Raw genomic sequence first — 57,671 nt, forward strand, 5'->3', positions numbered from 1 at the left:
TAAGCCCTCTTCTAAACGAATAGAAGCAGGTACAGTTTGACCGATCAGCTCTTCAACACTAGATACTCCTAGAGCGTTTAACATCTCGCTCACCTCAGCCGGGCCAGGCCCAATATGGCGGCGGATAAAATCTTGCTTTTGCTCTAATTGTTCAAGAGATTTGGCGTTTGACATTAGTCCAGATTCCTATGATCCAAATGAAAAAGTTGAATACTGTATTAACTCTAAGCTTACGACTTAGGATCAAAATACCTTGGTAACGGCAGTATTCTAAAAACAGGTGAGGTAGCAAAGCCGCCCCACAGCAACCGCAGTTGCTAAAAAACAATAATAAAAGCCCCTAAAAAGGGGCTTTTATTACTTATCAACAAATTAGTCTTCGTCGATTGAATTTGCGTAGCCTTCCGCGTCTAGCAGATTGTCTAGCTCAGACTCATCAGACGCTTTAATACGGAACAACCAACCGTCACCGTACGAGTCATTGTTTACGGTTTCAGGTGCGTCTTCTAGCTCTTCGTTGATAGCAATGATCTCACCACCAATTGGCGCATAGATATCAGAAGCCGCTTTTACAGATTCAGCTACGGCACAGTCTTCGCCTGCGTCTACTTCATCGCCTACTTCTGGTAGCTCAACGAATACCATGTCGCCTAGAAGTTCTTGTGCGTGCTCAGTGATACCTACTGTGTACTCGCCATTGCCTTCAGCGCGAACCCACTCGTGTGAAGTAGCGTACTTTAACTCGCTAGGAATGTTGCTCATTTTTTTGTTCCTTTGGTCGGTTGTTGATGCCGCCCCGTGAGCGACACCAGTGTTGTTCTAATTAAATAATTGACTTGCCGTTACGAACGAAGCTTGGCTTCACTACTTTAACATCAACTAGCTTTTTACGCATTTCAACTTGTGCTGTCTCGCCAATTGAACGCGGTACACGCGCAAGGGCAACGCTAAAGCCTAAAGTCGGTGAGAATGTACCAGAAGTGATCACGCCTTCGCCACCTTCCACGATAACTTTAGCACCAGCACGTAATACGCCTTTGCTTTCAAGTACTAAGCCTACTAGCTTGTCGGTGTTTTTCTCTTCGCGTTGCTTCGCCACCGCCGCTCGGCCGATAAAGTCACGATCCTTAGGCTCCCAAGCAATGGTCCATGCCATGTTTGCCGCCAGTGGCGACACGGTTTCGTCCATGTCTGAGCCATAGAGGTTCATGCCCGCTTCTAAACGTAGCGTATCACGCGCACCTAGGCCAGCTGGACGCACACCGGCGTCTAATAATTTTTGCCATAAATCCGCAGCGGCATCGTTATGTACTACGATTTCATAGCCTGCTTCGCCAGTGTAGCCTGTAGTTGCAATAAACAACTCGCCAGCTTGTACACCAAAAAATGGCTTCATGCCCTCTACTGCAGCTTGTTGCTGCTCATCTAGCACAGTCGCTGTTTTAGCAATGGCATTAGGGCCTTGTACGGCAATCATGGCGTATTCTGGGCGCTCGGTTACGCTTACTTCAAAGTCAGCAGCAACCGCGTTGATGTGCGCTAAGTCTTTTTCACGCGTTGCTGAGTTGACCACCATGCGGTATTGCGTTTCTGAGAAGAAGTAAATGATAAGGTCGTCAATTACTCCGCCTTGCTCGTTTAGCATGCCGGTGTACAGCGCTTTACCAGGTACGGTAAGCTTTGCCACGTCGTTTGCTACTAGCTTGCGTAAAAATGCTTTGGCATCAACGCCTTCAATATCAACAATGGTCATGTGAGAAACGTCGAACATACCAGCGTCGGTACGAACAGCGTGGTGCTCTTCAATTTGCGAACCATAGTTAATTGGCATTTCCCAGCCGTGGAAATCTACCATTTTTGCGCCAGCTTCTAGGTGCTTGGCGTGGAGTACTGTTTTAGAAGCCATACTTATCCTTCACATTTTACTCAGTGAGCTTAGTTGCTACTGAGGGGGTTATTGTTATCGCCAAGCGATAACCGCACGGAATTACGATACCAGTTTAAATCCAGCACCCGTTAACGCAGCCTGCCACTTTTCAAGTACGCTGGCTTGGGCAATTAACTGATACTGTTGTTGTTCGGCCACCAGTAAGGTGGTGATAAATACGTCGCCGCTTTGTTTGCCATAGCAGGCATTTTTGTCTGAAATACGCAGCCCAGGTGTTAGCGCAAAGTCACTGATTAAGCGCTCAAACGCCTGCTCACCCGTCACGGTAGCGGCAAGTAGATCTTGGCGTCTTACCAGTTCAATATCAAACTCGCTAACATGCTGCTCAACTAACGCTGTGAGTTCTTTGGCTGCCGCTTCACTCACCACAAAACGGTACGCGGTTTCACTAAAATAGTAAATGGCGAATTTTTCGCCACTTTGTAGCTGACCTTGCACACCTAAACCCGGTGCCATCAGCTTATTGAGGTTAAGCCCAAGTATTTGACTTAAAAACGGTGTGCTTTCAAAACCGCTGAAATCGAGGACCACAACCGCCGTGGTTGGAGTGTAGTGGTTTTGCGCCGGAATACTGCCTAGACGGTGCTTAGCAAAGATAATTGGCGTGACGCTCATAGGGCTAACCTTAGTGAAATTTCGATAGTTAAAAGTATAAGGATGCATAAAGGCAACAACAAATTGTATTTACTTATCAATTGATAAATAATATTAATGTATTTTGGTTTTATAAATAGCTTTTCCTTATGAAGAACTTATCGATTGATGGCTTAAGAACGTTAGTGACTGTGGTGGACATGGGTGGCTTTGCCAAAGCCGGAGAATTACTGGGCTTATCGCAACCTGCCGTGAGTTTGCAGATCAAACGGTTAGAAGACATGCTCGGTTGTAAACTGTTTAAAAAGCAGGGGCAGCGGCAAGTATTAAACCAGTATGGCGAGCTGCTATTGCCGCTGGCAAAGCAAATGCTGCAACAAAATGATGCTATTATTCAACAGTTTACTTCCGAGAGTGTCACCGGTCGCGTGCGTTTAGGTATTCCCAGCGAATTTGCCGCGCGTATTTTGCCATCGATTATTGGCGACTTTGTTTCTTTGTATCCGGATGTAGCCTTAGAAGTAAAATCGCGTTTAAGTAAGCATTTACTCTCGGTGGTACGCCAAGATCAGTTTGATTTAGTGCTGGCATTGAATGAAGATTTAAGCTCATTGAGCCATCCGGTGTTTATGCAAGACCAATTAGTGTGGGTTGGCGATTTATCCAAAGTACAGTCTTCAGTAGTCACCCTAGTGACCGCCCCAGAGGGCTGTATTTACCGTCGCCGCGCCATTGAAGCCTTACAACAAGCAGGCCTGCAATACCGTATTGTTTACAGCAACGCCGACCTAACGGGGCTCACCGCCGCCTTAAAAGAGGGGTTAGGAATAACCGTATTGGCCAAAAGCACCGTCCCCGCAGAGCTACCCTACCAACCCCACACCCAAATCCTGCCAGAGCTTGGCCAAATTGGCATTAGCTTAGTAAAAAACACCCAAGAATCAGCCCACGCCGTAGACAAACTCGCCGAGTTTATTGCTTTAAGGTTGGGGTAACCGCAAAAGCGCGGGGTAAACCCGCGCCTACCCGAAACATGCCACCTGTTTTGTAGGAGGCGCTTTATGCGGCGAGATTGTTGAAAAGCTCGCGGGGTAAACCCGCTCCTACCTGAAACATGTCACCTGTTTTGTAGGAGGCTCTTTATGAGGCGAGACTGTTGAAAGACTCGCGGGGTAAACCCGCTCCTACCTATAGCAAACACACCGTTTTGTAGGAGCCGCTTTACGCGGCGAGATTGTTGAAAGACTCGCGGGGTAAACCCGCTCCTACCTATAGCAAACACACCGTTTTGTAGGAGCCGCTTTACGCGGCGAGATTGTTGAAAAGCTCGCGGGGTAAACCCGCTCCTACCAGAAGCAAACAACCTGTTTGTAGGAGGCGCTTTATGCGCCGATCTTGTTCTATACTTGCCTTTGCATTCATCAATTAACTCAAGGAGTGAGTCATGCCACATAGCTGCCGGTTAAGAAAGGGCCGAGTCTCATCGGCTGGTCAATATTATGCGATCACCATTTGCTGTAAAAGCAAAGCCGCTGTTTTCAATAACCTTAGTGTCAATCAAGTTGTTATTCGTGAAATTTATCAGCTTGAGCAGGAAAACTGTATCAAACTAATCGCCTACACATTGATGCCAGATCATTTGCATCTCTTATTTCAACTAATGGATATGTGCTCTTTGTCTAATGTCATTCGGTCTCTAAAAGGAAGAACGGCAACTAAGCTAAGAGCAATGAACATTCGGAAATTATGGCAAAAAGATTTTTATGATACCTGTATCTTGCACGACACCATGTTAAGAAACCAAGCAAGATACATAGTTGCAAACCCGCTTCGGGCTAGATTAGTAAAACAAATTGGCGATTATCCTTATTGGAATTGTATTTACTTAAGCAAAGGAATTGAGGATTTGTGAATTGAAGATGTCAGTGTGGGAAAAGATCGCGGGATAAACCCGCTCCTACCTGAAACAAAACCACCACCTTTGTAGGAGGTGCTTTACGCGCCGAGATTGTTGAAAATCTCGCGGGGTAAGCCCGCGCCTACCTGAAACAACACCACCTGCTTTGTAGGAGGCGCTTTATGCGCCGAGATTGTAAAAAGATCGCGGGATAAACCCGCTCCTACCTGAAACAAAACCACCTGCTTTGTAGGAGGCGCTTTATGCGCCGAGATTGTAAAAAGATCGCAGGATAAACCCGCTCCTACCTGAAACAAAACCACCACCTTTGTAGGCGGTGCTTTACGCGGCGAGATTGTAAAAAGATCGCGGGATAAACCCGCTCCTACCAGAAAAATAGCACCTGTTTTGTGGGAGGCGCTTTACGCGGCGATGTTTTATTTCCCGCCGATGGCTTCTTTGGCGAAGAGGTGTTTGATTGGGCCGAGGTTGTCGACCATGCTGAGTCCTATGCCGCGAACCAGCTTTTTCAGCGGGTTGTTGCCGGCAAAGAGTTCTTTTAGCCCTTGCATCATGGCGATATGCTTTTGGGCATCGGCTTTTCTGCTGCGCTCATATTGGCGCAAGATTTTGTGACTGGCAAACTCTTTGTCTGCTTTGCTTAACAGCTCGATGAGAGTGGCAGCGTCTTTCAGCCCTAGGTTCATGCCAAGGCCTGCCAATGGGTGAATGGTATGAGCGGCGTCGCCCATCAAGACGATTTTGCCTTGCAGCCATTGTTTGGCGTAGCGCATGGTGAGTGGAAACACATGGCGCTCTCCAATGACTTCGCACACACCACATTGCGTATCAATGGCAGCACTTAACGCTTTGTTGAACTCAGCTTCATCCATGGCTTTAAGCTCAGCGGCACGCTCTGGGGCCGTTGACCACACAATGGAGTGGTAATGTGGTTCATTGAGCGGCAAAAATGCCAGCGGGCCGTCGGGTAAGAATACTTGTCTGGCCGTAGCTTGATGCGGCTCTTGGGTTTTTACTGTGGCCACTAGAGCATGGTGGTCGTAACCCCAATAGGTGATCGGCATATTACACTGCTGGCGAATGGCAGAGCGGGCTCCGTCTGCGGCAACCACTAACTTCGCCATTACCGGCTCACCATTTGCTAGCGTGATCAGCGCTTCGCTGTCGCCTTGGTGCAAGCTTTTGTATTTGCTATTCCACAACAGGGTTGCTTTCGGCTCTGCTTCAAGTTTGCCAAGTAACGCATAGCGAATGGCATCGTTTTCAATAATGTGGCCAAGCTCTGGCAAGTCCAGATCGTGGCTGTCGAAAGCAATTTTACCAAAGCTGTCTTTATCACGCACATCCATATGGGTGTATGGCGTTGCTCGCTGTGACACAATGGCTTGCCAGACGTCGAGCTGCTCAAACAACGCCTGACTGGTAGCACTGATCGCACTGACTCTGGCGCTGTAATCGCTTGCCAATGGCTCTGGTTTATCGCCACTATCGATGACCATTACCGAAATATCTTGTTGTGCCAGCCCTAACGCTAAAGTCAGGCCAATACAACCACCACCTACAATACATACTTGCACTTGTTGCATGCTAATTCCTTAACCGTTATATCCCATCAATTGTTTGGCTAATGGTGCTCTGGCTGTTTTTGATAACGCCATGGTTAACAGGCCAACACTGCGACCCAAAGCCAAGCTTCGCGATGAGTTAGAAAATAATCGCACGAGAGCATCGGTTAATGTCATTACCGTATTGATATCTTGCTCTCGTGCCAGTTGATAAGCACGCGTAAATTGATGACTGCCCCACTGCGCCGTGCTAAATGCCTGACATTGTGAGACCAAAACTTGAATATCTCGCAGCCCTAAATTAAAGCCCTGCCCGGCAATGGGATGAATGGCATGAGCGGCATTACCGATGATTACTACGCGATGATGGCTAAGCTGCTCTACACGGCCAAGCACCAATGGGTAGGTTGCACGCATGCCCACTTGTATAAATTGCCCAGCTCGATAACCAAACGCTTGCTGCAGCCGGCTGATAAATTGCTCCGCAGGCAAGGCGGCGTAGTCGCTGAGGCACTCATTATCCATGCACCACACTAAAGAATAGCGATTGTCACTCATTGGCAGAAGCGCCATGGGCCCTTGCTCGGTAAAGCGTTCAAAGGCATGACCTTGATGGGGTGCAGCCACTTCAACATTGGCAATTAAAGCGCCTTGCTCGTAACTGAGGCTGTCAAAGCCTATATTCAACTTACTTCGAGTGGGCGACTGCGCACCGTCGGCAACCACTAATAAACTAGTGCTGAGCTGAGTGCCGTCATCGAGCGTTAGGGTTACTTGTTCAAGGTGTTGCTGTAACTCGCTCACTTGCTGCGGGCAAAACAAAGTAATGTCGTGGCTTTGTAGTTGCTGATGTAAAAAGGCGCCATAGGGGTTTACTTCAACCACATAACCCAGTGCTTGTTGGCCATAATCTTCTGGTTTAATCCAGGTTTTGCCAAAGTGGCCACGGTCTGACACATGCACTTGGGTGATCGGCTCTGCAAATTGCCAATCGCGATTAAATAATTGCTGTTGCTGTAAAAACGCCACCGACTGCGCGGCCAGCGCAATACTGCGATCATCAAAACTGGGGTGTTGTTTGCCTTTTGGCGCATAGGCCTCAACCACCGCCACTTGTGCCTCTGGCGCAGCTTTTTTTATGCTAATGGCGGCGCTGGCTCCTGCCATCCCTCCGCCAATTACGACGACATCAAACTGTTGCACGCTACTTGCTCACTAGCTATTCATTAATGCTTCTATTTCTGCGATGGTTTTTGGCACCGATTCGGTGAGGTTGTCATATCCCGACTCCGTCACTAACAGATCGTCTTCAATGCGAATGCCAATGCCTTTATATTGTTCAGGCACTTGGGCGTCTTCATCGAAATATAAACCGGGTTCTATGGTTAACACCATGCCGGGCTCAAACGCTCTGTCGGCTTCATCAAGTTTATACTCGCCAACATCGTGGACATCCAAACCAAGCCAATGACCTAAGCCATGCATGTAAAACGCTTTACACGCTTGCGCTTCCACCAGCTCATCAACCTCGCCAGATAATATTTCTAAATCCACTAACCCTTGGGTCAGCACTGTCATGGCCGCTTTATTGGCTTTAACGAGCGTGCCTCCGGGTTTTACTTCTGCAAATGCCGCGGCTTGAGCCTCTAACACTAGGTTATAAATTCGCTGTTGCGGCTCACTAAACTTACCATTTACTGGAAAGGTTCGGGTGATATCTGCCGCATACCCTTCCAGCTCACAACCAGAATCTATTAATACTAAATCGCCGTCTTTTAGATCATCGCAGTTGTCGGTGTAGTGCAAAATGGTGGCATTGATGCCGCCACCAACAATGGTGCCGTATGCCGGATGCCTTGCGCCATTCATGGCGTAATGATGGTGTAACTCGGCTTCGAGTTGATATTCCGTGGCTCCGGGTTTAGCAAAGCGCATCGCTCGTTTATGCGCCTCGGCGCTGATCTCACCTGCCTTTCTCATTACCTCGATTTCAGCTGGCGATTTAAACACGCGCATTTCGTGTACAAGGGGGCGAATATCTTTGATGATTTCCGGCGCTCGGTAACCACGCTTAGGAGCGCTACGTAAGGTATTTAGCAACTGCCACACTTTGTCATCGAATGCGGGATAGGTGCCTTGGCCATAAAACAACACTTTGCGGCCATTCACCAACTCCCGGAGCTGTTCATCGAGCTCGGTTAAGGCATAGGTTTGGTCGAGCTGCAGTTGGCTTTTGGCTTGCTCAAATCCCATGCGGCGGCCATGCCAAATTTCCGCCACTTTGTCTTTGTTGCGGCAAAATAATGTTGATTGAGTATGGCCGTCACGGTCTTTGTTTAACACCAGCACCGCATCAGGCTCTTTAAATCCGGTTAGGTAAAAGAAGTCACTGTCTTGGCGAAACGGAAACTCGGTATCACGGCTACGGGTAAGCTCCACGGCAGCCGGAATAATTGCCACAGCGTTATTATCTAAGTTGGCCATTAAACGCGCTCGACGCGCGACAAATTCACTGTTGTTAATCATAATTAGTGTATGGTTTTTGAAGTGGTGGTGGGTTGCGTGTCTTTACCCATTTCAGCAAAACAAAGCAGCACAGAAACACGCACATATTCAATTACTTCATGTAACGCTTCTTTGTCTTCTTCGCTGTCGTCGAAAGTCGTGTCTAGTTTGGTGATTTCACTAAAGTCGTTAATCACTTCTTTGACGTCTGCAGACAATTTACCATAGTCTTTTTGCTTTAAGCCAAAGCCCAGTAAAAAGCCTGCCACCCATGAGATTAAGGCATTGGCTTGGTCGTGCAATGACTCATCTTCAGGCGGTAAAAACAGTTCAAACTGAAATTCGCCATCATTAAAGTGTTCAGCCACTTGTTTGTACAAGTCGATACACATTGATTTGATGGCACTCGGGAACGCCTGGCCGTCGTTAAAAACATCGCTTAATAAGCCTAGGTATTCGGCATCTTCAATGTTAAGGCCGCAGGCTAATAGCCCCGAAATGGTGCCATGTACTTCGGCTGGGGCGATAAATATTTCGTGTTGTTCTAGGAGCAGCTGAGTTTGCTGATAGTCTTTGAATTCGCTCATGATACTTTCCCAAGCAGTTGATACTACAATGCTACCACTGCAGCCAAGGCAACTCCAACGAATTGTATGATTGGTATCAAGGTGGACGAGGATTTGCTGAGTTTTATGGCTGACTCGATAATACCACTGCTTTTATTATGGCTTACTGTAGCCCAATGGAAAAATAAACCATTTTTGAATAATTGTTTAGTGACTGCACGATACGGGTAAAAACCACCCGCTTAGTCGAGAAATTCGCTGACTATGGTTTCGTGATCGCCAGATGTTTTATATACTGTAATTGTTCCCTAGCTCGTAGGACAGCTGATTAAGTCCCTGAGCCGATAAATTTTGTTTAGGATGGCAGTTTGCCTACTATTGAGCAAGCTCGGCATGCACCGAGAAGCCTACGGTAGGCTGTTGCTTTCCGCCTTGAACCTCAGGGTTCAAGGGCTGACATCGGCATCCGCGAAGCCGGGGAACAACTTTTCTTTTTGCAGTCACATAGCCAGTGGCCGTATTACAATATTTTTTGCTATAGATTCAGTTTAGTCCCGAAGATAACCGATACCTTTTCCTTGTTTTTTTACATTTCAATACGCGCTTTAAGAGCAGTTAAGCACAGTGATTATGCTCTTAAACATCGCGGGGTAAACCCGCGCCTACCAAAAACAAACCACCTGCTTTGTAGGAGGCGCTTTACGCGCCGAGATTGTAAAAAGATCGCGGGATAAACCCGCTCCTACCAGAAAAATAGCACTTTTTTTGTAGGAGGCACTTTATGCGCCGAGATTGTGAAAGGCTCGCGGGGTAAACCCGCTCCTACCAAAAACAAACCACCCATTATTTAGGAGGCGCTTTATGCGGCGAGGTTGCTGAAAAGCTCGCGGGGTAAACCCGCTCCTACCAGAAGAATAGCACCTGCTTTGTAGGAGGCGCTTTATGCGCCGAGATTGTTGAAAAGCTCGCGGGGTGAACCCGCTCCTACCTGAAACAAACACACCCGTTTTGTAGGAGGCGCTTTATGCGGCGAGGTTGCTGAAAAGCTCGCGGGGTAAACCCGCTCCTACCAGAAGAATAGCACCTGCTTTGTAGGAGGCGTTTTACGCGGCGAGGTTGTTGAAAAGCTCGCGGGGTGAACCCGCTCTGACCCTGTAGATTATGTGGTAAAAACGACGTAGGCGCTGCTTTATGCAGCGCTTGCGATGTGAAACATCGCGAGGTGAACCCGCGCCTACCCGAAGTTTATGGTGGTAAAAAACGATGTAGGCGCTGCTTATTACTTACCGCTGGCTTCTATTTCTAATAGCTCTGAAAGCATTTCAGGGTTACTTTGCATGCCCATGGCAAGCTGTTGCCCTAGAGCCATGACACTTTGTTTTTCTTTGGCGGTGATGGAAACGTTTAACGACTGCATGCCTGCTGCGAAGTCTTTAAACGCCGTTTTGATTTCTTCAGGCAACATCATGGCGTTAAATTGTTGCTCTAGGGCTGCTTCAAAATCCGCTTTCGACATGCCTTGCTGCGCCAACTCTCCCTCTAATAGCTCAGCTAATTTGCCTTGGTTGTTAACAGTAAAATGAAATGACTGTAACTCCAAAGATTGCATGGCTTGCATCATTTTGGTTTGCAGTTGCAGCTCCTGCTCCATGGTCATTTGCTCTGCTGGCATTTTTGACGCTTCAAGGGAAGCGGTCATTAATGCTTCACTGTTACCCAAGGCCACGTCCATTGAGGTAGATAAAATATCACCGGCGGTGGTGGCAAACTTAAACTCACTGTCGCCACTTTGCTCATCAAAAGACAAACTGGTATTAATGTTGTAGGTCGCTTGCATCAGCTCAGGTGAAACACTATCAGCCATTGCTGCTGCTTGATCCGATAGCTTTAAGCCCATTAAGTCAAATTCAGTATAGGGGCTGATCTTATCTGGCTCGTAGCCCACCACATGCACCTTATCTACAGTAAAGAGCTCACTGCTATTGTTAGGATCGGTCACGGTAATCTCGCTGACCTCTACCGCACTGGTAAATAAATCAACCGAGCTCTCTGCGTAGCTCACCTGAAAGCCGGTGTCTTGCTCAAAATTGCTCACTTGCTTGGCCACTTGCTGATCCACTTGTTGATTGGCATAGTAGTTCGCACCAACATAAGCAGCTCCCGCTACAGCAACAATAGCAACACCTAGGGTGGCTTTATTCATAATCGTACTCCGTTATTTAAAAAAGCGCCTCGAGTGCTTCACTGAGACTTGAGACAGCAACAATTTCCATCCCTTCAATTGATTCTTTTGGTTTATTGGCCTTAGGTACAATAGCTCGCGTAAAGCCATGTTTTGAGGCCTCTCTTAAACGCTCTTGGCCACTGGGTACCGGGCGTATTTCACCGCCGAGGCCGACTTCGCCAAACACCACGAGTTGTCTATCGAGTGCTTGGTTTTTAAAACTCGATACTAACGCCGCGATTAACGCTAAGTCGGCACTGGTTTCAGATACTTTTACCCCGCCAACCACGTTAACAAATACGTCTTGATCCGACACTTGTAAGCCGCCATGGCGATGTAACACCGCCAGCAGCATGGCTAAGCGGTTTTGCTCTAACCCCACCGTCACCCTTCTTGGGTTAGCCAGTTGCGAATAGTCCACCAGCGCCTGCACCTCTACCAATAAGGGTCGTGTGCCTTCCCAGATCACCATCACTAATGAACCAGGCGTTTGTGCCTCGCCGCGATTAAGGAAGATAGCCGATGGGTTGCTCACTTCTTTAAGGCCCTGCCCTGTCATGGCAAACACCCCTAGCTCGTTCACCGCGCCAAAGCGGTTTTTATTCCCTCTCAAGGTACGAAAACGGCTGTCGGTACTGCCTTCCAATAAAATAGAACAGTCAATACAGTGCTCCAGTACTTTTGGCCCTGCTAAGGTACCATCTTTCGTTACGTGACCAACCATAATAATGGCGACTTGGTTTTGCTTGGCAAAGCGCGTTAAATACGCTGCACTTTCACGTACTTGAGACACACTTCCTGGCGCCGACTGGATATCGCTCATGTGCATCACTTGAATGGAGTCAATCACCATAATGCTGGGCTTTTCCCGCAATGCCAACTGACAAATGCTTTCGACGTTGGTTTCGGCTAGTGTTTTTAACTTATTGGTTGGCAAGCCTAAGCGATTGGCGCGCATGGCCACCTGCTGCAGCGATTCTTCACCGGTAACGTATAAAGTGCCCATGGTTTCAGCCAAGCGGCACATGGTTTGTAGTAATACCGTACTTTTACCAGCACCTGGGCTACCACCGATGAGTATTGCGCTTCCTGGGACAACGCCGCCGCCTAACACGCGGTCAAACTCTTTAAAGCCAGTAGAAAATCGCGGCAATTGCTCAAGGTTAACTTCATCCAGGGTTTGCACTTTTGCCTCGACCAAACCGGCGTATCCAGAGGTGGAACCGCCCTGAGGAGCTGTTTTCACTGAAGGTACACGAAACTCTGTGACCGTGTTCCAGGCTTTACATTCAGAACATTGCCCTTGCCAACGGGCGAATTCCGCTCCACAATCACTGCATACAAATGCTGTTTTCTTTTTTGCCATAAATTACAGGTATATATCTTGCTTAACCAACACAATAGGTTAAGAATAAACTAATTAAGCGCCAATGTTGACATAATATTGGCGGTGACCCAACGGGTTGAATAAAAAGAGTGCTATAAAAACCGTTTATGCCTGAAGATAGATTACAAAAATATCAACGCTTGATAGACGATTTAAAACAGGACCTTGGCGATCCTGCTTTTGAGCGCATATTTAAGCAACGTACCGCGGACCTTTCAAAGCCCGACCAATTCCTATTAAAAATGGAAATGTCGCGGCTGTCGCAGCCTGTGGCGCGTTTTATTGACTTGCGCGGTCAAGTGTCAGGCCAAGTAAAACCCTACGAATACGATGGCAAACAGCACTTTATGGACGATGTCGCCATTGGGGTGTTTGAACGCGAAGTGGCAAAGCATGGCGGCTATACCTTAGCGGTATACGAAGCCGTTATGAACACCGAAAATAACTACAAAGTAATGAAGCGCCAAGCTCAGGTGCGTGAACAAGAGCAAGAACAACAAGCCGATAACCATAACTACACTAAGCTGGTTCGCTTTGCCTCGTATGAGAGCCGCTCTGAAGAGCGAATGAATTACTCCATAAAGATCACCGTCGAACTGGCAAAAAATAGCCCCAAAGTTGCCGCAACCACGTCAGATATTTCCCTTAGCGGCGCTAAAATCAAGTTGCCAGTCAACCAAAAAGTGACTCCAGGGCAAGTAATCTCCATTCGCTTAGTAGGGCTTGAGCAAGATTTTGAACTGGGATTAAAAGAAGGCATTCAATACGAAGTGGTGGCCGTTGAAAAAGGCACGGCCGATTATAACCATGTACGCCTTAAGCGCACCTTTGTTGAGAAAAATCCAGGCTTTGATGACTTCCTAAATAGCTTTATTCACGGCAATAAGCGGCGTTACAAAGTCAACTTAGATAACACCCTCGATGCGGTAATTTGTAAAGGCTACGAACAATACTACTTGCCGCGAGTGTGTTCATTATTTGTTTTTATTAGCGAAAAACAAAAAGCGCTACTACCGACGATGGTATTAACCAATGAAAACAATGCGCCAGTGAGCTACTACTTTGAGGATGAGAAAAAGCACTCTTGTTTGTATTCGGTATTTAATCATAAGCGCTTACAAAAGCTCATTGCACAGCCTAATGCCGTTAAAGAAGCCGTTTGCCATGTATTTACCCACTCAAGTGGTGGCAAAATTTACTTTTACTCAGCGCTTGAGCACGATCTTGAAGAGATGCAGCAACTTCGTGCGCTGTTCTTTGCCTTTGGCAGCAAAAAAGACAGCTGGCGCAGCTTTAAAGTACAACTTATGCCCAGCCACCATGAAGACGCCTTTATCCCACTTTCGCTGCCAGCAAGTGCAGGTAAAAGTATAGAAAAGCTCAATAAGCGCCCCACGCCTCGGGTACAAGGCTTTATTCAGGATGTAAAATACCTGATGCTCCTTACCGACATCACCTGCAATTATGTTACCGAGCAATATCAAGAGCTAAGCTATGAGCCATCACTAGTAAACCAACTAAAGAAGTTTGGTCATGGCAAGGCCACCAACCCACCCGCCATTGAGCGGGTGGCGTTAGAGTATGTTAACTTAAGAGCACATCGACGCTATTTATACAAAACCCATGTCACCGTGCACATTGATGGCTTAGGTAGCTTTAGTGGCAAGACCCGAGACTTTTCGGTGATGGGCCTGCAAGTCGAGTGCAATGAGCCAGTGGACATTAGCAAAGGCGATACAATTCATTTAGATTTAGTAGATTTGCAGCGGCTCACGAAAAAGCATGACCTAACCAATTTGCGTTATGAAGTCATGGCAGTGAATAAAGCCAAGACCATTATCAACTTAAAAGTGCAAAAAATTGGCGATATGGATCACAGTGCGGTTTCGTTCTTTAAAGTATTGATTGATAACAATAAGAATAAACTGGTTCCGTGTGAAGAAGCCCCCAAAATCCCAGGGTTATCGACGGCACTGCGTAATATGGTTACTAAGTCGGTGTGCCAATTCCCACTGTATTTACACAAGGAAACCGCCCACAATACCGTTGGTGCCATTGGCCAAGGGCTCTACCCTTCTTCTTTGCATCAGGTTTTGCATTCTTTTAGTAAAAATAACGACAACACTTTGGATGCTAAAGCAATTTTCCCTGAGCGCTTTGTCGAAGAGAAGTTAACCGAAGTGCTTAAAGGGCAATCGCGACAAGATAAACCATTAAAGTATTTTTTGTTTATTCGCTTCGACCCGCAAAAGAGCGATCAACATGAGGCAATCAAAGCGCAAGTTATTGCCGATGGCGAGTCGCTCGATAGCTTGTATTTGTTTGCTAAAAAAGCCATGCGTCGAGATATTTTGTTTGTTTATCAGCTCTATGTGTCAAAGACGGGTCGTCCAGATATGGACTACCTAGCCAATGAACTGAAATACATCAGCCATTATGCCATTCACAAGGCAAAAGATTTAGAAGAGGCGTTGTGGGCCATTACTGGAGTGTGCGATTTGGTCGACGTCAGTGATTACATTGCCAGCAACATGAAAGTCGAAGACATTCTAGTGGAAGACATGGCGCAGCGAAAACAAGACTGGCTTGAGGCTAATTATAAGGGTTAGCCTCCATGGCACATACGGCTTTACGCCACCCAACCAAATAGCGTCAGCACGGCAATAATCACCAAATAAAACAAAATGTTGCGTTTTACTAAACGCATCATACAGCTGGCTTCAAAGGTGCAACCAAGAAATTGTTGCTCTATCTGCTCCGCCGCCAATGCGGTACTGGTGACCACTTTACGGTTTGTGGTTTTAAAATCAAAGGCATACTTCAGCCAACACGAAGTGCCATTAGAAAAGTTTCCGATGATTAAAAAGCCGAAGCTAGCTATTCTGGCTGGCAACCAGTTTAACCAATAAAACAAGCGGCAAAATTGCTCTGCTAGGTGGCTAAATGCTGGCTGCTCTTGCTCTTGTTGCCAATGCACGATTTGCCTTACCATGGCATACAGCACCGCCCCCGGAGCGCCAAGGGCGACAAACCAGAAAATCACGCCGCAATAATGCTGAAAGTTAATCCATGCCAAGGTTTGACCAAAGGTCTCACCACCGGGTTCGTTTTCTAGCTTATCTTGGCCCATTTGCAGCGCGTACAGGGTAGCCGCTTCGTTATCACCACGAGTAAGAGCATTAAGGTAACCTTTATACAGTTTACGATACTTGGCGCAGCCAAAGCACACCAACAACACCGTAATATTGACGGCAAACTGCCAAAACACAAAATCACTGATGCTATAAATAAGCGCTATCGCCAAGGCAGGTAACACCAGCCAAAACATGGTACCTAAAGGCGACCCTAATATCCCCTTTTTAGCCACCATGGATTGAGTGTTGGCTAAATAGCCTTGTAAGTAATGCTCGATTTGCCAATAGTTTGCTTTGGCGCCAAGTCGTTCAATAATCAGTGCAATAATAATGGATATTAAAATCATAGCCGCTTAGCTCTCATGGTGTTGTAACAAGGTGAAGTAATGCTGCCAATCAAATGCAGGCCCGGGGTCGGTTTTGCGTCCGGGTGCTATATCACAGTGCCCCACAATACGCTCTTTGCTAATCGTTGGGTAGTGCTGCTGCAGCCAAGCCGTAACCCGCACTAAGCTTTGATACTGCTGCGCGGTGTAGGCAAAGGTGTCGGTGCCTTCCATCTCAATGCCAATAGCAAAGTCATTGCACCGCGTTCGGCCCTGAAATTCAGATACTCCAGCATGCCAAGCCCGTGCGCTAAAAGGCACATATTGCGTAATGCTGCCATCACGGCGAATAACACAATGGGCAGAAACCCGAACGCCTGCCAAATCGGTAAAACTAGGGTGTGCCTGACAATCGATAACGCCCATAAACAGGTCATCAATATAAGGTGTACCAAAACACCCCGCCGGCAAGGAGATATTGTGGATCACCAGCAAGTCTACCGCGCAGCCTTCGGGGCGCGCATCATAATGTGGAGAATTTTTTTGCTCTGCAAAAGGAAGCCAATGCAATGTATTAGTCCCAAGCGCTAAATTTGGTTTTAGTATAAAGGTAAAGAACACCAAAAAATAGCCACTGTCATGGACTTAAGCGCTTATAAACAGAGAAATAAATCGCCAAAGGCATAGTACCAGCCCCATAGCACACTGCTCCAACCACTTTGGCTTGTTAGCGCTGCATAAAGCTGCGCCTACAGCAGGCTTTCACCAATGTCGTAGAATGTAAGGCGCGGGTTTACCCCGCGATATTTATGGCCAAAAGCGCTGCATAAAGCAGCGCCTACAACAGGCCTTTGCCAATATCATAGAATGTAGGCGCGGGTTTACCCCGCGATATAGTAAAAGTTTACAATAACGACCCAAAAACACCATCCAGCTCAATATAAATAATCCCGCAGTCACAGCAATTGTGCTCAACAGCAAACCCGCGTAAAATTCGCCCCAGTAGCCAACTAAAAAGACAACACCATGATTGACCAAACACTTATAACGCAATTAGTGAAACAAGCACTCGATGAAGACCTTAATTACCAATCTGCCGCTGAAGGCGATATTACCGCAGCACTGATCCCACAAGAACAGCAAGCCAATGCCTATGTGATCACCCGAGAAGACTGCGTTTTTGTTGGTAAAGCGCTAATTGAAGAAGTGTTTAACCAAGTCGAGCCAAGTGTTGAGGTGGAAGTATTAGTCGCCGATGGCGATAAGGTTGCGGCCAATACTAGGCTATTTACGGCAAGCGGCTCTGCACGAGCTATCCTTACTGCTGAGCGCACAGCGCTTAACTTTGTACAAAGCCTTTCAGGCACGGCCACTACGACGGCAAAATACGTAGACATGCTTGCTGGCACCGAAACCAAACTACTGGACACACGTAAAACCATTCCAGGCTTACGAGCCCTGCAAAAATATGCAGTAAAATGCGGCGGCGGCGTTAACCACCGCATTGGCTTATTCGATGCGTATTTAATCAAAGAAAACCACATTGCAGCCTGTGGAGGCATCAACAATGCCGTAAGTGCAGCTCGCAGCAACCACCCTGATAAGCCCGTTGAAGTGGAAGTAGAAAACCTCGACGAATTACAACAAGCCCTAGATGCTGGCAGCGACATCATCATGCTGGATAACTTTAGTGTTAGCGATATCCAACAAGCCGTGAAAATCACAGCTGGCCGTGCCAAACTTGAAGTGTCAGGCAATATGACCATAGAAACGCTCACCACCTATGCTCAAGCAGGGGTGGACTTTATTTCCAGTGGCGCTCTCACCAAACACTTACAAAGCATCGACTTATCAATGCGCTTTGAATAATCAAGCAAATCTTAAAGAGGTACAACTATATTGTGCCTCTCGCCAACTTGCCCTAGTGCAAATACACTGAGTGTAAGCCCGTGTAATCTAGAAATATTCCCTAATTGATTGACAAAAAGCGATAAAAAACGTTAAATACGACAAAAGAATGAGAGTGTAACAACTTTTTAATGTTCTCTTTCCTTCTCGTCGCAGTAGCAATGCTTTGGCGTTAAGAAAAAACATCGGCTTATTTGAGCTTGCACAACTTATTCAATGATTTATTAGTCATTCTGGATTGCCAAGCTCAGCGGTTACAATTAAAGTAAATGTTAATAGTGACCTGAAAGAAAAGTTTAGTGCTACACTTTATTTTAGTTGATTAGGGACTGGTCACATTTTAGTAAGTCTGGTTTTAATAGTGACTAAGGAGGCCTACTGGCTTTAGCCGCAGCCTAACTTCATGATTAAACAGCTTACGTTTTATTGCTAATGGTTTAATAAACGCTTAACGTAACCTTGCTATGTTAAGCCACTTATAATTTTAGGAGAGACATCATGACTCAAAGAAAACAGGGTGGTTTTACCCTAATCGAACTAATGATTGTGGTTGCAATTATCGGTATTCTTGCAGCAGTGGCATTGCCTCAGTATCAAGATTATGTGGCTCGCTCACAAGCTTCTGAGTCCGCAGCTTTAGCTGGTAGTGCTAAAACTGCGATCGCCGAGTACCATCAGATAAACGGTTCATACCCTACGGATTCTACTTCACCATCACTTACAGATCTGACAGCTACGGGTACTTACGGAGAACTGACTGCATCAGCCGAAGGAGTCTTGCTTTATACATTTGGCTCAAACGTAGCTAGCACTGTAAGTGGGAAAAAAGTTAGATTTGCTCCGGATATTGATGACAATACATTTAAATGGACTTGTACAACAGACTTAGCTCAAGAGCATGCACCACAGAACTGCACTGGTGGAGCAACCATTAACTAACAAATAAAGGCAGCTATGCTGCCTTTTAGACTAATTATTATGAATCAAAAAAGCTTAGAAACTTTTGTTTGGTCTGGCTTTAATAACCGAGGAAAAAAACTTGATGGTGAAATAACCGGCCAGAGTATTGCTTTGGTTAAAGCTCAACTTCGCAAACAAGGTATTACTCCTTCAAAGGTAAAGCGTAAGCCAAAGCCATTATTTAGTTTCTCTGGTAAGCAAAAAATCACCTCTGGCGATATCGCCACCACCACACGTCAAATTGCTACCATGCTGATGGCAGGTGTTTCTTTAGTACAAACACTGGAAATGCTAGCCCGTGGTATTAAAAATAAAAGCCTTTCTAAGCTTATTGAAAGTATTGCTGACGAAGTAAAAGCGGGTCAACCGTTGGCCAAATCACTTCGAGCTTATCCGCGCTACTTTGATGAACTTTATTGCGACCTGGTTCATTCAGGTGAGCAGTCGGGTGCGCTGGATACCATTTTTGACCGCGTTGCCCTGTATAAAGAAAAAACCGAGGCGCTTAAGTCCAAAATAAAAAAAGCGATGTTCTACCCCATTGCTGTGCTTACCGTGGCGCTGATTGTTACTGCCATTCTACTTATTTTTGTGGTACCGCAATTCCAAGATATTTTTGCAGGCTTTGGTGCTGAGCTCCCCGCCTTTACCCTTATGGTCATTGCCATTTCTGAGTTTTTGCAAGAATACTGGTGGGTGTTTGTATTAGGCCTTGGCCTTGCTGGTTACACCTACAAAGAACTGTTAATACGAAGCTCCGGCGTTAAACATTTTAATGATCGCATGATTTTAAAGCTTCCGGTAATTGGCGAAATATTGAAAAAAGCGGCGGTTGCTCGTTATGCTCGTACCTTGTCTACCACCTTTGCTGCAGGTGTGCCATTGGGTGATGCTCTTGACTCTGCAGCCGGCGCCTCGGGTAATGTCATTTATAAAAATGCCATTCGTGAAATTAAAGCCGAGGTAAATGCTGGTAATCAAATGCACTGGGCCATGCATAATACCCGAGTGTTCCCCGATATGGTGGTGCAAATGGTGTCAATTGGTGAAGAGTCTGGGGCCATTGATTCCATGCTGTCTAAAGTGGCAAATATTTACGAGCAAGAAGTGGACGATGCCGTAGATGGCCTTTCGAGCCTTCTTGAACCCTTGATTATGGTAGTGCTTGGGGTGCTGATCGGTGGCCTTATTATTGCCATGTACTTGCCTATTTTCCAACTGGGGCAAGTGGTTTAACACAAATTGCAGAGTGTATTCTCGCGCTCTGTAACTAAATAATGTGGTAGTATCTCCACTCATTTTTAATCAAGTACACGCCTAAAAATCAAAATAAGAATATCCTATGCAAGATGTAATCGAATTAATGCAAACTCAAACGTGGTACTGGTTATTAACCGTGGGCTTAGTCAGTGTGTGTATTGGTAGCTTTTTAAATGTGGTGATTTTACGCCTGCCTAAAATGATGAAAAGTAACTGGCAGAGTGAATGCCGTGTTTTACTTGAAGACGAACTAGCCGCCCCTGAAAACACACCAACAGCAGCCTTTAATTTAGTTACCCCACGCTCACACTGCCCTAGCTGTAAAACGCCCATCAAAGCTTGGCAAAATATTCCTTTAATTAGCTGGCTATTGCTTAAAGGCAAATGCAAACACTGCCAAGCGCGCATATCAGTGCGTTACCCGTTAGTAGAGCTCACCACCATGGTGTTATCAACTTGGGTGGCATGGCGTTTTGGTGCCACCGCTGAAGCGCTTTTGTATATTGTGATTACTTGGATACTGGTTGCTCTAACGGTCATTGATATTGATGAAATGCTACTGCCAGATCAGCTAACGCTACCAACCCTGTGGCTAGTGCTTATTGCTAGTACCATGGGCATAGGTGTTGCACCTGAGCTTGCCATTATTGGCGCGGCAGTGGGCTATTTAAGCTTATGGAGCGTATATTGGCTATTTAAGTTACTCACAGGCAAAGAGGGCATGGGCTATGGCGACTTTAAGTTACTGGCCATTTTTGGCGCCTTAATGGGTTGGCAAGCCATACTCACTATTATTCTTCTTTCCAGTTTAGTGGGCGCCATTATCGGTTCAATTCAGTTGAGCGTACAAGGCAAAGACAAAGCTACCCCTATTCCATTTGGCCCATACTTGGCCATCGCTGGCTGGATAACCCTGATGTATGGTGAGCAGTTGCAGCTTTGGTACGTCAATTTAATTATGTAGAAGCAAATGTTAGAAACAAATAATTGGATTTTAGGGCTCACCGGTGGTATTGGCGCCGGCAAAACCGCCGTTAGCGACTATTTGGCTCAACAAGGTATTGTGATTGTGGATGCCGATGTTGTGGCAAGAGAAGTGGTCGAGCCCGGCAGCGAAGCACTTGAAGCGATTAAAGCCGAGTTTGGTGAGCAAGTTATTCAAGCCGATGGCGGCTTAAATAGAGCCAAGCTAAGACAGCTTATTTTTGCCGACGACAATAAAAAGCGATGGCTTAATAACTTACTCCACCCGCGTATTCGAGAAAGTTTACTTAGTCAGTTACAACAGGCTAACAGCGAGTACGTGGTGCTCTCGGCGCCTTTGTTGTTTGAAAATGGTCTAGAAAAATATTGTGATGCCACTTTACTTGTCGATGTGCCGGTGGCTGTGCAAATATCTCGCACCAGCTCGCGCGATGGCGTTGATAAAACGCAAGTCGAGAGCATTATCGCCGCGCAAATGAGTCGTGAAGAAAAGCAGCAAAAAGCGGATTACATCCTTAATAACGACCGTGAACTGACACAAACCTTGGCGGAGCTTGAGCAACTAAATAAAAAATTCAAGACACTGGCAAAAGCAAAAAGCAATACTTTATAATGATCTTGCCAGCATGGCCGATAACCAGAAAAGCCGCTAACAAACTTGGCATATCGCCAACTTAATGATAAACATTGATATTACACTCGGTGTAAAGGCAAAGAGGTATTATGGAGCATCATTCTCCCCTACTGCGTAAATTTATAACCTTGGGGCGCGTAACCGCAGAGCAAGTCAAAGCTCGCCAAAATGAAGCAAACACCACGGCGGAGTTAATTTGCTTAAGCTCAGGAATGAGCTCTAAAGAGCTGGCGCAAGAGTGTTTAGACTTATTTAAAGTCCCCTACTTTGACCTTGAGCAGTTTAATGTTGCTGAAATTCCTAAAGAGTTGGTGAAAGAAAAGCTGATCCGCAAGCACCATATTTTACCGCTGGTAAAAAAGGGCCGAAAGATTTTTGTTGCCGCCTCGGATCCCACCGACTTTGGTGCCTTTGAAAACTTTGAATTTAGCACCGGCCTTCAATGCGAAGTGCTGGTTGCCGATCATAAGTTACTTGAGAAAAAAATCGACCAACTCCTTGATGCCACTGGCAGCCTGTCTATTTCAGAAGCTGAGTTTAAAGAGTTTTCTGATATGGATATTGAGGAAGAGCCAAAGCCCCAAGCGCAAAACGAAGAAAAAGACGACGCTCCCATTATCGTCTACATCAACAAGATTTTAATGGATGCCATTAAAAAAGGCGCGTCGGATTTGCACTTTGAACCGTATGAGAAAAAATACCGAGTACGCTTTCGTATTGATGGCTTATTACACGAAATGGCCAGCCCTCCTAATTCTTTGGCTACCCGCCTAGCGGCTCGAATTAAGGTAATGGCGCACCTAGATATTGCCGAAAAACGTAAACCCCAAGATGGCCGTATAAAGCTGAAAATTTCTGAGCGAAAAAGCATCGACTTTCGTGTGAGTACCCTGCCTACCATGTGGGGCGAGAAAATCGTAATGCGTATTCTCGATTCTTCCAGTGCCATGCTCGGTATCGATGTGTTGGGTTACGAGCCAGAGCAGAAAAAGCTTTATTTAGAAGCCCTGGAACAACCTCAAGGGATGATCTTAGTGACCGGCCCTACCGGCTCGGGTAAAACCGTGTCTCTTTATACCGGCTTAAATATTCTTAACCAGCCAGAGCGCAATATTAGTACCGCCGAAGATCCGGTGGAAATTAATCTCGAAGGCATTAACCAGGTGCAGATCAACCCCAAAGCGGACATGACCTTTGCTAACGCCTTAAGAGCCTTTTTGCGACAAGACCCCGATATCGTAATGGTTGGTGAGATCCGTGACCTAGAAACCGCAGAGATCTCCATTAAGGCGGCACAAACCGGTCACTTAGTGTTGAGTACCCTGCACACCAACTCGGCTCCAGAAACATTAACGCGCTTGCTGAATATGGGCGTGCCAGCCTACAACGTGGCAAGCTCGGTAAGCCTGATCATTGCCCAGCGCCTAGCTCGCCGTCTGTGCCCTAAATGCAAAACACCAGAAGAGCTACCGGAAGAAGCCTTGATAGAGCAAGGGTTTACCCAGGAGCAAATTAAGTCAATGACGCTCTTTGCCCCTAAAGGCTGTGAGCACTGCACCGAAGGCTATAAAGGCCGTGTAGGTATTTATGAAGTGGTGAAAATTACCCCAGAAATTGCTCACCTTATTATGGATGGTGGTAATGCCATAGAAATTGCAGAAGCCGCACAAAAGCTCGGTTTTGCCAATATTCGCCAGTCTGGTCTCAAAAAGGCCGCAGATGGCGTGACCTCATTAACGGAAATCAACCGCGTCACCAGCTTTTAGGTTAATAAGCGCTGCGTAAAGCAGCGCCTACATCGATTTTTTCACCAATACAAATTACATGGTGGTAACGGGTTTATCCCGCGATGTTTTAAAACAAGCTCGCTGCGTAAAGCAGCGCCTACATCAGTTTTCACCAATATCAATTACATGGTAGGAGCGGGTTTACCCCGCGATATTTCACATCGCTAGCGCTGCGTAAAGCAGCGCCTACATCGGTTTTCACCAATATCAATTACATGGTAGGAGCGGGTTTACCCCGCGATGTTTTAAAGCAAGTTCGCTGCGTAAACCAGCTCCTACGCCGGATTTTCAACCATACGAATGACCATGTAGGCGCAGGTTTACCCCGCAATGTTTTAAAGCAAGATCGCTGCGTAAAGCAGCTCCTACAACGTTTCTTCACCAACGCAATATCTTGGTAGGAACGGGTTTACCCCGCGGTGTTTTAAAGCAAAATCGCTGCGTAAAGCAGCTCCTACAACGGTTTTATCACCAATTCAAACTCTTGGTAGGCGCGGGTTTATCCCGCGCTCTTAATACTGGTTAAATTGACTCTGCTGCAATCTACTTTTAGACTGAGGCCATTGAAAAAGCAATGAAGTAAATGCTGCTATGACAACAATTGTAAAATGTCCTACCTGCCGAAAATCAGTGGAATGGGGCGATAAAAGCCCCTACCGCCCGTTTTGTTCCAAACGATGCCAACTTATTGATTTAGGTGACTGGTCAGATGAATCAAATAAGATATCAACGCCGCTAAAAAATGCCGATATGTCGCCTGAAGAGGCAGAAAATATGATTGAGGATATTGAGGCCATGCTGGCCAAAAACGATGATAGCTTTTTTAAGGAGTAGTTAGGAAAAATAGAAAGGAGCAGATTTATACTGCTCCTTGTGCTTCCATTCTTTTACTTTGTTTATTGGCGATATATGCACAAGCAAATAAAGTCATAAACATCAGACCTAATAAAACAGCCTTTAATAATTCATAATTGTTATAAAAAAATTGCCATGACCAAAACTTAGCAGCAAATTCCTCTGCAACACCTAGTTTTCCCATATTCCTAACGATGTTTTCAATGAAAGATAGTAAGTCGATAATACAGAACAAAAGAAATACGCCGTATAAAGGAGAGTCAATAACAGAACTTTTAAGTATCTCGGAGTGTTTGCTCTTATCATTACTATAAACTTTTAGCATAATAGAACGACGATTTTGGATAAAATAGAGAACAAGGAAGTCAAAGAGCAAGTGAGCGCCAAAGTGCACCGAATTCGCGTGAAAATTGCTAAAGCTTGGTTCTAATAACTGTGAAAAAGTTGTTAGAACTAAGAGCTCCAGAACCAATGCCCCAGCTACAACGGTGGAGACGCTCTGGAAATTAAAGTCGTTCCCAGCAAACTTTGTGATTAGAAAGATTGCAATGACTATACCTGTTAAATTTAGGTACAACGGCAGATAAGACAGCATTGCATTTGATGTAAGTATCGCGCCAACACATACAGCAGCCAAACCGAAAATAGGCCTCATATACAACTCCAAACTATAAAAACTTTTATATTTCCATTAATATCAAGTCTATCAGGCTACGAAGTAAATACATCTGCATGTATTAAGCAGGGCTTGTTAAACAAACCCAGAGAAAATACAGATTTACTTAATTACTTGTAGATTCGTCTGAGCTGCTTGACTGCGGTTCTGGACCACCACCTTTTGAGCCACCAGAGGCTCCAACCACAATATTAAGATATTTATCATTCAAAACTTTACTATCACTTAAGTAAGTTGAAGCTTGTTCATTCTTTATATAATCGATGTCAGGGCTACTTTTCTTCAAGCGAGTTAACATCTTTAGTTTTTTGCTTATCATTACCTTCACGCTCAGCCTCTTCTTCAAAGGTTCTTGTCATATGCCCAGCCCCTTCCAAAATATCACTAAGACGGATACGGCAGAGCTCCGACAGTTTAATTAAGGTACCTAAACGAAACGAGCTAGTTCCATTTAGATAATCGTCTAGTGTGGTAAGACCGATCCCGAGCTTTTGGCTGATCACTTTTTTGGTATAACCCTTACGCTTTTTAAGTTCTTTCAGCAGCTCTTGGATGCGGAGTGTCACCTCGTATTCTTCAGGTGTCTGCATGTCTCCCTCAGTGATACCCTATAACAAACAGCCAACAACATCGAATACATTTATTACTTTACAGAAAACAAAAGTTATTGGAAAGTTTGTGCACGAAAATTAATTTATCTTCATTATTTAAACTACATCATAGAGTTATCAGCACACCTGCCAAAAACACTCTAGCTAAAAATGTAACATGAGAAATATTTGTTATCAATATGTAATAACGACTTTTTCTATCACCGTATTTTCTTAGCGCTATTTGGTAAGCTTGTTGAATACGAAAAGCCCCATGCACAAGTTTGGGGCTTATACTTTGTATGTTTTCTGTGCTTTTGCTCTAGCCTTTGTGCTGCTTTTTATGACCACGGTGGCGCATTCTCCATGACTGGATTTTTTCTCGCTGCTCAGCGCTCAAAACGTGAAAGACTTTATGCCTGGCTTCCATTGCCAATAACGTCCACTGCTGCTTTTTACTCTGCCCTTGCTCGAGTAATAGCTGCGCCTGTACTTTATCAAATACTTCAGACTCCATTAGGGCTTTTATGGCGTCGCGGTGAGCTTGCCGCTCTTCTTTACTGGTTTCGCTTTTTAATGCTTTTTTGGCTGCTTTATAGTCACTAAAGATAGCGCGTAGTTGAGTGCGCTGCTCTTCAGTGATATCAAGTTTTTGCTGACCTTTTTCAGATAGTAATAACCGTGCTGAATGCTCTAGTTGGCCGCCATAAGGTTTGGCGCTTACCTCAGTGCTGAACATTCCTACACTAAGTACGCTCGCCAGTGCTAATGTGGTTAACAGTTTCATATTGGGCTCCTTGTTTGCCGTTTTGATGTTACCTCTACTTTAGTGGTCGTTGCGAAAAGCAACGTCAGCGACAAGTAAAGTTATGTCAGTGCTTTGCAAAAAAGCGCAAAGGCAATTTACATATTGCTACTAACTGCGGTCTAATAAGCTTGAATATAGGTGGGTTACCGCTGGTTATAAGTAACTGGATGATTGCATGAAACATTCCATTTTATTAATTGATGATGACAAAGGCTTGTGTGAGTTACTCCATGAGTACTTTAGTGCCGAAGGCTTTAACGTTGCCATGGCGCATACCGGCACACAAGGCTTAAGCCAAGCCCTTAAAGAAGACTTTGATGTGATTTTGCTCGATGTCATGTTGCCTGAAATGGACGGCTTTGAAGTGCTTAAGGCCTACCGAGCAGAAAAAATGACCCCTATTATTATGCTTACCGCCAAAGGCGATGACTTTGACCGTATTTTTGGTTTGGAGCTCGGCGCCGATGATTATATCCCCAAGCCTTTTAACCATCGCGAATTATTAGCGCGGGTGAAAGCCATTACCCGTCGAGTTGACCATTATAAACAACACGCCAATCAGCACGCGTACCATTTTAAACAGCTAACACTCGACGTTGCCGCCCGTAGTGTGCACGTAAATCAACAGCCCTTGTCATTAACGGGCACCGAGTACGAAATACTGCTTTTACTGGTGAAGTCTGCAGGCGAAATAATTGACAAGCAAACCATTTCTCGCCAAGTATTAGGCAGGCCACTGGTTCCGTACGATCGCTCCATTGATATGCATGTGTCCAACGTACGCAAGAAAATCGCTGAGCACAGTGAAGATGACTACATTAAAACCATTCGTGGCGCAGGCTACGTGTTTTTACAGGCGTAAATAATGACTAAGCGCTTGCTATTTAAAGTTTTTATCTGGTTTTGGCTTACCATAGTCACCACCGTGTTATTGCTGATCGGCATCAGTATGTTGCAACCTGAAGTGGTTGAGAGCCGCAAAATTTCTAAGTCGATGCAACATAACCTTCATCATGTTGCACGGGTCCTCACTAAGGCCAGCAAGAAACCAAACTTTTCCTTATCGTCTATTGCAAAGCTTAGGGTGCGCAAGGCAGACCACATCTATTTAAGCCACCGTGATGCCGCAAAAAGTGTTGTTGCCGACGCCAAACTGTCAGCACTAAACTTAGACCTACTGAGCTTAACCGATGACACTTCCAGTAGCGCAATTTACACCTTAGGCTACCGCGCTTTTGGCCCTTTGGAACTGCAATTGCAGGGGGAAAAATACCGGCTGTACTTAGTGTTCCCCACACGTGAAGCCAGCGTGCTAGTCAAATTGCGCGTATTACCAGTTTGGATAAAGATTGCCGTTATTTTTGGCGTGAGTTTATTGCTGTGCTTTTGGTTTACCCGAGACTTGCTGACCCCCATAAAGCAACTGCAAACAGCGGCTTCGCACTTAGCTAAAGGCGACTTAGCTAGCCGCGCAGCCATTGATAAAAAACGTCAAGATGAACTGGGGCAGCTCGGTCATGACTTTAATATTATGGCCGACAGGCTGGAGTCGTTAGTGAATAACCATAAGCGCTTATTGGCGGATATTTCCCATGAGTTACGCTCGCCCTTAACCCGGCTACAAATGGCTGCGGGTCTTGCAGCCAAGCACTCCAACCAGGCCAGTGAAGAGTACATTGTCCGTATTGAACGTGAAGCACAATTGGTTGAGCATATGCTTGGAGATATTCTTCATCTCGCCAAGTTGGAATCCGATCAGGTGCCCTTGGAAAAGCATAAAATCTCGTTAGTTGATCTGTTGGACTCGGTGCTCGACGATGCGCAGTTTGAAGCGCAGCAATTAGCAAAACAGGTGGTGATCTCCCCACTGCCAGAGGTTAGCTTATATGGCGATCCTATGCTATTAAACCGCGCTTTTGAAAACATCATTCGCAATGCCATTAAATACGCTAAGCAACAAGTCGAAATTGAGTTCAGCAGCCATCAACAGCGCTTAACCTGTACCATCCGCGATGATGGCGATGGCGTGCCAAGCGATATGCTGGATAAACTCTGTATTCCCTTTTTCCGCGCATCCAGTGCACGCACCCCAGCGCAACAAAAAGGTGGCTTTGGTTTAGGCTTGGCCATTGCACAGCATGCACTTAAAGTGCATGATGCCCATATACAATTTACTAATAAGGTGGGGTTAGAAGTCACAATTGTGCTTCCCACGGTTTAACTAACTATGACGTTTTACAGCACAAGCCAGCAATTAGAACAGCACCTTCCCGACATAGATCAGCATTGGCAGCAGGCGCAAAAAGGCTTTTTTAACTCACCCTTTGGGCGCTTATTTTATACCTATCACATTCCAGCAAATGCCACTCACGCCGTGGTACTGGTTAACGGTCGGATTGAGTCGGCGCATAAGTATCGCGAGCTGCTGTGGGAGCTGAGTCATAATAGGCTTGCGGTATTTACCTTTGATCATCCCGGGCAAGGGTACTCTGAGCGCTTACTCTCAGATAAACAAATAGGCTATGTTAGGCGCTTTGAAAACTACGCAGAAGCACTCCACTGCTTTATGACGGATATCGTCTGTAAGCACACGCAATTACCCATCGTACTATTGGCGCACTCTATGGGCGCCGCCATTAGCTGTGATTATTTGCAGCTGTTTCAGCCTAAACAAGTGGTTGCAGGTTATCTCTCAGCGCCCATGCTAGGGATCAATACCGCACCTTACCCCACTTGGGTGGCGCAAGCCATTGCCGCCACGGCCTGCTTGCTAGGCTTAGGTAAACGTTATGCCATTGGGCAAACGCAATACCTCGAAAAACCGTTTGCCGACAATGACCTTACCCACTGCCCTGAGCGCTACGCACTATTTCGCGGACTGTATAACCAATACCCAGAACTGCAGCTGGGCGGCGTGAGTTTTGCCTGGCTGAATGCAGCACTGCATAAGTGCCAAGCTCTGCAACATGTGAATATAAAGGTGCCACTGCGCATTGCCAGCGCTGAGCAAGACACTGTGGTAGACAATCTGGCGCAAAGGCAATTTGCGGCAAAACAGCCGCGCACCACCATCACGTCGTTTGCAGGAAAGCACGAGCTATTATGCGAGCAAGATTCAATCCGCAAAGCCGTATTGGATGATTTTTATGCCTTTATCGGCGCGCTAGAAACCGCCAAAGAAACTGGGTCCTGATGGATAAGGATGTCCATTTCACAGTCGAACGACTGCTTGATATTGGCAACCACTTCATCGGCCACCTCGTGGGCGCGCATTAGAGGCATGTCGTCATCTAACTCTAGATGCAGCTGAATAAACTTAATTTTTCCGCCTTGGCGAGTGCGCAAATCATGCACGCCGTAAACATCCTCGTGGCTTGAAGCAATCAGTGCGATTTCGGCCTTTTCTTCGTCTGGCAGTTCTTTATCCATAAGGTGATCGGCACTTTCTTTGGCGATATCCCAGCTGTTATACAATAAATACATCGCCACCATAACCCCAAAGATGGGATCGGCGTACTGCACCCCAAAGAAGTTAAGTAGCACCGCCAACAACACCGCTAAGTTTAATAAAATATCGCCTTTATAATGCAGCGAGTCGGCTTTAATGGCGATAGAGCTAGTGCGCTTAACTACTTGATATTGCACAGCAACCACCAATAAAGTACAGACAATCGCAAATAGGCTCACCCAAACGCCAAATAAAGAATGTGGAATGTTGGCCGGGTTGATAATGCGCTCAACACCGTGAAACGCCAGTAGGCTTGCGGAGCCAGCAATAAATGCCGCCTGACCAAGGCCGGCCAACGCTTCAGCTTTACCATGACCAAAGCGGTGATCGTCATCAGCAGGTCTTAGTGCATAGCTGAGCACAAAAAAATTCATTAACGAGGCACTAATATCAAGCAAAGAGTCGGTTAACGAACCCAGCATGGCAGCACTGCCCGATGCCAACCAAGCCCATGCTTTGGCAGCAATCATCAGGCTTACCATCACAATGGTAAAAATGCTAGAAAACCTAACCCAGAACTCGTAACTACGCTCCACGAAAACTCCTTACCTCAACTCCTATCGTGTAATAATACAGGGTAATCCATTGAAATGAAAAATAGATTACACCGCCGCAGTATGTACCTAAAAACTTTAAATGGTTATTTAAGCTGTGATGCAGTGCTTTCCTTTATAGTAGAGCTGTTCAATGCATTACCCATGACGGCCAAGCTTCTCTCTTTGTGCTTGTACAAAAATACCATTTGGATATACTGCGCTCTCATTCACTCTGAGGTCGCCATGTTAGATATCGTACTTTATCAACCTGAGATCCCACCTAACACGGGAAATATCATTCGCTTATGTGCCAACACTGGCTTTTCATTGCACTTAATTGAACCTTTGGGGTTTGATTGGGATGATAAGCGGGTGAGACGCGCAGGATTAGATTACCATGAGTTTAGCCAGGTTGAGCGTCACGCCAGTTTTGAAGACTATGTCGCTAAACATAACCCCAAGCGTGTATTTGCCTGTACCACAAAAGGCAGTAAGCATTATCATGAGGTTGCCTACGAAGCCGGAGATTGTTTGCTATTTGGCCCAGAGACGCGCGGCTTACCCGAGGAAATTATCTTCTCATTGCCAGAGCCACAGCGAGTTCGCATTCCCATGCGCCCAGACAGCCGTAGCATGAATTTATCTAACGCGGTGTCTGTATTTGTGTATGAATCTTGGCGGCAATTAGGCTTTGCCGGAGCTAAGTAATACCAATTCGCTTAATTAAGTGGTCTATTTGAGGCAAGAAAATTTTGTCGATAACCAGGCAAAAATTTTGCTATTTAGTTGTTCTAAATGAGAAATTTTTAACGCAGTTAGCGTCAAATTTGCTCCCTCAAATCGAGCAAGTATTAATGCGGATTGGTATAATACCATTATGCTGTTAAGAAAAAAGGCACCAGAAGGTGCCTTTGACTTTAACTTACATTTACTTTTGGGATTAATTCTTTATATTTCAGCGTGGTGCAAAATGGTGCCAACAATATCGCTGAACTTGCTCGCAGGCTTAATGGTATTCACAGTACGGCCACAGGCTTTTAGCAAATCAATCAAATCGAAATAGCCTACTGGCTGACTAGCGTCTTGATCCATCACCAACAAAAACTCAAAGCCACCCTGCTCCATGGTTTTAAGCACGTTCCCGACCAAGCTGTTGGTCATTTGTTTCAGTGTAATTTGGCGAATATCAGACAGCGGGATCATGACATCGGTTACATTCAATTCGCGGCGGTTGCAGCCACGCTTTTCTGCGGTGCTTAAAACATAGCGACTGCCCAAGCGCGCAGTGGAAATAATACCGACAAATTGGTCTTTACTATCCACCACAAAACTGGCGCGACGGTGGGTTTTATCAAGCACTAATAGTGCTTCATCAATGCTGCTGTTGGCATCAATGTGTTGCATTGGGGCAAGATGGAGATTGTGCATTAAGCAATGAGCTGGCGCTTGCTCTGGATTGTCGGTATTGCAAACGGCAGGAAAGCTCTGAGCAACCGCGGCATAGTTATTGACCGGTTGGGTTTTTAAAACGGCATACGTGTTCATAGATCACCTCTATATCAAATTAATAAGCACGAAAAAGGTTGGGCTAACTAATTTATAAAGGTGGGGCGCGAATGGACTCGGTGGTTTGTTTGTTAAATACAGCTACCTGTTCAGTGGTGGTAACAACAAAGCCATAAGATATGTGCTGATCTTGGTTAGTGGTTAAAGCACAGTCGTCTAAATCAGGGCTGGTATTAGAGCTGTCTAAATCAACTACAATCGCTGTGACGCTGGCGGTTTTATCACACTGTGCAGCATCGGCCGTTGACATAGTCAACAGACTCAACATACAAAATGTAATAACCCAACGAACTAACTGCATTGTAAGCTCTTTTCTACTACCTTAACTTCAGTGTATGGGCAGCAGGGGCGCTTTACAAGTATTAAATGGCGACAAAATAGTAAGTCACTCTATTTTGAGCAAAATATTTCATTTGATAATTTGTTACTATTCTGTGCTCGGCAAGGCTTGAAATGACGTTATACTAGAACCACAAAGATGGCATTGACCATGAAAATAATTAACTTTCAAAGAGGTGCGTTGTGCAATTGTCACGCGGTATTGAGTATTTTATTGCCGGGTTTTCTCTTATTACCCAAAAGGGGCTAAAGCGCTTTGTTTTTATCCCGCTCACCATCAACATTTTACTGTTCGGTGCGTCGCTATTTTTTCTCTACGACTGGCTAACTCAAGGATTTGAATACTTAAATACTCTACTTCCTGAATGGTTAAGCTGGTTAGAGTGGCTAATGTGGCCCATTGCTATTTTGGTGATCTTATTTAGTTACAGTATGGTGTTTACTGTCATAACTAACTTTATTGCCGCCCCCTTTAATGGGCTACTGGCAGAGAAAGTCGAGCTACATTTAACCAATCAAACCGTCAACGATGATAAGCTGTTTGATATGCTTAAAGACGTACCAAGAATGCTTGGTCGTGAATGGACTAAGTTATGTTACTACCTTCCGCGAGCCATTGGCTTTTTCATTTTGCTTTGGGTGCTTCCGGTCATCGGCCAAATATTGTGGATAATGTTTACCTGCTGGATGTACAGCGTGCAATACAATGACTACCCCTTTGATAACCATAAAATTCACTTTAAACGCATGAAAGACGATCTTAAAAGTAAGCAAGGCCTGTCGTACGGCTTTGGCTTTGCAGTCTTTGTGCTCACTTCCATCCCATTTTTAAACCTGATAGTGATGCCTGTCGCCGTATGTGGTGCCACTAAACTATGGGTTGAGAACTACCGCCCGCAGTATCGGTAATATACTAGCCGCTGCCTCAGCTTTGGGCTGAGGTAGCTTCACTAGAAGTACTCATCGTTCGTGATTAGGTGATTTACATTGTGACGAGTTAAGAGTAAGCAGAAACAAAAAAGCCTCGCGGTTGCGAGGCTTTTAAATGGTGGTGCCCAGAGGCGGAATCGAACCACCGACACGAGGATTTTCAATCCTCTGCTCTACCGACTGAGCTATCTGGGCAAAAATTCTTTAAATTGTGCTGCTAATTCATCCTGAAGCAGTATTCCGGCTCGACGTCCTGTCTCGCGTTTGATTAGCTGCGAAGCTGTGCTTCGGTCTAATCTCACCCAACTGAGCTATCTGGGCAAAAATTCTTTAAATTGTGCTGCTAATTCATCCTGAAGCTTATTCAGTCTAAAACTAGCAATAAAATGGTGCCGACTATCCGAGTCGAACGGATGACCTACTGATTACAAGTCAGTTGCTCTACCAACTGAGCTAAGTCGGCACACCAAATTAGTGGTGCCCAGAGGCGGAATCGAACCACCGACACGAGGATTTTCAATCCTCTGCTCTACCGACTGAGCTATCTGGGCAAAAATTCTTTAAATTGTGCTGCTAATTCATTCTGAAGTTTGTTCAGTACGAAGTAGCAGTAAAAATGGTGCCGACTATCCGAGTCGAACGGATGACCTACTGATTACAAGTCAGTTGCTCTACCAACTGAGCTAAGTCGGCACACTAATTTGTGTGCCATGTCATTACTGCATGCACCTACATCGCTATTGCAATGTATCAAAATATGGTGCCCAGAGGCGGAATCGAACCACCGACACGAGGATTTTCAATCCTCTGCTCTACCGACTGAGCTATCTGGGCGTGCGGCGTATTAAACGGGTTTTGCGGTGCTAAGTCAACCCTTTTTTTAAATACCTTTATCGTTTGCACAGTTTTCAGACAAAGCGGTTAAAATACCGCTTTTTCGATGAAAAATCAGCCTTTACTGCTCTTTTCAGCGCAATGCCGCCTCTATACATAAGCCATAGTCGCAGACAGCCAAGTGGTGGCACAGAGAATGTTGCACTTTATAATTAAGCTCGTCACCAGCGGCAATCGAGCCTTGGTAATACAGCCAAGCATTATTGCACTATATAAGGTTAAAGAGGTCTACTGTTGGTTTACTTCCGATAGCTATAAAAACGAGAGGTAAAAAGTTAAACTAGGTGATAGGATACAGTAACTTCATTGTATATAAACGTGTTTTAGGATAGAGCATGACAGAGAATGCAAACAACGGGGTAAATGGTCGTCTACTCTTGTTAGTTATTACCATGTTACTCGTGGGCTTACTCAGTGGTGTAGGCGCTTATTTGCTTCCCAAATCAGAACCCGCGGATTCGAGTAGCAGTACCATTGACCTACCACAACAAGCACAACAGCTTGCCGCGCCTCTAGCTAGAATCACAACACAACTTGGCTTTGATGACGCCAAACAACTAATTCAAGCGTTCAGCGCCAGTAACCCTGATATTAATGCGGCACTTTATATAAATACGGGGATGGGCAGCAATAGCCTTATTTTCAAAGACGCTACTATCACAGTAGAGCCACTTGGGCGTACAGAGTCTTATAATAAAGAACAACAGCAAGTGCACCACCAGCAACTGGTGTTAGATGAGCAAAACGTCGGCGAGCTTATATTAACCCTCGCCCCTACAAAGCCTCAAAGCGACACTTCCGCTTCTATATCCTATGCTTTTTTTGCCTTGGCCATCGTTATTGCGTTAATAGCGGCCTATTTACTACAACGCAAACTAGGCAGCGCACCAAACCAACATATTGAGCAATTAATTACTGAGATTGAACAAGTTACTGCCGAGAAAAACTACAAAGCTAGTATTGCCACGTATTACAGCGGTGGACTGGCACAAATAGCCGAAGTGATAAATAACCTATTGCAGCAAGTGCAAGCCTCCATCGAGTCGGATCAAGCAACGCAAAACGAGCTCAAGCAACTACAAGAGAGTTTAGAAACCGAAGTTCAGGCGCGCACCATAGCCTTAGAAAAAGCCATATTAAATGCCGAACGGGCCAGTGACGCTAAAACCACCTTCTTAGCCACCATGAGTCATGAGATCCGTACTCCAATGAATGGCGTGATTGGCACTATCGACCTGCTGCGTCAAACTGAGTTAGATGGCGCACAACACCGCCTTACCACCATCATCCGCGACTCAGCCTTCTCATTGCTCGGCATTTTGGATGACATTTTAGACTTTTCAAAAATTGAAGCGGGTAAATTAAAAATTGATAACAGCCCGTTTTCTGTTGCCGAAACCACCGAGGAAGTTGCTCGAGTACTGTCGTCGGTGGCTAAAAAACGAAAACTCGACCTGCAGCTGTTTATCGCCCCTGACATCCCAAGCAACCTAGTGGGTGATACCGTACGTGTTAGGCAGGTACTTTATAATCTATGTAGTAATGCCATTAAGTTTACCACCACCGACGAGTCTCACCAGGGCTATGTTAGGATCGCCGTTGAGGTAGCGCAGAATACCTCCGAGCATTACACCTTAAGGTTTACTGTTACCGACAATGGTAAAGGCATGACTAAGGCGCAATTGCGCGAAATCTTCAACCCATTTATTCAGGCTGAAGGGTCTATCACTCGAGAATTTGGTGGTACCGGGCTAGGCTTATCGATTTGTAAAAGCTTAATCGAACTGATGCTTGGCAGCATTCAAGTAAACTCAGACATTGGCATGGGCAGTGAGTTTATTGTCGAGCTGCCATTTAGCGTCGATGGCAAAGTGAATCATGTACACAAACAAGAGCTCAGTGGCCGCAGCGTTGTCTTACTTACCAACAATGACGGCCGCAAAAGCATTTTATCTCGCTACTTGTCGTTTATGGGCGCTAAATTCGTGGTTATTGATGAATCTGAAATACCTGATCATCAACATGATGAAAAGTTGATCTGGGTACTCGACGGTCTCGATGGCATGGATAAGGTCAATGAACAATTACGCACCTTGGTGTATTCATTAGAGAATCATGACCAACAAGTGGTGGTATTAAGCAAGATGGACGAAGCGGCACTTAACCATAAGAGCATCTTCTACCTCAACGCGTCGCCGCTGTGTAAGTCGAGCTTTATGACCTCAATGTTGGTTGCTGCAGGGCTGCATAAGCCAAAAGAGCTCAAACCGTCACGGACCCTCAATGACTTTTTAAGTGTCGATGAAGCCAGAGCCAGCGATAAGCTGGTGTTATTGGTCGAAGACAATATGCTTAACCAGCAGGTTTTAACCGATCAGCTGCATTTGCTCGGTTATGGTGTAGAGGTCGCCGAAAATGGCGAAGAAGGATTGCAACTTTGGAAACAGGACCACTTCCCTATCGTCTTAACCGATCTGCATATGCCTAAAATGTCGGGCTACGATATGGTCAAAAACATTCGTGATTTTGTCGAGCAGTCTGATAACTACGATCAGCCTTATGTCATTGCCGTTACGGCTAATGCCCTAAAAGGTGAGCGTGAACGCTGTGAAGCGGCAGGCATGAATGACTACATCACCAAGCCGGTAGAGCTAAATATTTTAGAAAAAGCGCTAAACAAGTACGCTGAGAGTAACACTAAAAAAGCCGCCACGGCAAAGCAACAAACCAACGCAGTGGATGAGCAAAGTGATAAATCTGCAGTGGACGAACAAAGCGATAAACCGGCTGATAATGACAACACCACGTCACAACCAAACACCCCAGCTGAGCAAACGGCGGTTTCTGAGGTAGAGGATGAGCCTAGCGCAGCAGAAGAGGTAGAGGAACAAGATCAGAGCGAGCAGCCGGCTATTAATCTCGATATGCTCGATAAGTACGTTAACTACGATGAAGCCAAGCGCAACCGCTTCTTTAGAATGTACCTAGAGCAAAGCAGCCAGCTCACTCGAGACGTTAACGGTGCCGTTATTACCATGAGCCAGGAAGAAATCATCGAAGCCTGCCACCAGCTGAAATCGATATCCAAAACCATAGGAGCTGAACAAGTCGCTGCTACCGCCGCTGAGTTTGAGTCTATGTGTAAAGAAAACACCCTAACCACAGATCAGCTCATTCAAATGCGCGACAAATTAGAGCAAGACTTTTTAGCAGCCACAGAGTTTATTCAAGCGTTTTTAAGCCAAGACGCGTAAAACCCGCTCCCACGCACAGCCCTAACCTTTCTAGGGCTGTGTTTGCGCCCCCTAATTCCCCCCCCCCCAAATCACCGCTTTCCCCAATACTGTTACCAGTCAAATTTCTACCTGCTCTGACCTAGGCCTGAACCACTGAACGCAATCTAGACTATTTCTGCCGCCCAGCTCTTCCCCTATCAACAACAGCTGAGTATACTTACGCGCTTTTTAAATTAGTAAGTCGTTACAAACGACAAAAGCTAATTGTAATAGGTACTGGCCACCCGTTCAAAAAAAGCACAACTGGGTTTTAGGTGTGTGATTGCGGTTTATTTTTATAGTTAAAAAACCAAAACTTAGCGCTTACCCCATCAATCTGTAATGAAAAGTGATTGTGCTTATTGCGCACATGCACTTGCTGCTCACTACTCAATATAGATTGCTCAAAATTAACATGGCCAGATACAACAGTTTGATTAGATTAGGAAGTACATATGAATTCAGTTCCGAAGGCTGGAGAATTTCTGGGTCACCCGAAAGGGCTCTTCTTATTATTTGGTACCGAAATGTGGGAGCGTTTTGGTTACTACGGTATGCGTGCCATCTTAGTACTGTACTTGGTTGCACAAGTGCAAAGCGGCGGCTTTGGCTGGAATAACGCCGACGCCCTTAGCCTTTACGGTACCTTTACCATGGCTGTTTACCTCACACCACTATTTGGTGGTTGGTTAGCCGACAATGTTTTAGGACAACGTAAAGCAATTATTATTGGTGGTGTGCTGATGGCCGCCGGTCACTTTATCATGGGTATTCCCCACAGCGTGGTCGCGGGACAAGAAGAAAACGTTTTTTACCTAGGTCTGGCGCTACTTTGTATTGGTAATGGTTTATTTAAGCCTAACATATCTACTATGGTAGGTGACCTGTATCAAGAAGGTGATAAACGTCGCGATGGCGCTTTCACTATTTTCTATATGGGCATTAACTTAGGTGGTGCTTTAGGCCCACTTATCGCCGGCTACGTGGCCGCCGTTATCAATTGGCAGGCAGGTTTTATTGCCGCGGGCATTGGTATGGTTATCTCAGTAGTAATGCAATTATTGTTAAGCCAAAAATATCTTGGCGATATTGGTAAAGTGCCTGCTGCAAAGCTATCTCAGCAACAGTCTGAGTCTCAAACCAAAGCACCATTAACCAAACAAGAAAAAGACCGTATTCGCGTCATTTTCACCATGAGTGTGTTTTCTATTATTTTCTGGATGGGATTCGAGCAGGCCGGCGGCCTAATGAACCTGTTTGCCAATGACTACACCGACCGTGTATTTATGGGCTTTGAAATTCCCGCTTCGTGGTTCCAATCGCTGAACTCGCTTTTTATCATCATTTTCGCTCCTCTTGTGGCCATGATTTGGTTGCGCCTTGATAATAAAGAACCCAACTCACCAGTGAAATTTGCTATTGGTTTGGTGTTCTTGGCGCTGGGCTTTTTAACTATGATGCTAGCGTTGGCAACAGAAGGCGGTAACAGCGGCGACACCTTACAGATCAGCATGATTTGGCTGGTGCTATTTTACCTGTTCCATACCCTTGGCGAGCTATGCCTGTCGCCCATTGGTCTTTCTATGGTGAGCAAGCTAGCTCCACTGCGTTTAGCCTCTTTATTAATGGGGATTTGGTTCTTATGTACCGCGGTGGCTAACAAACTCGCGGGCCTTGTGGGATCATTTATTGGTGAAGGCCAAGAAGCCATGAACAACGCCATGAGCATCTTTATTGGTTTAGGTGGGGTTGCACTCCTTTCTGCCGTACTTATGTACCTACTCAGTAATAAGTTAGTGGAGTGGATGCACGGCGCGGAAGGCCAGCACGAACCGCATACCCAAGAACATTACCTGGCAGAAGAGCTAGAAGTGACCGCTGAGAAGCAATAATTTTAGTCGAAAACCACACCTTTTCGGTGTGGTTTTCACCCTTCACCACCCTAAAATGTAAAGATTTAAATACAACCTCACCCAATTCCAAGCCATTTCAGCTTCAAACTCATCCTCAAGGGACTCGCCACCCCGAAATAATAAAGAATCATATAACCTATTAAAAACAGAAACTTAAAAATTATTAAGCACAATTACAGTCAAACAAACCGGATAAAAAGCAAACATTTTTTAGGCTAAAATTAATTTCTCGCTCTTGCCGTCAACTGGGCTTAGTTTTTCTGACTTTTGTGCAACTAAATTTACATTCTTCTTAGCCACTATTTATAGCGCAAATCTTCCCCTTTGTGCTGTTTTGATTAATCATCCATGGCACAAACTAAAAACAGTCACCCAGTGCTTAATTGCGGGAGTATTACAATGAGTGAAGTAAATAATCCACTTGGCCTTGAAGGCATCGAGTTTACCGAATACGCGACACCAGACGCAGATTACATGGATAAAGTGTTCACTGACTTTGGCTTCTCAAAACTGAAGAAGTTTAAAGACAAAGACATCGTTTACTACAATCAGAACGACATCCACTTCTTAATGAACAATGAGCGTGAAGGCTTCTCTGCAGAGTTCGCAAAAAGCCACGGTCCTGCAATCTGCTCTATGGGCTGGCGTGTAAAGGATGCCCAAAAAGCATTCGACACAGCAGTTGAACGCGGTGCGAAGCCTGCTACAGACTCGGCACACAAAGATTTACCCTACCCGGCTATCTATGGTATTGGCGACAGCCTAATTTACTTCATCGAGAACTTTGGCGACAAAGGCTCTATTTATGAACAAGACTTTGTTGACCTAGACGAGCCAAGAATCGTTGAAAGCAAAGGCTTTAAGTGCATCGACCACCTAACCAATAACGTTTACAAAGGCACCATGGAAACTTGGGCTAATTTCTACAAAGACGTGTTTGGCTTTACCGAAGTGCGCTACTTTGACATTAAAGGTCAAAAAACAGCGCTACTGTCTTACGCATTGAAATCGCCTTGCGGTACCTTCTCTATTCCAATTAACGAAGGTAAAGACGATAACAACAACCAAATCGATGAGTACCTTGACGAGTACAATGGCCCTGGTGTGCAGCACTTAGCGTTCTTAACAGACGACCTAGTAGGCTCACTCGACAAGCTAGACAAGAGCACAATTGCCACTTTAGATATTGTTGACCATTACTACGACACTATCTTTGACCGTGTACCTTGGGTTAAAGAAGACAAAGATAAGATCAAAGAGCACCAAATCTTAGTAGATAGCCAAAGTGAAGACTGCTACCTACTGCAGATCTTCACTAAGAACCTATTCGGTCCTATCTTTATTGAGATGATCCAGCGTGTTGATGACGGTGGCTTCGGTGAAGGTAACTTCCAAGCCCTGTTTGAGTCAATCGAACGCGATCAAGAGCGTCGCGGCGTACTCTAAACCACATTGATGCAATAAAAAAGCAGCTAACCTTAGCTGCTTTTTGTGGTTTACCGAAACACCATAAACCACCTAGGATCATTCAGCCTTATTGAGGCGAATTGATATTATTTTGCATTCAGGCTTGAGTTTGCGCGTTTCGGCCATAACTCAAGTGCAAAGCCCAAATTAAAGGAAAAGTAATGTCTCATATTAACGAAACTCACGACATTCAATTGAAAAGCTGGGTGTCTAGCGCCAATCAAGCTGGCACCGACTTCCCTATTCAGAACTTACCATTTGCCGTATTCCGCCGTAAGAACAGCAATGAAGAATTTCGCGGTGGCGTAGCAATTGGCGATCAGGTACTAGACCTAGGCGCGGTTGCCGCAGCCAAGCTTTTTTCAGGTGAAGCGCAAACCGCTGTTGAAGCAGCAAATGCACCCGCTTTAAATGAGTTTATGGGCATGGGCCAAAACTACTGGTCGGCACTGCGTTTAGCACTTTCTCGTGCGTTGCGTGAAGGCTCTGAACATCAAGCGGCGTTAGAAGGCGCGCTCGTGGCACAAGACGAAGTGGAATACTCACTGCCTTGCCACATCGGCGACTACACTGACTTCTATACTTCAATCTACCACGCAACGGCTGTAGGTAGCTTGTTCCGCCCTGATAACCCTTTATTACCTAACTATAAGTGGGTACCCATTGGTTACCACGGCCGTGCGTCATCCATTGACGTTTCTGGTCAAACGTTCCCACGTCCTAAAGGCCAAACCAAAGCGCCAGACGCCGACACTCCTTCGTTTGGTCCGTGTAAGCGCCTTGACTATGAATTAGAGCTGGGCATTTACCTTGGTAAAGGCAACGAGCTTGGCGACTCAATCGCGATTAAAAATGCTGAAGACCATGTGTTTGGCTTCTGTTTGTTTAACGACTGGTCAGCTCGTGACTTACAAGCTTGGGAATACCAGCCTCTAGGGCCATTCCTGGCGAAAAACTTTGCCTCTACGGTATCACCTTGGATTGTTACCACAGAGGCACTAGCTCCTTACCGTACTACTTGGCACCGTGATGAGAACGATCCACAACCACTGGACTACTTAGAGTCGAGTGAAAACCGTGAGTCTGGTGCCATTGATATTCGTATGGACGTATTGCTAGAAACAGAAAAAATGCGCAGCGAAAACGCGAAGCCCAGCAAGCTTTCTGAATCAAGCTTTAAGCACAGCTATTGGACCGTGGCGCAGATGGTGACTCACCATACCGTCAATGGTTGTAACTTTATGCCAGGCGATATGCTGGGCTCAGGTACTCAGTCTGGTCCAGAGCATGAAGAAGCAGGCTCATTACTGGAACTGTCACGTGGTGGTAAACAAAGCATCACTCTAGACAATGGCGAAGAGCGTAAGTTCTTAGAAGATGGCGATAAAGTGATTATGCGCGGTTGGTGTGAAGCGGATGGCTTTAACCGTATCGGATTTGGTTCGGTAGAAGGCACTATCCTGCCAGCGAAATAATCGCACAAATTATTTACTTTTAAATCAAGGGCATGGTTATTCCATGCCCTTTTTTTGTTGGTAAAACTAGAATTTTGCATAAAAATTGTTAAAGTGTAACGCTACTATGATTTTGAGGTTTCATGTTGCAAGTACTAAAGCGCCTATACAACAAGCTGTTCAAGCCTACCCAGCTCATTATCCGCCAAGATGCTGAGATGAAAGTATTACGCTTACCAGCATGGCTGCAAGCGTGTACCTTAATGGTATTGCTGTTGTTGGCAACTTGGTTGCTCAATAACACGGTTGCGCTCTACGAAAATAACCAAATACTGGCATCACAGCAGCAAACTCAAGCAACACGCGAAGCGAAATGGCAAGCTGAAAAGCAGCAGCTAGAGCAGCAACTTCTAGAGCAGCACACCGCTTTGCAAAAGCTTGCTCAACAGCACCAAGTATTGGCGTCGTTATTAGACACTGGCGATGAGCCAACCTTAATAACCGATAGCAACACCGAGACCCTCGCTGCAACGCAGAACATCGACTTTAGCCTAGCTGCTGAAAAGTTGTTACAACAACAGCAAAGCGCCAGTGAAGCCATTAGTAGTAAACTTGCTGAAGACATCACCGCTATAGAGCAAGCCGCGAAAGAGGCTGGTGTTGAGCTTTCAGAACCAAAGCAAGTTGCCCAAGGCGGGCCCTATCATCAAGCTAAGCTGAACTTGGTAGACGACAGCTTTATAAGCGCCATCGATCAACAATCCACCTACGCGCAATTAAGTGCGTTAGTGAACCAACTACCAAAAAGCCTGCCTGTGGTGCAAGATAAGTATTATGTTTCGAGTTTGTATGGCTACCGCAAAGACCCGATAACGGGCCGTCGAGCTTATCACAAGGGCATTGATATGGCCGGTTGGGTAAAAACCGAAATCATCGCCCCTGCTGCTGGCGAGGTTGTCCGAGCCGGAAGAAATGGCGGCTACGGTAACTTTATCGAGCTAAAACATGGCAATAATATTAAAACTCGCTATGGTCACCTCCACACCTTGAAAGTTAAAAAAGGACAAACGGTCGATAAAGGCGACGTCATTGCTCTAATGGGCAGCACGGGAAGAAGTACAGCAACACACTTGCACTATGAAGTAATTCAAGGTAAAAAACATTTAAACCCAATTAAAATCACCCGCGCATTCAACGAGTAAGTCATTCAACTGGGTGCCGTGATATCGAGGTAATCGTGTTTAACTCTTTTAAAAACCCGCAGTCAGATGTTCCCGCAATCATTGCCAGTAGCACCACGATCACCGGGGACGTTGCTTGTGACGCTGAGTTGCAACTCGATGGCAGCGTTCATGGTAATTTAGATATTAAACAGCTTACCATTGGCGAAAAAGGCGTGGTAAAGGGCAATATAAAGGCCGAATTGTTGGTTATCTTAGGCAAGGTTGAAGGCGATATTCATGCCAAAGAAGTTACATTACAGCCCAGTGCTAAGGTGTATGGCAACATCGAGCATGAAACCCTAACCATTGCCGCTGGCGCGCATATTGATGGCAAACTAACTCATATCAATGAAGCCACGAATGTTACGGCCATTGCCAGTTCTGACCAGCAATAGCCGCTCAATCACTGCTTTTTCTGCTTGGCGCTGATGTACATATTAATATCAGCGTGAAAGACCTTTTCACCAGAGCGATTAAATACTTCCACTGGAATAATTAAGTCTTCTTTGTCTTGCCACGTTCGCGGGTAATCTATCTGAGCCACCGCTTCTAAGTCTGTTTCTGCTATGGCTAGGTACTGCACCGTCATCCCCTTAGGGATCCAACGATGGCTTTTATGGTCAATCGTGGCATCCGTCATGACCCCACCGACTAACTCAGCCAAGTTACACATGGCAATGGCGTGTACCGTACCTATGTGATTGTGCACCGCTTTGCGATTGGGCATGGTCGCTTTACATAAACCCGGCTGCAGTTGCGTAATTTTAGGTTTAATGGTGCCAAAATATGGTGCTTTTCGGCATACCGCCTTACTGAAAAGCCATTTACCAAACGGCAACCAATTCAGACGTTTATAAGTTTTTACTATTGCAGATGCCATAACGTGTTATTCCAATCAAATTTTTTTAAAATTAACACATCTGACCAGTTAATCAACTGGCGCTCAGGCAACCATAGAAAAATTTTGTCAAATCGGCGCTTTGTCCTGTCTTTTCTAATTTCTCGCAATACAATAGCCGGCAAAAGGAGACGCCATGGCACAGTCAAATTCAAAAGCCCTTATTTTTATTCTCGCACTGCTGATTATTTTTTGCCCCCTGGGTATCGATCTCTACTTGCCAGCTTTCGTGGCAATGGAAAATAGCCTTAATGCCAGCACAGCTCAAATTCAACAAACGGTAAACATCTACATGCTGGCGGTGGGCTTAGGGCAACTGATTGCAGGACCATTGGCAGATAAGTTTGGTCGCAAACCCATAGTGTTAATTGGTATCTGCTTGTTTGCTCTAGGCGCCATTACCGCGAGTCTTGCGACCACCTGGTTGACCATGATGGCCGCACGAGTGTTACAAGGTTTTGGCGCCTGTGCCACCTTTGTGTGTGCTTTTGCCATTGTAAGGGATAGCTTTGGCCACAAAGGTGCGGGGCAAATGATCACTTACCTCAATGGCATTGTTTGCTTTATTCCGGCTTTGGCACCCATTTTAGGCGCTTGGCTTACCGTAAAGTTTGGCTGGCAAAGTAACTTCAGCTTTCTAGCTGGCTTTGCCTTGTTAGGTTTGCTATTGGTCACAGTGTTATATAGTGAAACACGTCCTAACGACACCCACTACAGTGGCCATATTCTTGATTTGCGCCGCTTTAAGCCCATGTTTAATGACGCTACCTTTGTATTTAATGCTACATTAACCATGTTGGGCATGGCCGCCATGTTGGTATTTGTTATCTCCGCACCAGGTTGGATCATGGAGGAGATGTCAGGCAGTGTTGCGGATTTTACCACTTGGTTTACCGGTAATGCGGTAGTGAGTATTGCGGCAAGCTTTATCGCACCACACTTTATTAAGCGCAATAGTCAGCGTGCGCTTATTTTTGGTCTATCGCTGTTTGGTTTCAGTGGCTTGTTGTTGCTGATGTTACCGCAAACTCAGGTCATGCATTTTGTTTTACCTATGTATTTGGCCTCCATTGGTTTTGCCTTTACCTTAGGCGCAGCAGCTGGCAAGGCTCTGTCAGGGTTTGCCAAACAAGCGGGAACCGCTTCGGCACTCATAGGTGTACTACAAATGAGTGGTGCTGGCGTGCTGGCGACTTTAACACAACCTTTGGGATTAACAGCTCCGATGCAGTTAGCACTGCATTTGCTGCTGGTTATGCCATTTTTACTGCTGCTGGCTAGTAAACGTCGTCACCAGCTACACAGCGCAGCATAAAGTATTGCTGCGGTTTTAATGCTACTTTATGACCCAATATGCCAAAGCCAGACATTGCTATAAAATTATCATTATCACTCTTTTGGCATCTGGTTGCGGACTCAAAGACGCCAAGACTACAAATTTGCATTGACTGGTAAAGGTACTTCACAAGTCGATATTTATCGCAATGGTAGTAAAATTGTAACAACCAGCAATGATAATAGTTACACAGACACTATCAATGCCAAAGGCGACGGCTCATACGGCTACCAAGTTTGTGAACAAGGCAGCACAGACACTTGTTCAACGACACAAACGGTGGTGTTCTAACCTCCAACCAATTGCAAAATGCCGGTCACTTTGACCGGCATTTTTTATGTCCCTACACCAGTGCTATGGCTACTGATTTTACTTTTTTAAACGTGCCGAAGTAATCGTAATGAACGAAGCGACATTAGCAAACGTAGTGATGGCTAAGAGCGAAACCAATAAGGATGTGAACAGATAGGACTTTTATCCACTGTTCATTTTCTTTTCACTTCGAGTGTCTATACTAATGATTAGTTTAGTGACAGAAGGAGTCTTACATGAGTACATCGGGTTATACCCCACCCAAAGTATGGCAACACGCTTGGCAAACGGATGATGGCAATAAGTTTGCTAACATTAACCGCCCCACGGCAGGTGCCAGATATCAACAGTCACTCCCTCAAGGTAAACACCCCCTGCAACTTTACTCCCTAGCCACACCCAATGGCGTTAAGGTCACCATATTATTAGAAGAACTGCTTGCTGCTGGCCGCAGTGACGCCGAGTACGATGCCTTTCTAATCGATATTATGGCTGGAGAGCAATTTAGTTCTGGTTTTGTTGCACTAAATCCTAACTCCAAAATCCCAGCCTTATTGGATACCAGTACAGAAACACCAACCAAAGTGTTCGAGTCAGGCTCTATCTTGCTGTACCTCGCGGAAAAATTTAATGCTTTTATCCCGCAAGACTCGGCAAAACGCACCGAATGTTTAAACTGGCTATTTTGGCAAATGGGCGCCGCCCCCTTGCTTGGCGGTGGCTTCGGTCATTTTTATGCCTATGCACCAGAGTACTTCGAGTACCCAATTAATCGTTACACTATGGAAGTAAAGCGGCAACTCGATATGCTTAACCAACATTTGGCTAATAATCAGTATATGTGTGGCGATGAGTATACCATTGCCGATATGGCCATTTGGCCTTGGTATGGCGTACTTGCGCAGGGGCACCTGTATGATGCCGCAGAGTTTCTCGACGTCAATGGCTATGAGCATGTCATCCGCTGGGCAGGCGAAATTGCTGCGCGCCCGGCTGTACAGCGTGGCAAGATGGTGAACCGAACTTGGGGAGAGCCCCATGAACAGCTACACGAGCGACATGATGCCAGTGATTTTGATAGCAAAACACAAGATAAGCTAAACTCTGACTAATCATCCAGCGCCGCTGCCCTGCGGCGCCTTCTCTTCACAACCCTTCTTACTTTAAAGCATATAATCACCACCGCGGTCACCCACTCTGGGGTTTTGACGTTATCCCCTATCTAGATTTATTTACGCTCGCAAAAAGCCCTAAAAGTGATTATATTTAAGCAACTTTTTTGTGTTAGGAAGAACTCATGCCCAAGGCTAGTGAAATAAAAAAACATGCTGCCATTGAATACAACGGCCGCGTAATGATTGTTAGAGACATTGAACGCTCAGTACCACAAGGTCGTGCTGGCGGCAGCTTATATCGTATGCGGATGTATGATGTGGTTGATAACTCTAAAGTTGACCACACCTTTAAAGCTGAAGAAATGCTAACGTTAGCCGACCTAAATCGTCGCGGCGCTACGCTCTCATATATTGATGGCGATGAATACGTGTTTATGGATGACGAAGATTACACGCCTTACCACCTTAATAAAGACAGCATCGCTGAACAGCTGCTGTTTATCGACGAAGCCACTCAAGGCTTATCCGTGGTACTGGTACACGGCTCTCCAGTGTCTATCGACTTGCCATCAAGCGTGGAATTAGTCATTACAGAGACGTCACCGTCGATTAAAGGCGCTTCTGCCAGTGCGAGAACCAAGCCTGCCACCCTAACAACGGGTTTAGTGGTACAAGTACCAGAGCACATCTCAAGCGGTGATAAAATTAAAATCAATACCGCTGAATCTAAATTTATGGGTCGCGCCGACTAATACCAACCCGCATTAATGCACACTTAATTAAGCACTGGGCAGGGTCAACCTGCCTTTTTTTATAGTGCTGGTCTCACTCGCAAAAAGCGCGCAAACCTCGGCTTGCCAAACTTGGTATAACCTTGGTAACGAAACGTGATGCGACTGCCAATCGCTGGCGGCGCTTTGCGCTCGGCATCGCTGAAACCAGTGCCGATTTTAAATTGCTTACCTCGCTCGTCCTTTACCAACAACGACCCCATCATGCCTTGGTATTTGCCATTACCGGGTAAGTGCTTGAGCACGATGGCCTCGGCGTCTTGATAAGGCTTATACTTGACGATGTCATCGCTGCGGCCTGCTTTATGTAAGGCACTTTTGCGATGCAACATCACTCCTTCAGCGCCCTTATCTAGCACCGCGTGATAATAGCGATTTAACGCTTGACGGTTTTGCAACGCAAGCTGCTCTACAGCTTGAATATGAGGGATATTTAACTCGTCAATAAGGCGTTTATAATGCTGATAGCGCCTATCAAAAGGAGTCGTTTTATCGGGAGCATCAAAAATATAATAGGTGATTTGCCGCCAATGGCTATCGTTTGGTTGCTGACGGCGAGCAACCCCACTGACAAAGGCAAAGTTTTTGTAGCCTGCCCATAACTCACCATCTAACCAAACATTGGGCAAGTCTTGCGTAAACCAATCTGGCGCATGGATCACATGACCACCACGACTAAGCAGCCTCTTACCATTCCACACTGCCCTGACGCCATCGTATTTTTCACTCACTAAATAATCTGATATGGCTTCATGACCTTGATAAATAGCGGCAAGTTGAGTAGCTGGAGGCTCGGCACTAAACAGTGAAAAGCTGTAAAAAAGCAGTCCTAAAAGCATCGTTTTCATAGCAATATCCTTTGCAGTGAAGAGTAACATCTAACTGCTTAAACATTGCACAGCTTAGCTAATTTGTAAAACCTCTTTCATGGCTAATTTCTAAGCCACTGATAAAACGCTGCTAAATTATTAAATTGCTGATCCGCTATGCTTAAATCTTGCACCTGAGAATGGCTATTGGGAATAGCCACCGCACACAGCCCAGCAGACTTTGCTGATTGCAACCCTGTGTGGCTGTCTTCAATGGCAACAGCTTGGCTGGCGGCGACCCCAAGCTGCGCTAACGCTTGTAGGTATGGCTCTGGGTGAGGTTTTGGCTGTTCAACATCGTCTTTACAGATCACCACATCAAACAGTGGCAAGAGATCATGGCTGGTTAACGCTGGAATGGCTTCAGCACGGCTGCTCCCCGTCACCAAAGCGATGGGCATTTGCTTGGCACTTTGCTCAACAACGGTTTGAGCGAAAGGCATGAGGGTCGGCGCCACTTCGCTTGCCACGGTAACAAAGTGTGCATTTTTATCATCACACAAAGAGGCTGCCGATGGCGCTAGCTGATGTCGCTGCTTGAGTATGTTTGCCGCCTCCAAGGTCGGCACACCAGAAAACTCATGACAAAACGCTTGCTCAGAGTAAGATATCCCAAGAGGTGCCAAGACTTGCATCCAACTTTGATAGTGCAATGCCTCTGAATCCACTAAGGTGCCATCAAAATCAAATAGTACCGCTTGAAAACGCATTATACCCTCTACCTTACTCTTACTTTGCTAAATTCAAGCTAGAAGCGCTGAACGGCTCAGCCCACCCAGCTCAAGTGTGTTTATAGTGTGCCTAGTATTAGGCTATTATTGTTGCAGACCAGCAGGTGGCTCTGCCGACGCTTCCTCGCCCGACTCCACTTCAACCAAGGTGTAACCCCGAGGCTGTCTAACCACTTTTAAAATGGGTTTTTCGAAAGCAGATTGTAACCTTTGGCTATCGGCCTGCAATTCTTCTATGGTACGCCCAAAAGGTGCGGCACCAGTTTCAGACCAATTCGTCACCTTACCGTTAAGGTTATATTCTACTTCATGAATTTGATAGAGCTCAGGCTCTGTTTTGGTTGCTTCACAGAAAATCACACGGTAATTCCAAAAACCTGACATAGCGACTCCCATCATAAAAATGTCAAAATAAAAGCTGATAGTAAAAAGCCCGCATTAAGCGGGCTTTGGCATATTCATTATAATCACTGTGGTGTGAATTAGAAGAATTTTACTTTAAATTCTGCACCAACAAAGCGCTCTTGATTCAGCATACCGGTGTTGTTGTTGAAATCAACACCACCAATAACAACCTGCTCGTCAAATAAGTTGCGAGCAAATACTGATACTTCGTATTCATTGTCACCGGAGAACCATAGGTAACCAGCTCGTAGACCCGTTTCAAACAGAGCTTCACCTTCAAACTCTACCGATTTATACAAGAAGAAGTCGATTTCGCTGCGGTATGACATATCGCCGTATACAAAGAACTCACCATTTTCAGTTTCTTTGGTATAGCGTAATGTTGCATTGGCAATCCACTCTGGCGCGTGTGGCAGGCTGTTGCCATCCAAAATTGCACGTGGTTCAGGACCAAATGAACCCTCAACCATGTATGTCGGATCAGTTACCGTACACTGACCGCACACTGCTACAGCTAGCTCGTCATCTTGTAGTTCAGTATTATTGTAACTCAGGTTGAATGTTGCGTTTAGCTCATCCGTTAGCACCCACTCGGTATCAAGCTCAAAGCCATAGCCTGTGGTTTTGTCAGCATTGACTAGACGGTTAAAGTTAGAGCCACCACCTACAGCAGTAAGCTGTTGGTCATTCATCTGATAGTAGAAAACCGTTGCGTTAACACGGCCAGAGCCATCTAGCACATCTGATTTGATGCCCGCCTCGATGGAGTTAGTGGTTTCAGATTCAGCAACCGTTGCTTCATCACCGAACAAGATGCGACCCTGAACACTTGGTGCACGGAAGCCGTTAGCAATACGACCAAATAGATTCACATCATCGGTTAATTTATAAGTAGCACTTAAGTCCCAGCTAACGTGGCTATCACTTGGGTTTGCCCACACTTCTTTAAAATCAGCTGCGCCAGCAGGGCTTTGAGTACGTTTAGCATAAAAGTCTTTTTCGTCATCAGAGTAACGAAGTCCAGCAGTCACTTTCAGATCATCAGATACCGTATAATCAAACGAGCCGAACAGCGCCCATGCTGAAGTGTCTTGCTCTTGGATAGCATATCCATTTTGCAAACCGTACTGCATTGCAGCAACATCGTACGCGGTACTATCGAAGTTATAACTTTCAATAGTCAGGTCTTCTTCAAATAAAAACACACCAACTTGGTAGTTATAATCACCGGCAAGGTTGCTTGATAAGCGCAATTCTTGAGTATATTGATTATGATCCGGTAATACGTCTGCAGTTTCTGCATTAAAGAAGATCAGGCCTGGACCACTGACACCATTGTCATCAGGGCCATAACCGCCATCTACATCAGCACGCGAGTAGATTTCAGCATTCTCCCAAGCAGAGATTGACGTTACCGTATGCTCATTCAGATCCCACTCTAGCTTTAAACTCAAGCCTTGGGTTTCAACTTGCTGAGTCGCACGCGAAGCAGCGTCTTGATAAACCACGTCGTTGTCATAAATTGGGTTGATGTTATTGCTGCCAGCTTCAATTAAGTTGGCGCGGAATGCGATAGGACGACCATCAAGCTCACGATAATGGTAGTTAAGTAGGCCGTCGAAGTTATCACCTTCATATAAGAACTGCACACGTACAGCTTGCTCGCTGTAGCCACCTAGTGAGTCTTCTTTTTCAAAGCCTGGGGCTTTAACGTCGATGTAGTCTTCTTTTTCTTGCCACAGCGCTGAAATACGAGTTGATAAGCGATCCGTTACTGAACCACCTACCGCGCCTTCAAAGTCAGTGGCACCGCGGCTACCATATGAAAGGGCTGCATAACCATCAAAGTCTTGGCTAGGCTTAACTGTATCAAACTTTACTAGACCTGCAGGCGTGTTACGACCGAATAGTGTGCCCTGAGGACCACGCAACACTTCGATGCGTGCAATATCAAAAACTGGGAAGCCTTTAAGGATCGGGTTTTCTTGAACCACTTCATCGACAACCAACGAAACCGGTTGTGATGCGTTTAGATCGAAATCCGTGTTACCTAAACCACGAACGTAAAAGCGTGGGAAAGTACGACCAAAAGAAGATTCCACAGATAAACTTGGAATTTTCGCGTTCATGAAGCGAATATCCATACCCGCAGAACTATAAGCGTTTAAGCCATCACCTTGCAGTGCTGATACTGAAACAGGCACCTCTTGTGCGTTCTCAACACGCTTACGCGCAGTAATCTGAATTACTTCTAGTTGGTTTGATTTTGCTTGCTCTTCTTCAGCAAGGGCAGAAAATGAAGTACCTGCTACAGCAGAGAACAACGTAGCATTGATTAACGTTGCTAACGTGGATCTTTTCATTGCTTTCATGTTGGATTTCGACCTTTTAGTGCACTCTATGTTCAACGGTATATGTTTTGGGCGCCGTTTCACGTGGCGTGAACGTTCAATTTTACGCGTTTTTCTATTAACGCGGACCTTGCAATTGAGAGTGCGATACAAATTTGCACGGCTGAACGAGACGGCGCTAATTATAGCAGCAAATTTTTACTTTGCTTCATAAACCGAACTAAAAAAGTCAATTTTTTTACAACTTTTAGCTATGTTAGCTGACAGTTCACAACATTTAGCAACAAAAAACCACAGAAAGCGGACATTTGTCCTTTCGAAAACCAAGCACAAATGTTCACCTTTCTAATTTTTACCGGCAACAGAAACAACACCAATTAGTGCGATCACGAGGTCGAATTCGTGATTACTCATAATAGATGCTGTGATGCTTTGCCACTTGCGCCCAAACAAGAACCAAAGCATAGTCGGTAACGGTAATATTACCGCAAGTCGTTACTGGTCAATAAGACAGTGGCAGAATAGTAAAGTTCAATCTAAATTAGAAATAGGACATTAGACCGATTTAAGGAAAAAAACCGGCCTGAGTTTAATCGCTTCAGCGCTCTGGGGTTTCCATTGCTACAAACTCGGCGCGGCCAGACTCTTCATTGTAATTAATCACCGCGATCGCTGCGGTATTAAAAATAGGCATATTGTCTGGGCACAATTGATCGACTAGATAGCTGACGATGGGCATGTGTGCCACCAGCAACCAAGTGTTTAACTGCGGGTTTAATGAGATTAAGGTTTCAAGATAATCAATAGCCGTATTTGCCGTACCACTTGGCACAATATCTTCACAGGTTTCCACAAATTGTGGGGATTGTGGCTGCAACACCTGGGCTGCCGTTTGCTGGGCACGTACAAATGGGCTGATCAATGCCGCATCAACTTGATAATGCTGCTTTAACCAAGTGGCCATTTGTTGTGCTTGCTGTACTCCGTGCTCGGTTAACTCCCTGTTGGCATCAGTGCTGCGCAGCGCTTGCGCTTCGCCATGACGCATAATCAGGATTGTCTTCATACTATTCAGCACCTTATGATTAATTTAGACTAAACCGGTAGCTAAATCACCAGTTTGTTCGCTATATTAAAACAAATGAAGCATTAACGGGAAATGAAATTCCAGTTACCTGCAATTACTTTTAACTAATTTATCGGCAGCAGCGTATTGAAACTGAGTAATAATGATAGTCGGCAGTACCAATTTATAACACTGGACAATGGTCTAAGGGTGCTCCTTGTTAATGATGCCTCTATTGCTAAATGCGCAGTGTCATTAACCGTCAATGTCGGCCACTTTGATGACCCCGAACACCGTCAAGGGATGGCGCATTTTCTTGAGCATATGCTATTTCTTGGCACTGAGGCTTACCCTGAATCGGGCAGTTTTTCCCAGTTTATTAGTCAGCATGGCGGCCAAACCAATGCTTGGACGGGCACTGAGCACTCTAGCTATTACTTTGACTGCGATGCCGAACAACTGCAACCTGCACTTGAGCGATTTAGCCAGTTCTTTATTGCCCCCCTTTTAAGCCCCAGTGACAGCGAAAAAGAACGTGAAGCCATTGATGCCGAATTTAAACTTAAAATAAAAGACGACGGTCGCCGCATTTATCAAGTGCACAAAGAAACCATTAACCCGGCTCACCCATTTGCCAAGTTTTCTGTAGGCACACGCGAAACACTTGCCGATGGTGAACAAAATATAGCGCTTGAGTTAAAGGCTTTTTTTCAGCGCCACTATCAGGCGCAATGGATGACCTTAGTCATCGCAGCACCTCAGCCGCTGAAACAGTTAAATCATTATTGTCAGGTGTTTCAAGATATTCGTGGCAGCAGCGAAGTTAAGCCTGCTATTGAAACGCCAATGTATCGCCCTGACGATCTCTGCCAAGAGTTACAAATAAAACCTCGTAAGCATATGCAAAAGTTGATAGTCAGCTTTGCCATGCCCAATCCGGCCGACCTCTACAAACACAAAAGCGTTAGTTTTCTTGCCCATTTATTAGGTTATGAAGGCAAAGGCTCTTTGTACTCGATATTGAAGTCTCAAGGTTGGATTAACGCCCTGTCTGCCGGGGGCGGTATCACGGGGAGCAACTTTCGCGACTTTAACGTCAGCTTTGCACTTACCGACGAAGGTATTGAGTACTACGAAGACATTGTCGAAATGTTGTTTGAATACTTGGCACTGATCAAGCAAAACGTCAGTGCCCTGCCACGGCTCTATCAAGACAAAAGCACGCTATTAAATATTGCTTTCGATAACCAAGAAATTGGCCGCACATTAGAGTGGGTGAACTCGGTTAGTGTCAACATGCACCATTATCAACAACAAGACTTTCTTTATGGCGATTACCGTATGGATGGCTTTTGTGAAGCTCAGCATAATGAATTGTTGTCATACCTAACACCACACAATATGCGCCTAGTGTTAATCCACCCTGATGCCGACGTTAACAAACAAGCGAAGTGGTATAACACGCCATACAGTATTCAACCTTTAGCACCTGAGTGGTTAGAATCGTTAGCAAAAGTAAATATGCCTCTGCCGCAAATGGCACTGCCAGCGATTAACCCTTATTTAAGTGCCAGCAACCCACTCCACCCGATTGAATCTTCGCAAGACAAACCGATACGCTTAGCTGAGCAACCCGGGTTTGAGTTTTGGTTTAAACAAGATGTGACCTTTCGAGTAACTAAAGGCCACTTTTATCTTGAGATAGACTCAGCACCATCGGTGCAATGCCATAAACACATGGCGTTATCACGTTTATTTGCAGATCTGTTTATGGACGCCGTAGCGGAGCGTTTCTACAGTGCCGAGTTGGCTGGGTTAAGCTATCACATCAACTCCCACCAAGGGGGGCTAACGCTGCACACTGCAGGCCTTACAGGTAACCAAACCACCTTAATTTTGGAATTAGTAGATGCCCTACTACACCAGCCAATCCATGCCGCACGCTTTGCAGAGTACAAAAAGCAACTGATCCGCCATTGGCGCGGTCACAATAAAAACAAACCCGTGAGTGAACTGTTTAGTCGCCTCGGTGCCCATTTAATGCCATGGAACCCAAGCCCTGAAGACTTGGCCAGCGCACTGAAAAGCGCCAGCTTTAACGAGTTTCAATTGTTCCGCAAAGCATTTTTCTCCGCCATTCATGTCAAAGCGTTTATGCATGGTAATTGGCAAATGAAGCATGCTCAGCAATTAAAAACGGCAGTACACGCCTTGTTTGTCGACAGCGAAATACTCGATGATTTAAAACGACCATTAACCAAGGTTACTGACACACTAACCGATGCCATTACCCGTGATGGCAGTGATCATGCATTTATTGAATACTTCCAGTCGCAAACCGACTCAGTAAAAGAAAAAGTCACCATGATGGCGGTGAATCACCTCATCAACCAAGACTATTTCGAGCAACTGCGTTCGCAAGAACAACTGGGCTACTTGGTGGGCGCCGGTTACGCGCCTTTTAATACCCGCGCCGGAATTGCCTTCTACATACAATCGCCAAACTACGACAGCCAGCATTTGCTTGACCGCCACCGCTTATTTTTACAGCAGTTCGCTGCGCAGTTAGAAGCAATTGATGAAGACACTTGGCAACGTGCTAAGGAAGGCTTGCTACTGCACATTTCAGAGCGAGATAAAAACTTACGCCTGCGCGCACAACGGCTCTGGATAGCCATCACTAACGACTTCCACCAATTTGATATGCAAGCGCGCTTAATAGAAGCGTTAGAAATGCTGACCTTGGCTGAGGTAAGCAATTATATCAATGACATGCTGGATGCAAATAGAGCAAGGTTAATTTTCACCTGTAACTAACTGCAACCACACAAAATTTCAGCTTGAAAGCCTAGTAAGTAGGCTTTCAGCCACTTTTTACCTTAACCACTCACTTACTCAGTGCAATGTAATTCATGGTTTTTTTACCTCAAGCCGAGAAAAAGCGGTCAGTTATCGCGCTTTTTGTGGTAATTGCCTTTTTCTTTTTGACTCAACTCTGGGCTTGATTTAGATTAGAGATTGCAGTTAAAAATTACATACTCTATGAGCCGACACCTAATAATAATAAAGATTGTCTTTGTTTTATCGCTATTCACTAGCCCCAGCTACGCTAGTGTAGCCATGCTAACAGCCCCGCAACTTGCCTGGCTGATTCCGTGCGCGTTGGCTTTACTTTCCATCCCTTACTTATTGTGGTCGAATCAACGTTTAAAAAAGTCGACTCGACAATTACAACATTCAGAACAGCGCTTTAAAAGCACCATTGAAGGCAGTGGCGATACCCTGTGGGACTGGAACATTCAATCTGGTGAGATCATCCGGATTAATGACAAATACAATATGAATGCTGCCAAGCCAGGCAATAGCATTCCCAACCAAAACCGCATTCACCCCCAAGATGTCCACATTGTCGAAAAACTATTAAAGCAACATTTTGCTGAAAAAACGCCTTTCTTTGAAGCCAGCTACCGCATTAAAGACGATTTAGGTCAGTATCACTGGGTGTTAGACCGCGGCAAGATCATTGAAAAGGACGACAACCTTAACCCACTGCGAATGACAGGTACGGTTCGTGATATTGGTCACTTTAAAAATACCGAAGAGCGTTTAAACCTATTTGCTAAATGCGTTGAATCACTTACTGATGCCATCGCCATTTACGACAAAGATTACTTTTTAGTCGACCTCAACCCCAGTTACCTTAAGCTCTTTGGCGGTCAACGGGAGCATTACCTCAATAAGCAATTTACCCTGCCAGGGTATGACAATAAGTTTATTGCTCAGGTCAAATCGCAATTACAGCAAACGGAGCATTGGCAGGAAGAGTTAAAACTTAGAAATGCCGCGGATGTGTTATTGCCAATGGAGATCACCATTGATGAGATTAAAAATAATCATGGTCAAATCACCAATTACGTCGTGGTCTACTCCGACTTAACTGAGCGTAAAAAAGCCGAATCACAACTGCATAACCTATCAAATCGCGATAGAACCACTGGGCTGCCTAACCGTAATTTGTTTTTTACCAATCTACAAAAACTGTCACAGCAAGGTACTCACCATG

General features: G+C 45.5%; 51 protein-coding genes, 5 tRNA genes and 1 other RNA gene (2 of these 57 only partly in view). 28 read left to right on the forward strand and 29 right to left on the reverse strand.

Features of this window, described 5'->3' with window-relative positions; genetic code table 11:
• The 4 genes from gcvP to R3P39_RS09750 all read right to left on the reverse strand — a co-directional run.
• Positions 1–174, reverse strand: partial view of an aminomethyl-transferring glycine dehydrogenase gene (gene gcvP, locus R3P39_RS09735; RefSeq protein ID WP_336567186.1) — the beginning only. It extends 2,724 nt beyond the left edge of the window; the window shows 174 of its 2,898 coding nt (coding positions 1–174); it begins with the start codon at positions 172–174; its stop codon lies off the left edge, out of view.
• Positions 175–372: 198 nt separating this feature from the next.
• Positions 373–762, reverse strand: a complete 390-nt coding sequence (gene gcvH, locus R3P39_RS09740; protein WP_336567187.1) for a glycine cleavage system protein GcvH — start codon at positions 760–762, stop codon at positions 373–375.
• Positions 763–823: 61 nt separating this feature from the next.
• Positions 824–1,906, reverse strand: coding sequence for a glycine cleavage system aminomethyltransferase GcvT (gcvT, locus tag R3P39_RS09745; RefSeq protein WP_336567189.1), 1,083 nt, complete (start codon positions 1,904–1,906; stop codon positions 824–826).
• 81 nt (positions 1,907–1,987) lie between these two features.
• Complete coding sequence (locus R3P39_RS09750) at positions 1,988–2,563, reverse strand: hypothetical protein (protein ID WP_336567190.1); 576 nt, start codon at positions 2,561–2,563, stop codon at positions 1,988–1,990.
• A 128-nt stretch (positions 2,564–2,691) separates the two neighbouring features.
• Here R3P39_RS09750 and R3P39_RS09755 point away from each other — a divergent pair, with 128 nt between their 5' ends.
• Together R3P39_RS09755 and R3P39_RS09760 are read left to right on the forward strand one after the other, a co-directional pair.
• On the forward strand, positions 2,692–3,537 hold the full coding sequence (locus R3P39_RS09755; RefSeq protein WP_336567192.1) for a LysR family transcriptional regulator: 846 nt from the start codon (positions 2,692–2,694) through the stop codon (positions 3,535–3,537).
• A gap of 449 nt (positions 3,538–3,986) precedes the next feature.
• Complete coding sequence (locus R3P39_RS09760) at positions 3,987–4,454, forward strand: REP-associated tyrosine transposase (protein ID WP_336567194.1); 468 nt, start codon at positions 3,987–3,989, stop codon at positions 4,452–4,454.
• A 422-nt stretch (positions 4,455–4,876) separates the two neighbouring features.
• Here the strand turns inward: R3P39_RS09760 and R3P39_RS09765 are convergent, their stop codons facing one another.
• The 4 genes from R3P39_RS09765 to R3P39_RS09780 are packed head-to-tail and all read right to left on the reverse strand — an operon-like array spanning position 4,877 to position 9,117.
• Positions 4,877–6,046, reverse strand: a complete 1,170-nt coding sequence (locus R3P39_RS09765; RefSeq protein ID WP_336567195.1) for an FAD-dependent monooxygenase — start codon at positions 6,044–6,046, stop codon at positions 4,877–4,879.
• A 9-nt stretch (positions 6,047–6,055) separates the two neighbouring features.
• A complete protein-coding gene (gene ubiH, locus R3P39_RS09770) occupies positions 6,056–7,228 on the reverse strand; it encodes a 2-octaprenyl-6-methoxyphenyl hydroxylase (RefSeq protein WP_336567196.1) in 1,173 nt (390 codons plus the stop codon).
• Positions 7,229–7,240: 12 nt separating this feature from the next.
• Positions 7,241–8,551, reverse strand: a complete 1,311-nt coding sequence (gene pepP, locus R3P39_RS09775) for a Xaa-Pro aminopeptidase (protein WP_336567197.1) — start codon at positions 8,549–8,551, stop codon at positions 7,241–7,243.
• Between the two features lie 2 nt (positions 8,552–8,553).
• Entirely contained in the window at positions 8,554–9,117 is a 564-nt protein-coding gene (locus tag R3P39_RS09780; protein ID WP_336567198.1) for a UPF0149 family protein, read from the reverse strand.
• 281 nt (positions 9,118–9,398) lie between these two features.
• Here R3P39_RS09780 and ssrS point away from each other — a divergent pair.
• Positions 9,399–9,581, forward strand: a non-coding RNA gene (gene ssrS / locus R3P39_RS09785) — 6S RNA.
• A 794-nt stretch (positions 9,582–10,375) separates the two neighbouring features.
• Here ssrS and R3P39_RS09790 read toward each other — a convergent pair.
• Positions 10,376–11,299: a DUF945 family protein gene (locus tag R3P39_RS09790; RefSeq protein ID WP_336567200.1), complete on the reverse strand. Its 924-nt coding sequence runs from the start codon at positions 11,297–11,299 to the stop codon at positions 10,376–10,378.
• A gap of 16 nt (positions 11,300–11,315) precedes the next feature.
• Entirely contained in the window at positions 11,316–12,686 is a 1,371-nt protein-coding gene (radA, locus tag R3P39_RS09795) for a DNA repair protein RadA (protein ID WP_336567202.1), read from the reverse strand.
• Between the two features lie 128 nt (positions 12,687–12,814).
• Between radA and R3P39_RS09800 the strand changes: the two genes are divergently transcribed.
• Entirely contained in the window at positions 12,815–15,316 is a 2,502-nt protein-coding gene (locus R3P39_RS09800) for a PilZ domain-containing protein (protein WP_336567203.1), read from the forward strand.
• A 20-nt stretch (positions 15,317–15,336) separates the two neighbouring features.
• On the opposite strand, the gene ampE is transcribed toward R3P39_RS09800, so the two are convergent.
• Both ampE and ampD read right to left on the reverse strand, forming a co-directional pair.
• A complete protein-coding gene (gene ampE, locus R3P39_RS09805) occupies positions 15,337–16,188 on the reverse strand; it encodes a beta-lactamase regulator AmpE (RefSeq protein WP_336567204.1) in 852 nt (283 codons plus the stop codon).
• Between the two features lie 6 nt (positions 16,189–16,194).
• On the reverse strand, positions 16,195–16,737 hold the full coding sequence (gene ampD / locus R3P39_RS09810) for a 1,6-anhydro-N-acetylmuramyl-L-alanine amidase AmpD (protein WP_336567207.1): 543 nt from the start codon (positions 16,735–16,737) through the stop codon (positions 16,195–16,197).
• A 456-nt stretch (positions 16,738–17,193) separates the two neighbouring features.
• Here ampD and nadC point away from each other — a divergent pair, with 456 nt between their 5' ends.
• From nadC to yacG, 7 genes are all read left to right on the forward strand, one after another.
• On the forward strand, positions 17,194–18,036 hold the full coding sequence (nadC, locus tag R3P39_RS09815) for a carboxylating nicotinate-nucleotide diphosphorylase (RefSeq protein WP_336567208.1): 843 nt from the start codon (positions 17,194–17,196) through the stop codon (positions 18,034–18,036).
• Between the two features lie 537 nt (positions 18,037–18,573).
• Complete coding sequence (locus R3P39_RS09820; protein WP_336567210.1) at positions 18,574–19,014, forward strand: pilin; 441 nt, start codon at positions 18,574–18,576, stop codon at positions 19,012–19,014.
• A 39-nt stretch (positions 19,015–19,053) separates the two neighbouring features.
• Positions 19,054–20,271, forward strand: a complete 1,218-nt coding sequence (locus R3P39_RS09825) for a type II secretion system F family protein (protein ID WP_336567211.1) — start codon at positions 19,054–19,056, stop codon at positions 20,269–20,271.
• Positions 20,272–20,377: 106 nt separating this feature from the next.
• On the forward strand, positions 20,378–21,259 hold the full coding sequence (locus tag R3P39_RS09830; RefSeq protein WP_336567213.1) for a prepilin peptidase: 882 nt from the start codon (positions 20,378–20,380) through the stop codon (positions 21,257–21,259).
• Positions 21,260–21,265: 6 nt separating this feature from the next.
• Positions 21,266–21,892: a dephospho-CoA kinase gene (coaE, locus tag R3P39_RS09835; RefSeq protein WP_336567215.1), complete on the forward strand. Its 627-nt coding sequence runs from the start codon at positions 21,266–21,268 to the stop codon at positions 21,890–21,892.
• A gap of 110 nt (positions 21,893–22,002) precedes the next feature.
• Complete coding sequence (gene pilB, locus R3P39_RS09840; RefSeq protein WP_336567217.1) at positions 22,003–23,679, forward strand: type IV-A pilus assembly ATPase PilB; 1,677 nt, start codon at positions 22,003–22,005, stop codon at positions 23,677–23,679.
• 612 nt (positions 23,680–24,291) lie between these two features.
• On the forward strand, positions 24,292–24,534 hold the full coding sequence (gene yacG / locus R3P39_RS09845; protein ID WP_336567218.1) for a DNA gyrase inhibitor YacG: 243 nt from the start codon (positions 24,292–24,294) through the stop codon (positions 24,532–24,534).
• Between the two features lie 25 nt (positions 24,535–24,559).
• Here yacG and R3P39_RS09850 read toward each other — a convergent pair whose 3' ends face one another.
• The 3 genes from R3P39_RS09850 to R3P39_RS09860 form a co-directional block, all read right to left on the reverse strand.
• On the reverse strand, positions 24,560–25,210 hold the full coding sequence (locus R3P39_RS09850) for a hypothetical protein (protein WP_336567219.1): 651 nt from the start codon (positions 25,208–25,210) through the stop codon (positions 24,560–24,562).
• Between the two features lie 293 nt (positions 25,211–25,503).
• Entirely contained in the window at positions 25,504–25,821 is a 318-nt protein-coding gene (locus tag R3P39_RS09855; RefSeq protein ID WP_336567220.1) for a helix-turn-helix domain-containing protein, read from the reverse strand.
• Positions 25,822–26,143: 322 nt separating this feature from the next.
• Positions 26,144–26,608 carry a Spy/CpxP family protein refolding chaperone gene (locus tag R3P39_RS09860; protein ID WP_336567221.1) on the reverse strand — a complete coding sequence of 155 codons (465 nt, stop codon included), beginning with the start codon at positions 26,606–26,608 and terminating at the stop codon, positions 26,144–26,146.
• A 196-nt stretch (positions 26,609–26,804) separates the two neighbouring features.
• Here R3P39_RS09860 and R3P39_RS09865 point away from each other — a divergent pair, with 196 nt between their 5' ends.
• Genes R3P39_RS09865 through R3P39_RS09875 form a run of 3 tightly spaced genes read left to right on the forward strand, consistent with a single transcriptional unit; the run spans position 26,805 to position 29,822 of the window.
• The gene (locus R3P39_RS09865) at positions 26,805–27,491 is read left to right on the forward strand and encodes a response regulator transcription factor (RefSeq protein WP_336567222.1); all 687 of its coding nucleotides are present in this window, start codon (positions 26,805–26,807) and stop codon (positions 27,489–27,491) included.
• Positions 27,492–27,494: 3 nt separating this feature from the next.
• A complete protein-coding gene (locus R3P39_RS09870; protein WP_336567224.1) occupies positions 27,495–28,850 on the forward strand; it encodes an ATP-binding protein in 1,356 nt (451 codons plus the stop codon).
• Between the two features lie 6 nt (positions 28,851–28,856).
• Positions 28,857–29,822 (forward strand): alpha/beta hydrolase, encoded by a 966-nt coding sequence (locus R3P39_RS09875; protein WP_336567225.1) that lies wholly within the window; start codon positions 28,857–28,859, stop codon positions 29,820–29,822.
• Here R3P39_RS09875 and R3P39_RS09880 read toward each other — a convergent pair.
• A complete protein-coding gene (locus R3P39_RS09880; RefSeq protein ID WP_442962071.1) occupies positions 29,774–30,625 on the reverse strand; it encodes a cation diffusion facilitator family transporter in 852 nt (283 codons plus the stop codon). The two genes, R3P39_RS09875 and R3P39_RS09880, sit on opposite strands and share 49 nt — an antisense overlap.
• Positions 30,626–30,916: 291 nt before the next feature.
• On the opposite strand from R3P39_RS09880, the gene trmL reads away from it, so the two are divergent.
• The gene (trmL, locus tag R3P39_RS09885; protein ID WP_336569289.1) at positions 30,917–31,381 is read left to right on the forward strand and encodes a tRNA (uridine(34)/cytosine(34)/5-carboxymethylaminomethyluridine(34)-2'-O)-methyltransferase TrmL; all 465 of its coding nucleotides are present in this window, start codon (positions 30,917–30,919) and stop codon (positions 31,379–31,381) included.
• Positions 31,382–31,621: 240 nt separating this feature from the next.
• On the opposite strand, the gene R3P39_RS09890 is transcribed toward trmL, so the two are convergent.
• Together R3P39_RS09890 and R3P39_RS09895 are read right to left on the reverse strand one after the other, a co-directional pair.
• A complete protein-coding gene (locus tag R3P39_RS09890) occupies positions 31,622–32,218 on the reverse strand; it encodes a CBS domain-containing protein (RefSeq protein WP_336567226.1) in 597 nt (198 codons plus the stop codon).
• Between the two features lie 52 nt (positions 32,219–32,270).
• Positions 32,271–32,540 (reverse strand): hypothetical protein, encoded by a 270-nt coding sequence (locus R3P39_RS09895; RefSeq protein ID WP_336567227.1) that lies wholly within the window; start codon positions 32,538–32,540, stop codon positions 32,271–32,273.
• Positions 32,541–32,761: 221 nt separating this feature from the next.
• Here R3P39_RS09895 and cysZ point away from each other — a divergent pair, with 221 nt between their 5' ends.
• Positions 32,762–33,487, forward strand: a complete 726-nt coding sequence (gene cysZ, locus R3P39_RS09900; protein WP_336567228.1) for a sulfate transporter CysZ — start codon at positions 32,762–32,764, stop codon at positions 33,485–33,487.
• Between the two features lie 140 nt (positions 33,488–33,627).
• Here cysZ and R3P39_RS09905 read toward each other — a convergent pair.
• From R3P39_RS09905 to R3P39_RS09925, 5 genes are all read right to left on the reverse strand, one after another.
• Positions 33,628–33,703 (reverse strand) — tRNA-Phe (locus R3P39_RS09905).
• Between the two features lie 192 nt (positions 33,704–33,895).
• Positions 33,896–33,971: transfer RNA gene (locus R3P39_RS09910), tRNA-Thr, on the reverse strand.
• Positions 33,972–33,983: 12 nt separating this feature from the next.
• Positions 33,984–34,059 (reverse strand) — tRNA-Phe (locus R3P39_RS09915).
• 66 nt (positions 34,060–34,125) lie between these two features.
• Positions 34,126–34,201 (reverse strand) — tRNA-Thr (locus R3P39_RS09920).
• Between the two features lie 65 nt (positions 34,202–34,266).
• A tRNA-Phe gene (locus tag R3P39_RS09925) sits at positions 34,267–34,342 on the reverse strand.
• Between the two features lie 395 nt (positions 34,343–34,737).
• On the opposite strand from R3P39_RS09925, the gene R3P39_RS09930 reads away from it, so the two are divergent.
• The 6 genes from R3P39_RS09930 to R3P39_RS09955 all read left to right on the forward strand — a co-directional run bounded on the left by R3P39_RS09930 (position 34,738) and on the right by R3P39_RS09955 (position 44,129).
• Entirely contained in the window at positions 34,738–37,656 is a 2,919-nt protein-coding gene (locus R3P39_RS09930) for an ATP-binding protein (protein WP_336567229.1), read from the forward strand.
• A 476-nt stretch (positions 37,657–38,132) separates the two neighbouring features.
• On the forward strand, positions 38,133–39,569 hold the full coding sequence (locus R3P39_RS09935) for a peptide MFS transporter (RefSeq protein ID WP_336567231.1): 1,437 nt from the start codon (positions 38,133–38,135) through the stop codon (positions 39,567–39,569).
• 420 nt (positions 39,570–39,989) lie between these two features.
• Positions 39,990–41,036, forward strand: a complete 1,047-nt coding sequence (gene hppD, locus R3P39_RS09940) for a 4-hydroxyphenylpyruvate dioxygenase (protein ID WP_336567233.1) — start codon at positions 39,990–39,992, stop codon at positions 41,034–41,036.
• Between the two features lie 182 nt (positions 41,037–41,218).
• Positions 41,219–42,532: a fumarylacetoacetase gene (fahA, locus tag R3P39_RS09945; protein ID WP_336567234.1), complete on the forward strand. Its 1,314-nt coding sequence runs from the start codon at positions 41,219–41,221 to the stop codon at positions 42,530–42,532.
• A 122-nt stretch (positions 42,533–42,654) separates the two neighbouring features.
• Positions 42,655–43,713 (forward strand): M23 family metallopeptidase, encoded by a 1,059-nt coding sequence (locus R3P39_RS09950; RefSeq protein WP_336567235.1) that lies wholly within the window; start codon positions 42,655–42,657, stop codon positions 43,711–43,713.
• Between the two features lie 35 nt (positions 43,714–43,748).
• Complete coding sequence (locus R3P39_RS09955) at positions 43,749–44,129, forward strand: bactofilin family protein (RefSeq protein ID WP_336567236.1); 381 nt, start codon at positions 43,749–43,751, stop codon at positions 44,127–44,129.
• An 8-nt stretch (positions 44,130–44,137) separates the two neighbouring features.
• On the opposite strand, the gene R3P39_RS09960 is transcribed toward R3P39_RS09955, so the two are convergent.
• On the reverse strand, positions 44,138–44,614 hold the full coding sequence (locus tag R3P39_RS09960) for a hotdog fold domain-containing protein (protein WP_336567237.1): 477 nt from the start codon (positions 44,612–44,614) through the stop codon (positions 44,138–44,140).
• Positions 44,615–44,768: 154 nt separating this feature from the next.
• Between R3P39_RS09960 and R3P39_RS09965 the strand changes: the two genes are divergently transcribed.
• The 4 genes from R3P39_RS09965 to efpL all read left to right on the forward strand — a co-directional run bounded on the left by R3P39_RS09965 (position 44,769) and on the right by efpL (position 48,147).
• Positions 44,769–45,947, forward strand: coding sequence for a multidrug effflux MFS transporter (locus R3P39_RS09965; RefSeq protein WP_336567238.1), 1,179 nt, complete (start codon positions 44,769–44,771; stop codon positions 45,945–45,947).
• Between the two features lie 93 nt (positions 45,948–46,040).
• A complete protein-coding gene (locus R3P39_RS09970; RefSeq protein WP_336569356.1) occupies positions 46,041–46,259 on the forward strand; it encodes a hypothetical protein in 219 nt (72 codons plus the stop codon).
• Positions 46,260–46,516: 257 nt separating this feature from the next.
• Complete coding sequence (gene yghU, locus R3P39_RS09975; RefSeq protein WP_336567240.1) at positions 46,517–47,392, forward strand: glutathione-dependent disulfide-bond oxidoreductase; 876 nt, start codon at positions 46,517–46,519, stop codon at positions 47,390–47,392.
• Between the two features lie 185 nt (positions 47,393–47,577).
• Positions 47,578–48,147, forward strand: a complete 570-nt coding sequence (gene efpL / locus R3P39_RS09980) for an elongation factor P-like protein EfpL (RefSeq protein ID WP_336567242.1) — start codon at positions 47,578–47,580, stop codon at positions 48,145–48,147.
• A gap of 59 nt (positions 48,148–48,206) precedes the next feature.
• Here the strand turns inward: efpL and R3P39_RS09985 are convergent, their stop codons facing one another.
• The 5 genes from R3P39_RS09985 to sixA all read right to left on the reverse strand — a co-directional run bounded on the left by R3P39_RS09985 (position 48,207) and on the right by sixA (position 53,608).
• Positions 48,207–49,025: a DNA ligase gene (locus tag R3P39_RS09985; protein WP_336569291.1), complete on the reverse strand. Its 819-nt coding sequence runs from the start codon at positions 49,023–49,025 to the stop codon at positions 48,207–48,209.
• A gap of 92 nt (positions 49,026–49,117) precedes the next feature.
• Entirely contained in the window at positions 49,118–49,765 is a 648-nt protein-coding gene (locus R3P39_RS09990; RefSeq protein ID WP_336567243.1) for an HAD family hydrolase, read from the reverse strand.
• Positions 49,766–49,870: 105 nt separating this feature from the next.
• The gene (locus R3P39_RS09995; RefSeq protein ID WP_336567244.1) at positions 49,871–50,170 is read right to left on the reverse strand and encodes a hypothetical protein; all 300 of its coding nucleotides are present in this window, start codon (positions 50,168–50,170) and stop codon (positions 49,871–49,873) included.
• A 98-nt stretch (positions 50,171–50,268) separates the two neighbouring features.
• Complete coding sequence (locus R3P39_RS10000) at positions 50,269–52,563, reverse strand: TonB-dependent receptor (RefSeq protein ID WP_336567245.1); 2,295 nt, start codon at positions 52,561–52,563, stop codon at positions 50,269–50,271.
• A 577-nt stretch (positions 52,564–53,140) separates the two neighbouring features.
• Complete coding sequence (sixA, locus tag R3P39_RS10005) at positions 53,141–53,608, reverse strand: phosphohistidine phosphatase SixA (RefSeq protein WP_336567246.1); 468 nt, start codon at positions 53,606–53,608, stop codon at positions 53,141–53,143.
• A gap of 147 nt (positions 53,609–53,755) precedes the next feature.
• Here sixA and R3P39_RS10010 point away from each other — a divergent pair, with 147 nt between their 5' ends.
• Both R3P39_RS10010 and R3P39_RS10015 read left to right on the forward strand, forming a co-directional pair.
• Positions 53,756–56,425: an insulinase family protein gene (locus tag R3P39_RS10010; RefSeq protein ID WP_336567247.1), complete on the forward strand. Its 2,670-nt coding sequence runs from the start codon at positions 53,756–53,758 to the stop codon at positions 56,423–56,425.
• Positions 56,426–56,728: 303 nt separating this feature from the next.
• Positions 56,729–57,671, forward strand: the 5' end (the start) of a protein-coding gene (locus R3P39_RS10015) for a sensor domain-containing protein (RefSeq protein WP_336567248.1). Its footprint extends 1,214 nt past the window's final position; the window shows 943 of its 2,157 coding nt (coding positions 1–943); its start codon is at positions 56,729–56,731; its stop codon lies off the right edge, out of view.

The sequence above is a fragment of the Pseudoalteromonas sp. UG3-2 genome, from assembly GCF_037120705.1.
Classification (GTDB): domain Bacteria; phylum Pseudomonadota; class Gammaproteobacteria; order Enterobacterales; family Alteromonadaceae; genus Pseudoalteromonas.

Excerpts from the sequence above, each read along its gene's own strand:
- gcvH (WP_336567187.1), bottom strand. The coding sequence starts at position 762 with ATGAGCAACATTCCTAGCGAGTTAAAGTACGCTACTTCACACGAGTGG.
- gcvT (WP_336567189.1), bottom strand. The coding sequence starts at position 1,906 with ATGGCTTCTAAAACAGTACTCCACGCCAAGCACCTAGAAGCTGGCGCA.
- R3P39_RS09750 (WP_336567190.1), bottom strand. The coding sequence starts at position 2,563 with ATGAGCGTCACGCCAATTATCTTTGCTAAGCACCGTCTAGGCAGTATT.
- R3P39_RS09755 (WP_336567192.1), top strand. The coding sequence starts at position 2,692 with ATGAAGAACTTATCGATTGATGGCTTAAGAACGTTAGTGACTGTGGTG.
- R3P39_RS09760 (WP_336567194.1), top strand. The coding sequence starts at position 3,987 with ATGCCACATAGCTGCCGGTTAAGAAAGGGCCGAGTCTCATCGGCTGGT.
- R3P39_RS09765 (WP_336567195.1), bottom strand. The coding sequence starts at position 6,046 with ATGCAACAAGTGCAAGTATGTATTGTAGGTGGTGGTTGTATTGGCCTG.
- pepP (WP_336567197.1), bottom strand. The coding sequence starts at position 8,551 with ATGATTAACAACAGTGAATTTGTCGCGCGTCGAGCGCGTTTAATGGCC.
- R3P39_RS09780 (WP_336567198.1), bottom strand. The coding sequence starts at position 9,117 with ATGAGCGAATTCAAAGACTATCAGCAAACTCAGCTGCTCCTAGAACAA.
- R3P39_RS09790 (WP_336567200.1), bottom strand. The coding sequence starts at position 11,299 with ATGAATAAAGCCACCCTAGGTGTTGCTATTGTTGCTGTAGCGGGAGCT.
- radA (WP_336567202.1), bottom strand. The coding sequence starts at position 12,686 with ATGGCAAAAAAGAAAACAGCATTTGTATGCAGTGATTGTGGAGCGGAA.
- R3P39_RS09800 (WP_336567203.1), top strand. The coding sequence starts at position 12,815 with ATGCCTGAAGATAGATTACAAAAATATCAACGCTTGATAGACGATTTA.
- ampE (WP_336567204.1), bottom strand. The coding sequence starts at position 16,188 with ATGATTTTAATATCCATTATTATTGCACTGATTATTGAACGACTTGGC.
- nadC (WP_336567208.1), top strand. The coding sequence starts at position 17,194 with ATGATTGACCAAACACTTATAACGCAATTAGTGAAACAAGCACTCGAT.
- R3P39_RS09820 (WP_336567210.1), top strand. The coding sequence starts at position 18,574 with ATGACTCAAAGAAAACAGGGTGGTTTTACCCTAATCGAACTAATGATT.
- R3P39_RS09825 (WP_336567211.1), top strand. The coding sequence starts at position 19,054 with ATGAATCAAAAAAGCTTAGAAACTTTTGTTTGGTCTGGCTTTAATAAC.
- R3P39_RS09830 (WP_336567213.1), top strand. The coding sequence starts at position 20,378 with ATGCAAGATGTAATCGAATTAATGCAAACTCAAACGTGGTACTGGTTA.
- coaE (WP_336567215.1), top strand. The coding sequence starts at position 21,266 with ATGTTAGAAACAAATAATTGGATTTTAGGGCTCACCGGTGGTATTGGC.
- pilB (WP_336567217.1), top strand. The coding sequence starts at position 22,003 with ATGGAGCATCATTCTCCCCTACTGCGTAAATTTATAACCTTGGGGCGC.
- yacG (WP_336567218.1), top strand. The coding sequence starts at position 24,292 with ATGACAACAATTGTAAAATGTCCTACCTGCCGAAAATCAGTGGAATGG.
- R3P39_RS09850 (WP_336567219.1), bottom strand. The coding sequence starts at position 25,210 with ATGAGGCCTATTTTCGGTTTGGCTGCTGTATGTGTTGGCGCGATACTT.
- R3P39_RS09855 (WP_336567220.1), bottom strand. The coding sequence starts at position 25,821 with ATGCAGACACCTGAAGAATACGAGGTGACACTCCGCATCCAAGAGCTG.
- R3P39_RS09860 (WP_336567221.1), bottom strand. The coding sequence starts at position 26,608 with ATGAAACTGTTAACCACATTAGCACTGGCGAGCGTACTTAGTGTAGGA.
- R3P39_RS09865 (WP_336567222.1), top strand. The coding sequence starts at position 26,805 with ATGAAACATTCCATTTTATTAATTGATGATGACAAAGGCTTGTGTGAG.
- R3P39_RS09870 (WP_336567224.1), top strand. The coding sequence starts at position 27,495 with ATGACTAAGCGCTTGCTATTTAAAGTTTTTATCTGGTTTTGGCTTACC.
- R3P39_RS09875 (WP_336567225.1), top strand. The coding sequence starts at position 28,857 with ATGACGTTTTACAGCACAAGCCAGCAATTAGAACAGCACCTTCCCGAC.
- trmL (WP_336569289.1), top strand. The coding sequence starts at position 30,917 with ATGTTAGATATCGTACTTTATCAACCTGAGATCCCACCTAACACGGGA.
- R3P39_RS09890 (WP_336567226.1), bottom strand. The coding sequence starts at position 32,218 with ATGAACACGTATGCCGTTTTAAAAACCCAACCGGTCAATAACTATGCC.
- R3P39_RS09895 (WP_336567227.1), bottom strand. The coding sequence starts at position 32,540 with ATGCAGTTAGTTCGTTGGGTTATTACATTTTGTATGTTGAGTCTGTTG.
- R3P39_RS09930 (WP_336567229.1), top strand. The coding sequence starts at position 34,738 with ATGACAGAGAATGCAAACAACGGGGTAAATGGTCGTCTACTCTTGTTA.
- R3P39_RS09935 (WP_336567231.1), top strand. The coding sequence starts at position 38,133 with ATGAATTCAGTTCCGAAGGCTGGAGAATTTCTGGGTCACCCGAAAGGG.
- hppD (WP_336567233.1), top strand. The coding sequence starts at position 39,990 with ATGAGTGAAGTAAATAATCCACTTGGCCTTGAAGGCATCGAGTTTACC.
- fahA (WP_336567234.1), top strand. The coding sequence starts at position 41,219 with ATGTCTCATATTAACGAAACTCACGACATTCAATTGAAAAGCTGGGTG.
- R3P39_RS09950 (WP_336567235.1), top strand. The coding sequence starts at position 42,655 with ATGTTGCAAGTACTAAAGCGCCTATACAACAAGCTGTTCAAGCCTACC.
- R3P39_RS09960 (WP_336567237.1), bottom strand. The coding sequence starts at position 44,614 with ATGGCATCTGCAATAGTAAAAACTTATAAACGTCTGAATTGGTTGCCG.
- R3P39_RS09965 (WP_336567238.1), top strand. The coding sequence starts at position 44,769 with ATGGCACAGTCAAATTCAAAAGCCCTTATTTTTATTCTCGCACTGCTG.
- yghU (WP_336567240.1), top strand. The coding sequence starts at position 46,517 with ATGAGTACATCGGGTTATACCCCACCCAAAGTATGGCAACACGCTTGG.
- efpL (WP_336567242.1), top strand. The coding sequence starts at position 47,578 with ATGCCCAAGGCTAGTGAAATAAAAAAACATGCTGCCATTGAATACAAC.
- R3P39_RS09985 (WP_336569291.1), bottom strand. The coding sequence starts at position 49,025 with ATGCTTTTAGGACTGCTTTTTTACAGCTTTTCACTGTTTAGTGCCGAG.
- R3P39_RS09990 (WP_336567243.1), bottom strand. The coding sequence starts at position 49,765 with ATGCGTTTTCAAGCGGTACTATTTGATTTTGATGGCACCTTAGTGGAT.
- R3P39_RS09995 (WP_336567244.1), bottom strand. The coding sequence starts at position 50,170 with ATGTCAGGTTTTTGGAATTACCGTGTGATTTTCTGTGAAGCAACCAAA.
- R3P39_RS10000 (WP_336567245.1), bottom strand. The coding sequence starts at position 52,563 with ATGAAAGCAATGAAAAGATCCACGTTAGCAACGTTAATCAATGCTACG.
- sixA (WP_336567246.1), bottom strand. The coding sequence starts at position 53,608 with ATGAAGACAATCCTGATTATGCGTCATGGCGAAGCGCAAGCGCTGCGC.